The organism is Actinacidiphila cocklensis, assembly GCF_907177275.1.
Taxonomy (GTDB): domain Bacteria; phylum Actinomycetota; class Actinomycetes; order Streptomycetales; family Streptomycetaceae; genus Actinacidiphila; species Actinacidiphila cocklensis.
In genome coordinates this window covers 112,960-169,362 of the sequence record NZ_CAJSLV010000042.1, presented here as the reverse complement: position 1 = coordinate 169,362, position 56,403 = coordinate 112,960, and the positions used below count along the sequence as shown (strand labels likewise).

Here is a 56,403-nt window from a genome sequence, read left to right as displayed (position 1 = left end):
GCGGTGGTGAGCATCGGCAGGGTGCACTGGCCGAGTTCGCTGTCGTCGAAGCCGGTGACGGACACGTCCTGGGGGACGCGCAGGTTCCGCTCGCGGGCCGCGCGCAGGGCGCCGGCCGCGGTCTTGTCGTTGAACGCCACGATCGCGGTGGGCGCCGGCACGCCCTCCAGCAGCGACAGGGCCGCCCGGTAGCCCATTTCCGCGGTGGGCTCCTCGACATGCCGCACCAGCGCGGGGTCGACGAGAATCCCGACCTCCGACAGTGCGGAGGCGTGTCCGGCCAGCCGGTTGCGCGTCACCTGCCACTCCCGGGGACCGCCGACGAATCCGATACGCCGGTGGCCCAGCGACGTCAGGTGCCCGGTGATCCGCCGCGCGCCCGCCGCATGAGCGGCCGACACCGACGCCACGTCCTCCGGCAGTTCGACCCGCGGGTCGATCACCACCAGCGGGTACTGCCGCGCGTGCAGCGCCTCCAGGTCCTCACCGGAGTCGGGCGGAAGGACCAGCACGGCCCCGGCGATCCCGGACCGCCGGGGGAGGTCGAGCAAGGACGGGCTCTGCTCCTGCGCGCTCCTGCCCGCCTGCACCATGGCCCCGCGGCCGTGCAGGGCGAGCGCCTCGACCACGGAGGTGACGATCGGCCCGAAGTAGTCGGTCAGCCGGTAGGGGCAGTACACGAACACCGGCTGAGCCGCCGGCTCCTGCTCCCGCGCGCCGAGCGCCCCGTCGCCCAGACGCCGCGCCGCCTGGCGCACCATCTCCTGCGTCGCGGGGGCCACGGCGTCACGGCCGTTGATCACCCGGGAGACGGTGGCGACCGACACGCCCGCCTCGGCGGCGATGGCCCGTACGGTGACCCGCGAACCCGGCCGCCTACCCAACCCGTACAGAGCTCCGTTCCATGGTGCGGCAGTCTATCGACACCCCTGCCTGCAACGGCCTGTGAACGCACAGGTCAGCGCAGGGCGCGTCATACCGGTGAGCGGTGATGTAACAGAACGGTAGTTAGGTTTCCTGTCTAAAGGCTTGACGCGGTTGTCTGTACACGCGCAAACTCCCGTCCAGCCAGGCCGAGTTCCTCCCCACGCCCTTCGGCCCAATGGAGTCAACATGCGCGTCAAACACGGCATCGCGGCGTTTGCCACCACGGCACTAGCCGCAGCCGGTGCTCTCGTCGGTGTCACCGGTGAGGCCCACGCCGCCGGTCCGGCACTGCCGGCCCACTTCGCCGCCCCCTACCTCCAGATCGACGGCAACACCGCCAACGACATGGCCGCGGACATGAACGCCACCGGCCTGAAGTACTACACGCTGGCCTTCCTCATCCCACGATCCGGCTGCACCCCGTACTGGGAGGGCAGCGGCGACTCGGTCGGCGCGTACACCTCGCAGATCAACGCGCTCAAAGCAGCCGGCGGCACAGTGATCATCTCCTTCGGCGGAGCCGAGGGCGGCGAACTGGCCCAGACCTGCACCTCGGTGTCGTCCCTGACGGCTGCCTACGCCAACATCGTGAACACCTACGGCATCAACCGCCTGGACTTCGACATCGAAGGCGGCACCCTGGGCGACACCGCCGCCAACCAGCGCCGCAACCAGGCCCTGGCCGCCCTCCAGGCGCAGAACCCGTCGGTGCAGGTCGCCTACACCCTGGCCGTGGACCCCGGCGGCCTGCCCTCGCAGGAGTACAACGTCCTCAGCGACGCCAAGAGCAAGGGCGTCAACGTCAGCGCCGTCAACCTGATGACGATGGACTTCGGCGACGGCGAGAACGCCCTCAACGACGCCGAGTCCGCGGCCCGTTCGTCCGCGAGCCAGCTCGCGGGCCTGTACGGCATCTCGACCTCGGCGGCGTACGGGCGGATCGGTCTCACCCCGATCGCAGGCCAGAACGACGACAACGAGTACTTCTCGCAGGCCGACGCGCAGACGCTGGAGAGCTTCGCCGCCGCCAACGGCGTCCAGGAGTTGGCGTTCTGGGAGGTCGACTACTACGACAAGGGCACGGGCTACGCCTACTCCCGCATCTTCAACAAGATCACCGGCGGCAGCACCGGTGGCGGCGGAACGGGTTCGGGCAAGACCGGCCAGATCACCGGCTACGGCGGCAAGTGCGTGGACGTGGCCGGCGCCAGCAGCGCGAACGGCAGCGCGGTGCAGCTCTACGACTGCAACGGCACCGGTGCGCAGCAGTGGACCGTGGGCACCGACGGCACTGTGAAGGCCCTCGGCAAGTGCATGGACGTCACGTCGGCCGGCACCGCCGACGGCACCACCGTGCAGCTGTACGACTGCAACGGCTCCGGCGCCCAGACCTGGCAGCACCAGTCCAACGGCGAACTGGTCAACCCCAGCTCCGGCAAGTGCCTGGACGCCACGGGACCCAGCTCGGCGAACGGCACCCGCCTGCAGATCTGGACGTGCTTCGGCAGCTCCAACCAGCAGTGGAACCTGCCTAGTTGATCCTCGGGTCGCACCGGCCCCCGACCCCCGCCGCCCGGGCGCAGGGGGTCGGGGGCCGGCTGCGTTCCCGGAGGCCGGCGGGCGGCGCCGTCAGCGGGCCGCCGCGGGGCAGAAGGGACCGTCCAGGGCGGCCCATTGGAGGAGCAGGACGGTCTTGCCGTCGGCGATGCGGCCGTCGCGGGTCATCGCGAGGGCCTCGGCGAAGGGGAGTTCGAGGACCTCGATGTCCTCGCCGTCCTCCTCGACCCCGCCTCCGGACCCGGTCCGGTCGGACCCCGGACGGCACCGCGCCCCCGGCGCGGCCCGGCGTCACAGGCCGGCGATCACCTCCGCCGAGGTCAGCGGCAGGGAGAACATCGGGTAGTCGAAGGCGAGCGCGTTGTCGTGCTCCTCCTGCGAGGTGGCGGCGAGGCAGTCGCGCACGGTCACGACCCGGAAGCCGTGTTCGTAACCGGTGCGCATCGTGGACTCCACGCAGCAGTTGGTGAGGAAGCCGCCCAGGACGATCGTGTCGATGCCCTTGCTGCGCAGGATGAAGTCGAGGTTGGTGCTGGCGAACGTGTCCAGGCCGCGCTTGCCCTCGATCACGATGTCGCCGTCGGCCGGGGCCAGTTCGTCCGTGATCGCGGCGCCCCAGGTGCCCTTGACGAACGCGGAGCCGTCCACGACCCCCTTGAGGATGCCGTACGGGTGGCGCGAGAGCTCGCCGTAGCCGGGGGCGAAGGCGATCGGCGCGTGCATGACGGTGACGCCGGCGGCGCGGGCGGCCTCGGCCAGGGCCACGGTGTTCGCCAGCATCCCGGTCTTCGCCATCACGCCTGCCACGGCGTCGTGGAGCACCCCGCCCGGGCTGGTGAAATCGTTCTGGTACTCGATCAGGACCAGTGCGGTCTTCGCCGGGTCGAGGCGGAGGGTCTCGGTCATGGCGGCTCCTCGGGGTGAGCTGGGACACATCAGAGGCTTGCCCCAGCTTGCCCGATACCGGCCCCCGCTGGACAGCGTGCCGGGCGTACGCGCGTGAACTTCCGCGGCGGCGCCGATCCGGCGGCTTCTGCCCGGCCGTGTCGATTCCGCGACGTCCCGTTCGACGTATCAGTGACAGCGCGACCGGCCCTTGCCGGCTCCCCGCCCTGCGGGCGCTGCCCGTCCCCGAACAGGAGAACTGCCATGACGACGCAATTGCACCCGGCCCCGAGCACTCCCGGCGGCACGACGACGACCGTGCACGCCAGGCGGCGGGCGCGGGCTGTCGCCACAGGGGCCGCCACGCTGCTGCCGGCGGCGGTCTGGCTGGTGGCGCACGCGCTGGGCGCCGGTTTCGTCCTCACCGACTCCCAGGGCACCGCGACCATCGGCCTGCCCGTCGTCCTGGCCTTCTCCTTGCTGTTCGCGCTGCTGGGCTGGGGTTCCCTCGCCCTCATGGAGCGCCGCATCGCGCGCGCCGCGACCTGGTGGACGGCCCTGGCCGTCACCGTCGCCCTGCTCTCCCTGGTCCCGGTCTTCGTCGAGCAGGCCACCGGCGGCACCAAGGCCGCGCTGGCACTGATCCACCTCGCTGTCGCAGCGGCCCTCATCCCCCTGCTGCGCCGAACCACCGGCAGTGGCTCCGGCCGTGTCCGCACAGCGCGTGGTCGATGAGTGTCTGGACAGTCCGGTCGACCTTCGTCCGATCGACCCGGGCGGTGGTCGCTTTCATCGATACGGTCACCGCCCGGCGGCCGTCGGGGTGACTGCCCGGGGACCGCGGATTCCGACGGTTGCGGGACAGGTGGCCTTCAGCGGGGCGGCGGTTACCCGGCGAGCAGTTCGACCGGGATGTTGCCGCGCGTGGCGTTGGAGTACGGGCAGACCTGGTGGGTGGCCTCGATGAGCTCGCGACCGACTGCCGGGGGCAGGCCGTCCGGCAGTTTCGTACGGGCGCCGCGGTCGCCCTGAGCGTGGGCGATGTGGTGTGCCTTCCGCACGGCTGCGGGCACGCTCTGGCCGACAGCCCCGCGACGTCCCTGACGGGCGCACCCTCGGCCTCCCTGCGCGAGATTGCGCCGAGCGCCGACGAGGGCGAGGGAGCCACGACGGTCCTGCTGTGCGGCGCGTACACGATCGACCGGACCCGGCCGCACCCCCTGTTCTAGGAACTGCCCGAGGTCATCCACCTTCCGGCACGTCTCGGCCACCGCACGCGGCTACTTGCTGCCGTCAACCTGCTCGGTGACGAGATCGCGCACCCCGACCACGGAACCGAAGCGGTCGTGTCGGCCCTGCTGGACATCATGCTTCTGTACATCCTGCGGGCCTGGTTCGACGAGCAGGCGGACGACGGCCCCGGCCACCGGGTGGGCCGCGGCCTTGCGCGATCCGGCGATCACCGCAGCGCTGCGCCATATCCACCAGGAACCCGCCGGGCAGTGGCCGGTCGAGGCGCTGGGCGCGAAAGCCGGACTGTCGCGCGCGGCCTTCTCCCGCCGGTTCACCTCGCTGGTCGGCAAACCGCCGCTGGGCTACCTGACCTGGTGGCGGATGACCCTGGCGGCGCGACTGCTGCGCGACAGCGACAAGCCGATACAGACCGTCGCGCAACGCACGGGATACACCTCCGAATTCGCCTTCGCCAAGGCGTTCAAGCGGGAGTACGGCGTGGCCCCCGGTCGGTACCGCCGGCAGTCGCGAGGCTAGTCCGGCCGGCGCGCCCTGCCACGCGGTCCTGCCCGTTGTGCTCAGCTGATTCTGAGTAATTTGGGCTCCGTTGGCTGCTGCAGCAAACACGTAGCACGCAGGATGGTAAGTGATAGCGTAGTACCTATGGATGGTGAGATCGTCCCTTCCGAGGTGGCACCAGCGCTGCGGGCGGGAGTGCTGCGACTGGCTCGCCGGCTGCGAGTGGAGCGCGACCGATCCGCGTTGAGCAACGCCAAGGTGGCCGTGCTCAGCCACCTGGCTCGGGTGGGCGAGAGCACGCCGCTGCGCGTCAGCCGCGAGGAACGCCAGCAACCGCAGTCGCTGACCAGGGTCTTCGCCGAGCTGGAGGCCGGCGGTCTGATCGACCGCCGTCCCGACGGCAAGGACGGCAGGCAGAGCGTGCTGACGCTCACCGAGACGGGCCGGGCCTCGCTGGCAGCGGATATGGCGCTGCGGGACCGCTGGCTGAGCGAGGCCCTCACGGGGTTGTCCACCACCGAGTTGGGCGTGCTCGTGCTGGCGGCGGGGATCATCGAGCGGATAGGGGAGACCAGTGAACGATGAGTCCGCGGAGACGCCCGAGGCCGTCATCGCCGAGCCGGCCTGGGTGCACCACGCGGTCTGGTGGCGGTTGTACCCCCTCGGTTTCGTCGGCTCCTACCCCCCGCCGCAGACCGGTGCACCGGGGCCGGGGGAGCGCAGGTTGCGGCGGATCATCGCCTGGCTCGACCACGCCGTCGAACTCGGTGCGTCCGGGATCGCACTCGGCCCGATCTTCACCGCCGCCACGCACGGCTACGACACCCTCGACCACTTCGCCATCGACCCGCGCCTGGGAGACGAGCACGACTTCGACGCGCTCGTCTCGCAAGCCCACCGACGCGGTCTGCGCATACAGCTGGACGGGGTGTTCAACCACGTCAGCCGCGACCACCGGCTCGCGCAGGCCGCGCTTCGCGACGGACCGGCCGGACAGGCGGCCGGCTGGTTCCGCACCGTCGGGTCGTCGGAACGAGTCGAGCTGGCCACCTTCGAGGGCCACCAGCAGCTCGTCGCCCTCAACCACGACAACCCCGAAGTCCAGGCCCACGTCGTGCAGGTCATGCGCCACTGGCTGGACCGCGGCGCGGACTCCTGGCGACTCGACGCGGCCTACGCCGTCCCGACCGCCTTCTGGGCGCAGGCCCTTCCCGCGGTCCGCGCCACGCATCCGGACGTGTGGTTCGAAGCAGAGGTCCTCCACGGCGACTACGCCGCGTTCGTCCGCGACAGCACTGCCGACGCGACCACCCAGTACGAACTGTGGAAAGCGATCTGGTCGTCGATCGACGACCGCAACTTCCACGAGCTGGACTGGGCGCTGCGCCGCCACAACGCCATGCTCGCCGGCTTCGTCCCCGCGACGTTCATCGGCAACCACGACGTCACCCGGATCGCCACGCAGATCGCCGACACCAGGCACCTGCCCCACGCGATCGTCCTGCTGACCATGCTCGGGGGCACGCCCGGCGTCTACGCCGGTGACGAATTCGCCCTCGAAGGCGTCAAAGAGCACCGCCCCGGCGGCGACGACGCCATCCGGCCCGAGTTCCCCGCCCACGGCCCGGGGCTGCCGGCGGGCAACCAGCCGATCCACCGCCTCTACCAGCACCTGATAGGCCTGCGCCGCCGCCATCCATGGCTGCACCACGCCCGCAGCACCACCTTGCACCTGGACAACCAGCAGTACCTCATCCGGATGACGCACGACGCCGACCACCTCGATGTCGCGCTCAACCTCGCCGACCACCCGCTCCAACTCACCCAGAACGCCCGCATACTTGCCGCCGACCCCGAGACCGGGCACGACTCCGGCCAGGTCGGACCACACGGCTGGGCAGTATTCGTCGGGTCCGACGGCGCCGGGCACCGGTGACCGACGACCCGCTGTGCTGGACCCGCCTACGAGGGCGCCGGCCGGCCCGGGATGCAGCCGGCGCCGACCCTCACAGCAGGCCCGGCCGGACCGCGGACGCCGAGGCGCGGATCAGCAGGCCGGCCAGGGCCGTCCTGCTGCTGACGCCGAGCTTGGCGAAGACGCGGGACAGGTGCATCTCGACCGTCTTCTCGGCGAGGAAGAGCCGCTGGGCGATCTGGCGGTTGGTCAGTCCTTCGCTGACCAGGGAGGCCACCTGCTTCTCCCGCCGGGTCAGCGACGGCCGGCCCGCGTCAGCGGCGCCCGCGGAGGCGGGGTCGGGGTCGGGGGCGGTGCGGCAGCCCAGGTCCCTGCGGGCAGCGAGCGCGCGGCGGGCCATCGGCCGGGCGCCGTAGGCCGCGCACGCGGTCTGCACCTCCCGCAGGCAGACCTCGGCCTCGTCCGTCCTCCCGCGGGCCGCGAGCAGGGTGCCGACGAGCATCCGGGCACGGAGGGCGTCCACCACCGAGCCGGCGCCCTCCAGCGCCTCCACGGCGGACCTGGCCGTGTCCAGCGCGCCCGCCGGTGCGCGGGCGGCCAGCGCCTGCGCCTGGCCCAGGAGCGCGAGGCCGCTGCGGCCGGGCAGGCCGAGCCGGTCGGCGGCGTCCGAGCCCAGGTCGGCAGCGCGGCGAGCCTCCGCCCCGCGTCCCGCGGCCAGTTCGGCCCGCACCACCAGTTCGCCCCAGCTCACCCGCGACCACGGGTCGAAGGCCTCGAAGCCGGGGCCGCCGCCCGTGCGTGCGAGGGTCAGGCAGCCTTCGGCGTCGCCCGACTCCAGCCGGTGCTCGGCCTGCATGTACCGCGAGAGCGAGTCGAAGAGCCCCTCGGCCGGCCCGGACCGCGGCTCGACCGGGCGCAGGCCGGCGCCCGGCGGGGCCGTGGGGTCGCCGGTCCACAGGCCCGCCCAGCGGTTCAGCACGCGGGCGGCGGCCCGCTCCTCGCCGCCGCCGGACGCCTGGGCGAGGTCGACGCCCTCCTCGGCGCAGCTCCTGGCCTCGTGCAGGCGGCCCAGGGAGTGCAGCAGCAGGGTGCGGGCGACGAAGACGTTCGGCAGGTGCGCGGCCTGCCCGCCGTACCGGGCGAAGGCCAGCGCGCGGTCGACGTGGCGCAGCGCCTCGGTGGGGCGTTCCAGCAGCAGTTCGCTCCAGCCGACCCAGGCCCCGGCGTCCTGGCGCCGGGTGAACTCCTCGTCCAGCATGCGGTCCAGCAGTTCCGCCGCCCGGTCGGCTTCGCGCGCCGCGGCCCTGCGGTCCGCGGCGAGGCAGGCGGCGGACGCGGCGATGCCCAGGGCCGTGGCCTGGAAGGGCGCCGCCGACGGGTGGCTGCGGACGGTCACCAGCGCCCGGTAGGCCCACTCGCGGCCGGCCGTGGTCTCGCCCGCCACGAACTCGCCCTGCGCCCGCTCCAGTTCGAGCCCGGCACGCTCCAGCCCCGGCGCGCCCCTGAGCGCCGCGATCTCGCGGTCGAGCAGCTCCCCGGCCTCCACCGGCCGGCCGAGCTGGCGGTCCAGGCGCGCGCACAGCGCGGCGGCCTCGGCTCTGGTGGCCGACGGCCGGCCGGGGAAGCCGGCCAGCGCCTCGTGCAGCACCTCCCGGCCGGCCTGGAGGTGGCCCGAGGCACCCAGCGCCGTGCCCAGCAGGACCATCAGCTCCAGCCTGCGCGCCGTGTGCTCGCCGGCGGCCGGGACGAGGCGGATGGCGGTGCGCAGCCACTGGGCAGCGGTGGCCGGCGCCTGGACGCGTACCGCCTGCGCGGCCTCGGCCAGCACCTCGGCGGCGTCGAGGTCGCCGACCGCCGCGGTGCACTGGACGTGGTAGGCGCGGGCGGCGGCCGGCAGGCCCGCGCGGCGCAGGGCCACCGCGGCCCGGGCGTGGGCACCCAGCCGCCAGCCGGGGCTGGTGCTGTCGTAGACCACGCGGCGCACCAGGGAGTGCCGGAAGGAGAAGTCGAGGGGGCCCGCGGTGGGCCTGATGATGTCCGCGGCGGCCAGTTCGTCGATCGCGCCGAGGGCCACGGCCTCGTCGAGGGAGGCGATCTCGGCGGCGAGCGGCACGTCGAAGGACTCCCCGGCCACCGCGGCGGCCCTGGCCAGCAGCGTGCCGTGCGGGCTGAGCGCGTCGAGTTCCGCCAGCAGCGCGGCCTCCACGGCGGGCGGCAGCTCTCCGGCGTCGCCCGGCGTCAGGGAGGGGTCGGCAGGCAGGCTCTGCGGCATGCACGCGTGCAGAGCCTTGAGGTAGAGCGGGTTGCCCCTGCTCTCCTGGTACAGCGCGCGGTGCCAGGGGGTGCTGGTGCGCTCGCCGAGCAGGGCGGCCATGTCGCGGTCGCTGAGCGGTCCGAGCTGGAGGCGCTCGTGGTCCCACGCGGTCCCGGCGAGCGCCGCGCGCAGCCGGACGGGGGTCTGCCGGTGGCGGTGGGCCAGGACCAGCAGGACGGGGGTGTCGATGGGCCGGCGCAGCAGTTGGGCGATGAGTTCCACGGATTCCTCGTCCGCCCGGTGCATGTCGTCCAGCGCCAGGACCAGCGCGGGGACGGCCAGCGCGTGCAGCGACTGGCGCACCGCGCGGTAGAAGCCGTGCAGTCCCAGCGGCAGCGGCGCCGGGTGGGTGCCCGGGGCCGGGGCGGCGGCCGGTACCAGGGGGGCGAGCGAGGGGAAGACCGAGCCGAGCGACCGCAGCGTCTCATGGGTGGGCCGCGCGGCGCCGCCGGTCGCCAGGTCGGCGAGGCGGTCGTCGAGCGCGTCCACGAACGGGCCGAACAGGATGCGGCGTTCGGGTTCGGGGGCGCGGCCGGTGAGAGCTGGAAGGCCGCGCGCGGCGGCGGCCCGCTCCAGCTCGCCGAGTAATCGCGTCTTGCCGATGCCCGGCTCGCCGATGATCTCCAGGACCCGGCCGCGGCTGTCCTTCAGCCCGCCCAGGACGAGTTCCAGCGTCCGTAACTCGCTGCGCCGTCCCACGAAGGGCTCGCCTGCGCCTGCGCGGGCGCCCGGCGTGTTCGTTGCGCCATCCCCTGGATGCCTGGTCAGCGGCTTCACAGTCAAGACCTTTCGAGTGCTTCTCATGGTTGCCCGCGGGACCGCGCCGAACCGAGCGTTTGCCCTGTTATTGGTCTGCACCTATGACGTAGTGGGATCGTGACACGAATCTGGCTCTTTGTCCCAGGAGTGGCGTCGGCCGGCCGGCGTCAGCGTCCGCCCGCCGCCTCCCGCGCGGGTGCCGCGGGCCGCTCGGCGGCGGCCAGAGCGTCCTTGACCCGCTGCTCCCAGGCGGGTTTGGCGTAGACGGTGCCGCCGATGAACACCACGTCCAACTGCGAGGACGAGAAGGTGGCGTACGCCTCGGCACCGTCGCGCGCGGTCGGCTGGCCCTTGACGTTGAGGGAGGTGTTCATCAGCACGGGCACGCCGGTCAGCCGCTCGAAACCGTCGAGGATCCGCCACAGTCCCGGCACCTCGTCGGCGTGCACGCTCTGCACGCGGGCGCTGCCGTCGTCGTGGACCACCGCCGGGATCAGGTCCCTGCACTCGGGGCGTACGGGGACGGTGACCGTCATGTGGCGCAGCTGCGCGGAGGCGGGGACGTCGAACCACGCGTGCAGCGACTCGGACTTGACCGCAGGCGCCAGGGGGCGGAAGCCCTCGCGGAACTTCACCGCCGCGTTGACCCGGTCGCGCGTTCCGCGCTCGCGCGGGTCGGCCAGGATGCTGCGGTTGCCCAGCGCCCGCGGCCCGAACTCCAGCCGCCCCTGAGCCCAGCCGAGGACGCAGCCCTCGGCGAGCAGCGCGGCGGCGGCCTCCTCGGCGACCCCGGGCGCGGCCGGAGCGTGCCAGTACGGCGTCGCGGACGGCGGCGGGGTCTCGTCGACGTCCGGGCCGAGGAAGGTCATCGGCGGGCAGCGGACCGCCGCGGGGTCGGCGGCGAAGGCCAGGGCGGCGCCGACCGCGGTGCCCTCGTCGCCGGCGGCCGGCTGCACGTACACCTCCTCGACCAGCCCCGACGCGCACAGCCGGCCGACGGCCACGCAGTTGAGCGCGACGCCGCCGGCCAGCGCCACGCGCGCCACCCCGGTCCGCCGCACCCAGTGGCCGACCACGTGCAGGAAGGCCTCCTCGACCCGCTCCTGGACCGCCGCGGCGAAGTCCGTCTGCAGCGGCGTCGGCGGCCGGCCGGGCTCCTGCGCCGGGCAGCCGTACTCCACCAGCCGTTGCCGCGACCCGGAGAAGGTCTCGCGGGCACGGGGGTCGTGGTTCAGGCCGAGCAGCGGGACCGAGAAGCGCCCGTCGGCCTCCAGGACGACGGCCTCGCGCAGCGCGGAGCGGAAGCGGGCGGGGTCGCCGGACGCGGCCAGGGCCATCACCTTGTACTCGTCGCTGTTGGGCCAGAAACCCAGGTGCAAGGTGGTCAGCCCGTAGAGCAGGCCGAGACTGCTGCGGAAGTCCAGCGCGGCCAGCCGCCGCAGTTCGCCGTCCTTCCAGTGGTGGACGGTGACGGCGTGCAGTTCGCCCATCCCGTCCAGGACGACCACGAGCGCCTCGCCGAAGCCGGACGGGACGGCGGCGCTGAGCGCGTGCGCCCGGTGGTGGTTGACCGGCCGGACCTCCAGCCGCCCGGCGGCGGCCGGGTGGTTCGCGTGCAGCAGCCGGGTCTGGTTGGCGGGGTCGTACACCGAGGAGTAGCGCAGCCGGGAGTACGCGTCCGCCTGCGAGAAGGCCGCCATGCGCCCGTAGTCGAAGTTGTGGGCGACGACCTGCACGTCGGCCATGCCCAGTCCCGCGGAGCGCAGGCAGTAGTCGATGGCGTCGCGCGGGAAGCGGTGGTCGAACTTGGAGCCGGAGAACCGCTCCTGCTGTACGGCGGCGACCAGCTCGCCGTCGACCAGCAGCGCGGCGGCGGAGTCCAGGCCCTGGAAGAGCCGGCTCTCCGGCGTGCTCAGGCCGGGGAATTCGCGCGTCTTGCATTCCTGCGACCCGTCGAGGCCGCTGTAGCCCAGGACGACTCGGGGCGTGCCGGTGGCGGTCATGAGGACTCCTGCGAGGTGGCGGTGACGGCGGGTGGGGCGGGCATGGCTGCTGAGGGGGAGGACGGTGACGGCGGCCGGCACGGCTCATGCGCGCCGAAGGGCACGGCGGAGCCGGGCGGGCCTTCCGCAAGCGCGGCGCCGATCGCGGCGGCCAGCAGCGGGGCGACACCGGCCGTTTGGCGCGGATCGCCCGCCGGCCTCGCCCGCCAGCCGGCGGCCACCGCCGCGACGATGCCGTCCTTGTGGCTGAGGGAGACGGCGAAGGCGTCGAGGCCCAGGTCCGCCGCCGCGCGCGCCGCGCTCCCGCCGAGCGTCACGGCGGGCGCCCCCTCCGGGCGGCGCAGCACCGTGATGTCCCGGGGGGCGACACCCTGGAACAGGCCGCGCCCGAGCACCTTGAGCAGCGCCTCCTTCGCGGCGAACCGGCCGGAGAGGTACTCGCGCCGCCGAGCGGGTCCGAGCCAGGAGGCCTCTGCCAGCTCGCCGGGCGCGTAGACGTAGGCGGTGAACCAGCCCCGGCCCATGACGCGGTCCAGCTCGCCGGCCCGCAGCAGGTCGACGCCGAGCCGCAGCCCCGGGGCGTGGGGCGGTACGCCGGACAGGGCCGGGCTCATCCCGCGCTCCTGCCGCCGGCCCGCGCGGAGACGCCGGCCGGGGTCACGTACGGCTCCGGGACCGGGCCGCTTCCCAGCAGGTCGCCTTTGACCAGGCCGTGGAAGACCGAGAGGCGGTGCACCGCGCCGGTGCCCTCCATGTACTCGAAGGCGCGCACGTCCCGGTACGCCTTCTCCAGCCACGGGTGCTCGATCAGCGAGGCCGGCCCCAGCAGTTCGGCGGCCAGCAGCGTCGTCTCCTCCGCGAGGGCGGCCGCCCTGGACTTCACGGCGCCGATCCTGGGGACGTCCACCACGCCGTGGTCGATCTCGCCCGCGACGGTGTGCACCAGCCGGCGCAGCGCCGCCGCGCGGTCGAGTACCCCGTCCAGGCGCCCGCGGGCCGAGGCGGGCATGGCGGGCCGGTGCGCCGCGGTGTAGTCGCACACCGCCTGGGTCACGCCGAGCGCCATTCCGGCGATGCCCGGCCGCCCGCGGTACAGGACGTGCAGCGCGCCGTACAGACCGCGCCGGCTCGGCGGCCGGTGCCGGCCGAGCACCTGCTCGGGCCGCACCCGCAGGTCCGTCAGGCGGATGTGGCTGATCCGCGCGCCGCGCAGGCCGACCATGGGCAGCAGTTCGGCCTCGAAGCCCTGCTGCGCGGTGTCGAGGAGGACCGCCTCGATGCCCCAGGGGCCCGGTGCGCGGCGGCAGAACACCACGCCTGTCTGCGCTCTCGCGGCGGTGCCGACGTACCGCTTCTCACCGTTCAGCACCAGCGTGCCGTCGTCGTCCGGGGCCAGCGACGTCTCCAGCTCCATGGCAGCCGAGCCCTTGCGCGGCTCGGTGAGTCCGAAGAACGTCCAGGTCGGGGCCGACGTGACGCGCTCGTAGTACGCGGTGCGCTGGGCGTCGTCCGCGAGGGCCTCCACCGCGAGGCCGGACAGCGAAGGGCCGGGGCAGGCCAGCAGCACGCCGGCGTCCCCGTAGGCCAGGCGCTCCGCGGTGACGGCCCAGCCGAGCGAGGAGGCGCTGGCCTGTACCGGGCCGGCCGGGTGGGCGCCGGTGTCGCGGTACTCGGGCGGCAGCGAGCCCTGCGCCTGGAAGCCGACGGCGGGCAGGTGGAGCAGCCCGGCGATGGCGTCCGGATCGCGGTCGACCGCGGCCCCCGCCTCCCGCATCCCCTCGGACAGCTCGCGGCAGTGGCGGTCCAGGGCGCGCAGCGGCGGGTCGAGGTCGGTTCCGGCCAGCGGCGCAGCCGGGGGCGCGTAGACCGTCGGGTAGGTCACCGCGGGCGGTGCGGCGAGGCCGCCGGTGTCAGACATGTCATCCCTCCGTACCGGGGTGGGCGTAGACGTTCGCGGCGATCTCGGCCGCGTGCAGCTCACCGCCGGGACCGTCGGCGAGGAAGCCGCTGGCCCCCAGCAGCCGCAGCAGGGTGCGTCCCGCCGCGACCAGCCGCAGGTGCGCGCGTGCGAGGGCGTCCTGTCCGGCCGGCGGGCCGCCCGCCCGCTCCTCCAGCAGCGCCAGGGCCGCGTCGGCCAGGCCGGCCTGGACCAGCTGGCGCGACAGCAGGTCCGCCCCGCCCGACGTCCTGGCGGCCAGGTGGTCAAGGGCGTGCCGCAGGGTGTGCTCGACCAGGTCGCAGTGCAGCGCGAGAAGACCGGCTCCGAAGGCCGCACGGGCCGGCGCGGGCACCGCCAGCTCCTCGGGCGTCGCAGGCCGGCAGGCGAGCCCGAAGCGGCCGGGCGACGACCCGTCGGGGTCCGCCGCGGCCAGCAGCACCAGCCCCTCCGGCGAGGGCACGCGGCGGGCCGGCGGACCGCCGGCGTCCTCCCGCAGGACCTGCGCGTGCAGCGCGTCGAGCCGCCGCGGGAAGCCGAAGGGCGCAGGGGGCACGCCCGGCGCGGGGTCAGCCTGCTGACCGGGTCGCGTGGGTACAGCGGTCGGGCTCATCGGTGTGCGCTCCTTGCCGGCAGTCGGGCGGAGGTCGGGGCGGCGCCCCTGTAGTGCAGGGCCAGGACGCTGCTGCGGCCGGTCCTGGGGTCGGTGTCGCACAGCACCAGGGCGCGGTAGCGCGCAGCCCAGTCCCGGTGGTGCCGGGCCAGGTCGAGCCAGACGCCGGTGCAGTACGAGCCCGGGCCGGCCCGGTGGCAGGGCAGGCCGGCGGCCGCCAGCTCCGCCGCGTCCGCCCCCGGGCCGGCCACCACCAGCACGTCCCGCTCCGGCACGCCGTCCGCCGCCGCGGCAAGGGCGCCGGCGAGTCGGCCCTCCGGCACGGCCGCCGGCGGCGAGGCCGGCCCGTAGCCGCCGTCCTGGCCGAAGAACAGCAGCGCCCCTGAGTCCGCCAGCCGCCTCTGCTCCAGCAGCGGTTCGGCGTAGGGCAGCGTCGTCTGCTCCAGCACCAGCAGCGCGAGGCGCGCGCAGCGGCCGGACCGGGCGTAGGCCCGTGCCAGCCGCAGCGCGGTGTACGGCGCGCGCAGCCCCTGCTCGGAGACCGCGAAGCTGCGCGCCCCGCCGCCCAGCAGCCGGTTGACGCCCGCGCTGACGGTGGTGAGCGGGTGGTAGTCCGGCAGGGCGTAGGCCAGTACCAGCAGGTCGGGTCCCTGCGGCCACGGCAGACCCGAGCGGTGTGCCGCGCCGACCAGGCGGTGTGCGAGGTCGGTGAAGGACACGCCGGTCCCGGAGCGGACCAGGTCCCCGCGCAGCGGCAGCCCGTGGGGGGCGATCAGGTCCCGGTGGTAGTCCAGCAGCTCCTGGTCGTAGCCGTACGGGTTGCGGTGGTCGGCCACCAGCCAGACGGCCGACTCCAGCGCGAGCGCGGCGGGAAGCGCGGGCACGGTCAGTTTGCCCCGTCAAGGCTGCGCTCGACGAAGTCCGCGAGCGTGCCGACGGTGCGGAAGTCGTCCATGTCGAGGTTCTCCGGGTCGATCTCCAGGCCTACGGCGTCCTCCAGCACCATCAGCAGTTCCAGGACTGAGGTGGAGTCCAGGTGCAGGTCGTCGAAGAGCCTGAGGTCCTCGCGCAGCCCGGTCACCTCGTGCTTGAGCACCTCGGTGAGGCACTTCTCGATGACGGCGATGGTCTCGGAACGGTCCACGGGTGCACTCCTTGTGCGGCGTGACGGAGGTTGCGGTGGTCGGTGTGGTCGGTGTGGTCGGTGCGGTTGTGGCGGTCGGTGTGGTCGGTCCTGCGGGGGAGTCGCGGAGGTCGTAGGGCGTGCGGGAGGGCGGGTGCGCCGCCGGTGTCACACCTCGACGAGGATCTGCCGGCCGAGCAGGTCCTCGACGGTGTCGCGACGGCGCACCAGGTGCGCGTTTCCGTCGAGGACGAGCACCTCGGCCGGGTGGCCGTGGCTGAGGAACAGCACGGGGGACGCGCTCGGCCCGTAGGCGCCGGAGCGCTCCACGCCCAGCAGGTCGCCGGGCTCGACGTCCGGCAGCTCCACCTGCTTGCCGATGACGTCGTTGGGTGTGCACAGCGGCCCCGTGACGGTGTACGGGCGGCGGCCGGGCTCCTCGGGGCGGGTCAGCGAGCGGATCGGGAAGTTGCGCTTGACGAAGCTGCCGATGCCCACGGCGGCCATGTGGTGGTTGGTGCCGCCGTCGGCGACGACGAACCACTCGCCGCGCGACTGCTTCACGTAGCGGGCGCGTACGACGTACAGGCCGCACCAGCCCGCGAGGTAGCGGCCCAGCTCGGTGATCACGCGGCAGCCGGGGTGCTCGCCGAGGAACGCGGCGACCTCGGCGTTGACCCCGTGGGCGGCCGCCGCGACGTCGAGGTCCTTCTCGTTGTCGAAGTACGCCACCCCCAGACCGCCCCCGATGTCCACGGTGCGCAGGGGGAAGCCCAGTTCGGCGGAGAGCCGCCCGGCAAGTGCGAGGATGCCGCGTGTGTTGGCGGCGACGGCGTCGGCGTCCAGGATGCGGGTGCCCATATAGGCGTGGACGCCCTCGACCCGGACCCGCGACAGCGAGCGCAGCAGCGGTCCCGCGCCGTCCAGGATCTCCTCGTCGATGCCGAACTGCCGGGGCTTGCCGCCCATCGACAGCCGCGACCCCTTGTTGCTGAACACCGGGTTGACGCGCAGCAGGACCCGCACCCCCTCGGGCGGGGCCATCGCGTCCAGGGCGGTGAGCTCCTCCAGCGACTCGCACACCACCGCGTGCACACCGGCGTCCAGGCAGGCCCGCAGTTCCTCGGCGGACTTGCCTGGGCCGAGGAAGATGACGTCCTCCGGCCGCGCGCCGGCCCGCAGCGCGGTCACGAGTTCCGCGAGCGAGGAGACCTCGATGCCGGCGCCCTCGGCGCGCAGCACCGCGCAGACGCTCACGTTGGGGTTGGCCTTGGCCGAGTAGAAGATGTCGATCCGCGGGTCGAGCAGGTCCCGCAGCTCCCGGTACGTGCTGCGCAGCCGGTCGCCGTCGTAGAGGTAGAGCGGGGTGCCGAACTGCTCGGCCAGCGCGCTGACCGGTATGCCCTGGACGGTGTGCTCGGACGGGTGCTGCTCGGTCACGACGGTTCTCCTCGGGAGGCGATACGGGAAAGGGCCTTCTCGGCTGCGGCGTCCGCGGCTGCCAGCAGCTCCCGGTCCGGGGCGAAGAGCACCGCGTACAGCCGCCCGGTGAACGGCGCCCCTGTGCTCTCGCCGGCGAGAGCGTTGAGCGTCCCGAAGCAGGTGATGACCAGCCGCGCGCCGCCGAACGCCGGGTCGCCCTCGGGGTCGGCCAGCGGGCCGAGCGCGCCGAGCACCCGGTCCAGAGGACAGGGGGCGTCCAGGGTGAGGGCGTAGTGCCGGGCGAGCGCGACATGGCCCGGTCGCAGCGCCCGTTCCGTGACGCCGCCCTGATAGGTCGACATGTTGAGCCGGGCGTTGATCTCCAGCATCGGGTAGAGGACGCCGTCGCCGCCGAGCACGGCGTCCACCCCCGCGATGCCGGTGAAGCCGTCGGCGTACAGCGCCTTGCCGATGGCCGCCGCCGCCTCGCGCAGCTCCGCCACCTGGCCCTCGCCCAGCCGCGAGGGCATCAGATGGCCGCGGTGCACCCCGTTCTCGGTGAGCGCCTCCTTGACGAAGTCGAACTCCACCCGGCCGTCGCGGTCGATGGTCAGCTGGTAGTTGAGATCGCAGTGCTTGGGCAGCCACTCCTCGACGACCACCTCCAGGCGGTGGTTGCCGGTGCGCTCCGCCCGACGGCCGACCATGCGCAGCAGCCGCTCGGCCTTCTCCGGACTCTCCAGGACGACCAGACCCTTGCCGGAGACGCCGTAGGCGTCCTTCACCACCACCGGCCGGCCCTCGGCCATGGCCGGGTAGCGGCTGCGCAGGGCGTCGGCGAGCTGGCCGACCTGCACGCAGCACTCGCCCGGCACCTCCCGCAGCCCGGCCTCGGCGGCGAGCCTGCGGCCGTAGATCTTGCTGTTCACCCGCTCGAAGGTGGCCGAGTCGGGGACCGCCAGCCGCAGTCCCGTCACCTCGGCGACCCGCTGCTCCAGCGGCGAGGTCCCCATCGGCATCAGCCAGGCGCCCTCGGCGGCCAGCCGGGTGAGCTCGGCCAGCGCGCGCGGGGAGTCCAGCACGGCCTGCGCCGTCGATGCGCTGCCGGCGGCCCGCTCCGGCACCAGGACCTCCGGCAGCGCCGCGCCCGCGGCCCGGGCGTGCGCCCTGAAGTCCTCGTCCAGTGGTGCGGACAGCAGCAGGACGTCACGCGGTCCCGCGAGGGTCGCGCCCAGCTCCTCCATCCGCCGCACCAGCGCCGCCGACACCGGGAACCTGGGTGCGGGCAGGCCCGTGTGGCCGACCGCCCACTGCTCCTCGGCCTCGAAGTTGCACAGGAACACCAGCCGCGCGTCGGCGGCCCCCGTGCTCGCGGCTTTGAGCCGCCGCAGATAGCGGCCGTCTTCGCGGGCCGCGCTCGATGAGCCTTCCACGTGGTCTCCTAACCTCCGAGGTGCTCGATCACCATGGCCGCGTATGTCGCGCCCAGGCCGACGGCGGCGAACAGGTAGTGACCGCCCTCGACCAGGCCCTGCTGCTCGCGCAGCGCCACGAGATTGAGGAACGGGTCGCTGCAGAAGCAGTGGCCGTAGCGGGCCACGCCGTCCAGGTGGATCCGCTCGGGGCCGATGCCCAGCTCCTTGGCCACGCGCAGCCAGGAGGAGCGGTTGACGTTGTGCGGCACGATCGTGACGAGGTCGGACAGCCCCAGGTCCGCCTGGCCGAGGGCCTCGTGGACCACCGCGGCGAGACCGGCGGCGTAGCTGTCGCCGAAGTCCTGGGCGGCCTGCGTCGTCATCCGGACGCCCTCGCAGAACCGGCCGTCGGTGCGTACCGCGTAGCCGCGTACCGCGAAGCCCCGCGGGGCGAGGCCCACCAGGGCGGCGGCCGACGCCTCGCCCATGACCGTGGTGTTGGCGATGAGCCGGGCGAGCTTGGAGAATGGTTTCTCCCCGGTGACGACCAGCGCCTTGGCCTGCGGATCGCCGTCGGCCCGCAGCAGTTCGCCCGCCGCGTCCACCGCGGCCAGGCCGCTCGCGCAGTTCTGCTGGGTGAGCGCGAAGCACTCGGCGTCCGGCAGGCCCAGCAGGCGGCCGAGGTCGGCCGCCGCGTCGACGTGCGCGGGGGTGACCTCCTGGATGGTGTGCGCGTAGAGCAGGTACCGCACCACCGAAGGGTCGGGCAGCGCGGCCAGCACCCGCCGGGCCGGCTCCAGCACCAGGTCGTACAGGCCGAGGCCGGGATCGTCGTGCAGGACGTCGAGCCCGTGGACGCGGTGCATCAGCCGCGCCTGATGGCGGCTGAGCCCCATGTCCGCCGCGACCTGCTGGACGTCGACGGACCTGGCGGGCAGGTACGCCTCGACGCGCTCCAGCACGGTGGGTCGCATGGCCATGGGCTCCTGCCTCGGCGGGCTGCGGTCCGGCGCTGCGGGCGCCGGACATGACGGGGGGGACGCGGTACGGGGCGGAGCGGCGGGGCGAGATGAGGCTAGGCAGCTGCCGCGGACCGGGTCATGCGGGAAATCCCTGGGTTTCCCGGAACCGTCCCGCGGCCCGTGAAACCAGGGATTTCCCCGCTGGGCGGCCTCCGGGCCGCTCGATACGGTCGGTGTCGCCCCGAGCCCGTCCGCCGGGGCCGGCAACCCGCCGCCCTGCCGGACCGCAAGGAGCCGACGTGGACCCCACCGCCGTGGAACGCACCGCCGGGGAAAGGGACGCAGACGATCGCGGTGTCGTCCCGCCGGCCGCCGCTGGAGGCACCGCAGCCGATCGTGACGCAGGGGAGCACGCTGCCGACCCACCGGCCACCGCCGCGGATACGCGGACGGTGGCCTTCGGCGGCGGGCGCTCGCGCAGCGGGCCGCTCACCTTCGGCCAGAGCAACGTCCTGCGCTGGATACGCAAGCCCGCCGACCGGGGCTCGGCCACCGTGCCGGCCTTCTTCGACATCCCCGCGGGCACCTCACTGACAGCTGTCACCGAGGCGCTGGCGACCCTGATCGCCCGCCACGAATCGCTGCGCACCACCTACGTCGACCCTCCCGGTGGGGAGCCGGCGCAGACCGTCGCGGCCGCCGGCACGCTACGGGTCTCCAGCCACGAGTTCGGCTCCTCGGGTCGCGACCCGCGCTCGGTGCTGGAGCGCCTGCTGGCCGGCGGCGAGGGCGACCTGGTGCGCGAGCTGCCGGTGCGGGCCGCGGTGGCCACCCGCGCGGGTGAGCCGTTCCTGCTGGTCCTGGTGATCTCGCACATGGCCGTGGACGTCGGCTCGGTACGGCTGCTCGGCGAGCAGTTCGCCGCGCTGCTCGCCGACCCGGCGTCCGTACCCCCAGGCCCCGAGCCGCTGCAGCCGCTGGACCTGGCCGCCGCGGAGAGCACACCGGCCGGGCGCCGCCGGGCACAGGCGGCGCTGCGGTACTGGGAGGCCACGCTGGCAGCGGCCCCCCAGGCGATGTTCGCCGTCCCGCCCGACCCGTCGCCGCCCGGCCGCCGGCGCCGCACCACCTTCCGCTCCCGCGCGGCGGCGCTGGCGATCAGCCATGTCGTGGCGCGGACCGGTATCGGCCCCTCCACCGTGGTGCTGGCGGCCTTCGCGGTGTGCACCGCGCTGCGCACCGGCAACGACAGGTGCGTGGTGACCTCGGTCGCGGGCAACCGCATCCGCGGCGCGACCCGCGGCTACGTCGGGAACCTGGCGCAGGACGCGCTGCTGTCGGTCGACGTCCGGGCCGAGCACTTCGACGCGGTGGTCAAGCGGGCCGGCACGGCGGCGTTCAACGCCTACCGGTACAGCCAGTTCGACGCGGACGAGCTGTGGCGGGTGATCGACGGCGTGGGCAGGGCACGCGGCACGGCCTTCCACCGCGACGTGGTCTACAACGACTTCTCGGCGCTCGACACCGCGGCCGCCGCCGTCTCCGCCCCGCCGCCGGTCTCCCTTGCGGAGGTGCACGAGGCTCTCGCCGAGACCCGCCTGACCTCCCTTCCCGACGAGTCCTACCCGGTGGCGGCCTACCTGAGCGTCCGCCAGGTCGTAGGGGAACTGGTCCTCGCGCTGTGGGCGGACTCCGCCGTCCTGCCGCGCCGCGATGTGGAGGGCCTGCTGAGGGGGGTGGAGCGGCTGCTCGTCGCGGCGGCCGCCGAGGACCTGAAGCTGGCGGACGCGCCCGCGGCCACCGGCTTGAGCGCTCCGCAACGCGGCCGTCAGTGGATGCGGATCGACGGCTGCTGGGTGGAGCGCGCCGCGACGGCCGAGGTCCTGGCTGCCGCCGCGGCGGCGGCCGGTGCCGGCCCGGTGGCGGTCGTCGGGTCGCCGGCAGCGGAACCGGGCGACACGGAGCAGGGCGGCCCTGCGCAGGGCGGAACGGACCCGCTGCTGACCGGATACGCCGCCTGGACCGGCGACCCGCAGGCCGCCCCCGCGCCCGAGGACCTGCACGAGGCGTTCCTCGCGGAACTCACCGGACGGTACGCGGCCATGGCCCCGGCTTCGTACGTGGTCTGCGCGGGCGAGCCGGACGACCCGGGCGACGAGGCGTCCTGGCGGAAACTGCCGGTGCTGGCGCGCGGCACCGGCAGGGGAGCGGAGCCCGCGGCGCCGGCCGACTGACCGCGACGCCCCGCCGGCCGTACGGACCCGGCCGGCGTGCGGACCCCGCGTGCGGGGACCCTTCGAACCCCCCCAGACCGAGGAGTTGACGTGGCGATCATCAAGGCGGAGGGTCTCGCGCGGACCTTCCGCACCCGGGGCCGCACGGTCGAGGCGGTCCGCGGGGTGGACCTGGAGGTCGGCGCGGGTGAGATCGTCGGCTTCCTGGGCACCAACGGCGCGGGCAAGACGACCACCCTGCGGATGCTGGCGACGCTGTTGCGGCCCACGTCGGGCCGGGCGACCGTGGCCGGAGCCGACCTGCGCCGGGACCCCGCGGGGGTGCGCAGGCGGATCGGGTACGTCGGGCAGGGCGGCGGTGCCCATCCCGACGCGCTGGTCGGCGAGGAGCTGCTGCTCCAGGGCGAGCTGTACCGGATGACCCGGGCAGCCGCACGGGAGCGGGCCGCGAGCGTGGCCGGGCGGCTGGGCCTGGCCGACCTGCTGGACCGGCAGGTGCAGACGCTCTCCGGCGGCCAGCGCCGCCGGCTGGACATCGGGCTGGGGCTGGTGCACTCCCCGCCACTGGTCTTCCTCGACGAGCCGTCGACCGGCCTCGATCCGCACAGCCGACGTGAACTGTGGCACCACACACGGCGGTTGCGCGACGAGTGGGGCACCACGGTCTTCCTGACGACCCACTACCTGGAGGAGGCGGACGCCTTGTGCGACCGCGTGCTGGTGATGGACCGGGGCCGCATCGTGATCGAGGGCACCCCGGAGGAACTCAAACGCAAGGTGGCAGGTGACGTGATCAGCGTCGAGGTCGCGGACGACCCGGCCCCCGCCGAGGCGGTGCTGCGTGCCCGGCCCGAAGTGCTGGCGCTGGCCGTCGACGACAGGACCCTGCGGCTGACGGTGGCGCGTGGCGAGCAGGCGCTGTCGGGGCTGGTCCAGGCGCTCGGCGGGGCGGGGGTACGGCTGGAGTCCATCCAGGTGAGGCGGCCGAGCCTGGACGAGGTCTTCCTGGCCGCCACCGGCCACCCCCTGCACGCCGACCCGCCGGTCCCTCCCGCGCCCGCCGCGGCCGTCCCAGCAGGCCTTGCCGATCCCGCCGATCCCGCCGATCCCGCCGACGAAGGAGCCCTGGGTGTCCGTCGCGCGTGACACCTCGCTCATCTTCCGCCGGCAGGTGCGGCAGGACACCCGCAACCCGGTCTGGCTGCTGATCGGGCTGTCGCAGCCGATCCTCTACCTGGCGTTCTTCGGCCCGATGCTGTCCCGGGTCCTGCGGGCGGACGAGGGCAGGACCGGCAGCGCCTGGCAGGTGTACGTGCCCGGGCTGCTGGTCCAACTCGCCCTGTTCGGCGCGGCCTTCGTCGGCTTCACGGTGATCGCGGACTGGCGCACCGGATCGATGGAGCGGATGCGGGTCACGCCGGTCAGCCGGTTCGCGCTGCTGATGGGCCGCGTCCTGCACGACGTGGCGGTGCTGCTGGCGCAGAGCGTGGTGCTGATCCTGGCCGCGGTCGTCTTCGGCCTGCGCGCGCCCCTGGCGGGCATCGCGCTGAGCCTGCTCTTCGTCGCCCTGCTCACCTGCAGCCTCTCCTCGCTCTCCTACGGGCTGGGGCTGGCGGTCAAGCGCGAGACGGCCTTCTCCCCGATGCTCAACATCGCCACCGTGCTGCTGCTCCTGCTGTCGGGCATCCTGCTGCCCATGTCCCTGGCGCCGAGCTGGCTGAACGACGTCTCCCGCCTCACTCCGCTGCGCTACCTCGTGGACGCCATCCGGGACGCGTTCGTGGGCCGCTTCGCCACGGCCACCGTCGCCGAAGGCCTCGCGGTCGGCCTCGGCCTCGCCGCCCTCTCGCTGGCAGCAGGCACGTACGTCTTCTGCCGGGAGAACGTCTGATCAGCCATCCTCACCCCGCTACCGCGAGGCTGCGAGCAGCTCTCCGCAGGGGGTGCGGCGGCGGTTCAGTCGGCGAGGCTGCTCTGTGCGATGACCTTCCCGATGCGGACGCGGACGAGCAGTTCGCCGGGGACTCCGTTGCGCGCGGCGTACTCCTCGGCCCGGTCTTCGCCCATATAACGGGCGGCGATCCGGCCCGCCCAGTCGCGGACGTCGTCCAGATCGTCGGAGAGGGCGGCCGTGCCCTCGACGAGGACGAAGGAGAACGGCGGCCGCTCGTCGTCGACGCAGACCATGACCCGCGGGTCGCGGGCCAGCGTCCTGCCCTTCACGGTGTCGCGGCCGGTGTTGAAGACGAGGTCGTCACCGTCCAGCAGGAACCAGACGGGCGCCAGGTGCGGGCGGCCGTCAGCGCGGGTGGAGGCGAGCTTGGCGGTGCGAGTGCCGTGGGCGAGGAAGGCCCGCCACTCGGGTTCGGTCATCTGGGGCATGGCCCCATCATGGCGGTGCCAGCGGCGGGCACCGCAGCACGCCGCGCCGCACCGCTGGGGGCCGGGGGGACGCGGGCTCACATCCAGGGCGGAGCGCCGCAGGGCCGAGGAGTCGACGGCCGGCGGGACGTGGGCGCTGGGCATGACGGTCGCCGCCGTGTGCGACAGGGGGCTGACGGGGCGGCAGCGCCGTGCTGCTCTGGGCTATGGGACGTTCTCCGGGACGGAGAAGTGGGAGAGACGCTGTCGTGCGGCGTCGTGGACTTCCGGGGCGAGGGGGTCGTCGCCCAGGGCGTGGAGGCGGGTGCGGACGCGCACCGTGCCCGGGGCGGCGGCGCATGCTTGTTGTTGGACGGCAGGTTCGCAGTCGTCGAGTGCTTCGACGGCGTAGCCGTTGGCAGCTGTGGGTGCGCAGCCGAGCAGGCCTTGCAGAACGGCTGCCCGCGCAGAGGAATGGACCGTCGCCTCCCACGCGTGGGCCAGTGCGTCGGCGGCTTGTGCGACGCGGAGTCGTCCGAGGCCCCTCGCCGGAGTCTCCATCGCGCACCAGGCGCCGGCCGTGGCGTCCGCGGTGAGTGCGTCCAGGAGGTACGGGCCGTCGTCCGGGTCCCCGAACTCGGCCAGGACTGTGAGGGCGAGTTCGTTCAGGGTGCGGTCGCTGCCCGCGGCCCAGATGCGTGCGCGCGGGACGGCTGCGTTCCCGAGGTGGTGCAGTGCCTGGGGCATTCCGGGGGTCCATCCTGCCGGGTTGCGCAGGCTTGGGTCTTCGGCGAGGTCGAGGATGACGGGTTCGCCGCGTCTGCCGAGTTCCTGCAGGGCCAAACGGCGTTCCGGGCCGGCGCCCGCCGCCACACGTTGGGCCAGGACCGAGGAGCCGGTATCGGCGCAGCCGCCGGGGGGAGGGGTGGGAGGCGGCGGGGTGGTGTGCCGCGTGGTGTGCCCGTCGAGGATGCGCCGGATGCGTGGTTGGGTCCGTGCCCATGAACTCCATGGCTCCCGGGCGCCGTAGACGTGGGCGGCCAGCTCCGTGTCGTCGTGGGCGGCGACGACGTCCGCGTCGAGTCCGGCCCAGACCTCCGGGATCTTCCGTACCCCGGTCTCCTCGACCGCTTCGACTGCCGAGGACCAGTGGCGGCCTTCCGTTGCGTAGCGGCGCAGGACGGGCACGGCGTCGAAGCGGCCGGTGAAGGGGAGCAGCGCGAGCACGTGCAGGGCGAGCTCGATCTCCTGTGCATCGTCATCGCCGCCGCTACCGAAAAGGTGGCCTTCGATCGGTGTCAGCGACAGGTCCAGCCGGTGGATCAGCCGCGCCAGGTAGGAGTCGCGCTGCTCTGTCTGCCGGTCCCAGCGGTGATCGGTGACGACGCACGCGTACACGAAGTCGGCCGCGCCGGGGTGGGTCAGAGCCTGGCGGGCACCGAGGCCCCTGCCACGCTGGAGTTGGCCGGGCAACGTATGCGGGTCGGCGTACGCGCCGTCGTCCATCACGAGGGCAGCGTGTCGCGCTCGTCGGCCGGAGCACAACTCGATTACGGCTGCTCGGGCGGCAGTCCGTGAGCGGACTGGAGCGGTGCCTCGTCGAGAACCCCACCCGCACACATCAGCGGCCGAGCGAGCAGTCCTGGCGAGCGCCTCCACGAGGACGGGGTCGAACGCCTCAGGCGTGCCGGCGCCTGGGGACTCGCGGCCACCGGGTGGGTGAAGGCCCTTTCTCAGACGGCCAGTTCGCTGATCGGCGGCAGTGCCGCGCGGTGGACCCATGCGTCGAAGACCGCGTCCAGGGGGCGGGAGGTGTACTGCGCGGCGTGCGCGGCGAGGCCGGCCGTGGTCACCACGCCGTGGCGGTGCACTGCCGTCCAGCCCTTGAGCATGCGGAAGAAAGCGCCGTCGCCCAGGGCGCCGCGCAGCGCGTGCACCGCCATGCCGCCGCGCTGGTAGAGCCGGTCGTCGAACATCAGCCGGCGGCCCGGGTCGCCGAGCGTCAGGTCCTGCGGCAGGCGGGCCAGCCGGTCGTACGCGGTGGCGGCGTGCGCGGCGGCCGTCGGGCCGCCGGTGTGCTCGGACCACAGCCACTCGGCGTATTTGGCGAAGCCCTCGTTGAGCCAGATGTGCCGCCAGTCGCCGATCGACAGGCTGTTGCCGAACCACTGGTGGGCCAGCTCGTGGGCGACCAGCCGCTCGAACTGGCGCCGTCCGCCCAGGTGGTTGGTGCCGAAGGTGGCCAAGCCCTGGGCCTCGACCGGCACATCCAGCTCCTCGTCGGCGACGACCACCGCGTACTCGTCGAAGGGATACGCGCCGAAGACGTCCTCGAAGAAGTCCATCATCCTGGTCTGCCGCCCGAAGTCGACAGCGAACTCGCCGCGCCGCCCGGCCGGTACGTACCCGGTCTGCGGCACCGGGCGGCGCGGGGTGAACACCGAGCCGCCGCCCGCCAGTTGCACGGCGTCGTAGCGGCCGATCGAGACGGTCACCAGGTAGCTGGAGGTGGGCGCCGCCTGCTCGTAGACCCAGGTGGTGCTGCTCGCCCTGGTGGTCCTGGACAGCAGCCTGCCGCCGACGACCACGGTGTACACCGACGGGGTGGTCACCGAGATCTGGTAGGCCGCCTTGTCCGCGGGCCGGTCGTTGCACGGATACCACGACGGCGCCCCGACCGGCTGGCTGGCCACCAGTGCGCCGTCGGTCAGCTCCTCCCAGCCCAGGCCGCCCCACTGGCTGGCGATGGGCTGCGGATTGCCGGTGTAGTGCACCTCGGCGGTGAAGGTGGCGCCCGCCTCCACCGCCTTCGCGGGGCGGACCCGCAGCCGCCCCGCGCGGTGGACGTAGTGCGCGGGCCGGCCGTCGACGACGACCCGCTGGAGCCGGAAGTCGGCCAGGTCGAGGGCGAATTCGCGCAGCGCCGCACCGCCTGCCACTGCCGTGAGCCGCGCGGTGCCGCGCAGCCGGTTGGACGCGGGGCGGTAGTCCAGGGTCAGTTCGTAGCGGTGCACGCGGTAGCGGGTGTCGCCGTGAGCGGGGAAATACGGGTCCGCCTCCGGCGCCGCCGCTCGCTTCTGGGCCAATGGTCCTCGCTCCTTCGCCGTCGCAGGACGGACCGGCCCCGCGCAGCTCCCGGTCTCGTCCCTCGTCAAGCCGTACCCGTGCCGGACACGCCGTCATGCCGCAGGGGCCGCGGCCATGTGCCCACCGGACCCTCCGTCATGCGCCGCCCCGGCCCGGCTTGCCGTCGTGCCACGCCTCGGCCGGATTGCCCAGCCAGCGGGTGTCCGCCGGGATGGACTCGGCCCGCATCACCAGCGACGCGGGCCCCAGCGTGCTGCGGGCACCGACCTCGCTGCCCGGCAGCACGATGCCGCCCGGACCGAGTGTGGCGCCCGCGCGGAGCACCACCGTATCCATTCGCATGATCCGGTCGTGGAAGAGGTGGGTCTGCAGCACGCAGCCGCGGTTGACGCTCACCCCGGTCTCCAGCGTGACCAGGTCGGCCTCGGGCAGCCAGTAGCTCTCGCACCACACGCCCCGGCCGATCCTCGCACCCAGCCCGCGCAGCCACAGGCTCATCACGGCGGTGCCTGGCACCGCGCCGACCAGCCACGGCACGGCGAGCACCTCGACGAAGGTGTCGGCCAGTTCGTTACGCCATACGAAGGCGCTCCACAGCGGACGCTCGACGGCCCGGAATCGGCCGACCAGCAGCCACTTCGCGGCGATCGACACCACGGCGGCCGCGCCGCCGGCCGCCAGCAGCACCGGCCCCGACAACAGCGCCACCGCCAGGGTCCCGTGCCGGGCCAGGCGGGCCAGCGCCGCCAGGAGCACCGTGGCCAGCGCCGCGGAGGCCAGCACCGGCACCAGCCGGCAGACCTCGACCAGGCCGCGTGCCCACACCAGGCGGGCCGGCGGACGGTACGTCAGGCTCTGGTCGCCGTCGTCCGCGGTCCGCGGCAGCCGCACCGGCGGCATGCCGAGGTAGGAGCGGCCCTCCTTGGCCTTCTTCGGGGTGGCCGACAGCACGCCCACCAGCCCGCGATCGGGTACCGCGCGCCCCGGCGCGGTCATGCCCGAATTGCCGAGGAACGCGCGCTCGCCGATCTCGGCCTCGCCGATCCGCAGCCAGCCGCCGCCGAGCTGGTACGGGGCGACCAGCACGTCGTCGGCGAGGAAGGCGCCGTCGCCGACGGTGGTGAGGCTGGGGATGGCCAGCACCGTGGAGACCTCCGCTCCGCTGCCGACCTTCATGCCCAGCGCGCGCAGCCATACCGGGGTGATCAGGCTCGCGTACAGCGGGAAGAGCATGTCGCGGGCGGCGTCCATGAGCTGGGTCACCGTCCAGGACTGCCAGCCCACCCGGCTGTGCAGCGGGTGCCAGCCGGGCCGCAGGCCCCGGCTCAGCAGCCGGACCGCGGCCAGCAGCAGCGCTGCGTATGCCAGGCCGAAGGCGAGCGTGGCGGGCACCAGGGCGATGAGCGCACCCCTCATCGCGGCCGCGAGGCCGCTGTCGGTGGGCACCAGAGCGCCCGCGACGGCCAGGGCGGCGAGCGCGGCCACCGCCGGGAGCAGTGTCAGGCCCGCGCCGCTGACGCCGTACGCCGCCGCCCAGCGTGCCCGCCGAGGGGGACGCTGCTTGGGCCAGCGCCGCTCGGCCTTGCCCACCTTGACCGCGGGCGCCCCGGCCCAGCGCTGGCCGGTGGGCACCTGGCCCGTCACGGTCGACCCGGCCGCGATCTGTGCCCGCTTGCCGATCCGCGCCCCCGGCAGCAGCATGCTCCGGGTGCCGACCACGGCTCCCGAGCCGACCTTCACCGGGCCGACCTCCAGCCGGTCGCCGTCGAGCCAGTAGCCGCACAGGTCCACCTCGGCCTCGACCGCGCAGCCTCGGCCGAGCTTGAGCATGCCGGTGACGGGCGGCAGCGAGTGCAGGTCCACGTCGGGGGCGATGCGGGCGCCCAGCGCCCGGCCGTAGCGGATCAGCCACACCCCGGACAGGGAGGTCGCGCCGGTGGCCTCCGCCAGCCGCTCGGCGGCCCACAGCCGCAGGTGGACGCTGCCGCCGCGCGGGTGGCTGCCCGGTTTCAGCCCGAGGAGCAGCAGGCGCGCACCGGCCGCGGCCAGCGCGAGCCGTCCCGGCGGCGTGAAGAGCAGGACGGCCGCGGACGCGACCAGCCACCAGGAGGCCGTCGGCGCCCACGGGTAGTGGCCGGTACGGGCCAGGAGGTTGCCCAGCACGAGCAGGCCGGTCGTCCAGCGCAGCCCGGCCAGCGCGTGCAGCGGCAGCAGGGCGAGCAGTTGCACGGCCCTGGCCGAGGCCGGGACGGGCGCGATCTGCCTGGCAGGCCGGTCGTCCCGTACCGAGCGGTCCAGCATCCGCGCCAGCTTGCGCACGGTCGGCGCCTGGTAGATGTCGACGACGGCCACCGACGGGAAACGCGTACGCAGCAGCGTCGTGAGCTGGGCGGCGGCCAGGCTGCTGCCGCCGATGGCGAAGAAGTCGTCGCGCGCCTGGACCACCGGCACCCCGAGGACCTCGGTCCACTGCTCGGCCACCCACGCCTCGGTGCCCTGCAGCGCCTCGGCGGCCTCCTCGCCTGGGGCCGGTCCCGCGGACTCCGGCAGCGGCCAGGGCAGCGCGGCCCGGTCCACCTTGCCCGAGGTCCTGGTCGGCAGCGTCTCCACGGTCGCCAGCAGCGGCACCAGGGCGGCGGGCAGCCGCGCGGACAGCTCGGCGACGGCCGCGGCCCGGTCCCATCCCTCACCGGCCAGCACGTATCCGACCAGCAGCTGATTGCCGCGCCGGGTCGTCCGCACGGCCGCGGCGGCGCCCGCGACGCCGGGCAGCGCCTGGAGGGCGGCGTCCACCTCGCCCAGCTCGATCCTGCGGCCGCCGAGCTTGACCTGCTCGTCGGTCCTGCCCAGGAAGAGCAGCCCCTCGGGCTCGGCCTTGACCAGGTCCCCGCTGCGGTAGGCGCGCTGCCAGCCGAGCGACGCCAGCGGCGCGTACTTCTCCGCGTCCTTCTCGGCGTCCAGATACCGCGCCAGGCCGACGCCGCCGATGATGAGCTGGCCGCTCCCGCCCATGGCCACCGGCTCGCCCGCCTCGTCCACCACGGCCAGCTCCCAGCCGTCCAGCGGCAGGCCGATGCGTACCGGCCCCTCGCCGGTCAGCAGCGCCGCGCAGGCGACGACGGTGGCCTCGGTCGGGCCGTAGGTGTTCCAGACCTCGCGGCCCTCGGTGACCAGGCGGTCGACCAGCTCGGGCGGGCAGGCCTCGCCGCCGAAGATCAGCAGCCGCACCTCGTTGAGCGCCTCGGCCGGCCACAGCGCGGCGAGCGTGGGCACCGTGGAGACCACGGTGATCTCCTGCTCGATCAGCCACGGACCCAGGTCGCCGCCGCCGCGCACCTGCGAGCGCGGCACCGGAACCAGGCAGGCGCCGTTGCGCCAGGCCAGCCACATCTCCTCGCAGGACGCGTCGAAGGCGACCGACAGGGACGCCATCACGCGGTCGCCGGGACCGATCGGCTCCTCCTGCAGGAAGAGCGCGGCCTCGGCGTCCACGAAGGCCGCAGCATTGCGGTGGGTGACCGCGACCCCCTTCGGGCGGCCGGTGGAGCCGGAGGTGAAGATGATCCAGGCGTCGTCGTCGGCGCCCGGGCGGCTGCGGGCGGTGGGCGCGCGGCCGGACCCCGTCGCAGTCAGAGTGCGGCCGGCGCCCAGAACGGCGGCCACGCCCGCCTCGCCGAACACCAGTTCCGCCCGCTCGTCGGGATCCTCGGCGTCCACCGGCACATAGGCGGCGCCCGCCGCGAGCACGGCCAGGATGCATACGTACAGGTCGTTGCTGCCTGACGGCACCCGGACGCCGACCCGGTCGCCCGCGCCGATCCCGGCCGCCGCCAGCCTGCCCCGCAGCCCTTCGACCTCGGATGCCAGCGCGCGGTACGTCAGCGCCGTCCGGCCGTCGTCGAGCGCCGGCTCCAGCGGGTGGGCGAGGACGGTCGCAGTGAACACATCGACCAGGGTCCGCGGACCGGCCGCCTGGCGCCCCGCGAAATGGGCGTACTCGGTGACGGGTTGCCCGATCTCGCCGATCTCGCCGATCTCGCCGATGAGGACGTCCACGTCCTCCAGCGGGTCGCTCTGCACCTTCAGATTCATGCGCTCCTCGTCCCTCGTCCCCCGCCCGGGGCCTGCACCCGGCTCTTGGCGTGCGACGACGTGCCCTTCGGGTGTCGTCGCACTCGGTACCAAAGCAAGACAAGCCGGCTCATACTAAGTGGCCCGCACGCGCGGCGCCTGCCGGGCGTTGCGGGGCCGCGCCGGCACCGGACCGCCCCGGGGCGTCCGCTTGCCGCCGCTGACCTGCACCGGAGCAGGGGCGGGGCCGCTTTCGCTGACGCTCTGCCAGGTACGGGAAGGTGCTGCAACACACACCGCGGTCGGCGGTCGGCGGGGGCGTTCGGAGCTGAACCGGCGTCAGGTGTGCAGCTGTTGCGAGACCGGCCTGTGTCGCCGGAGCGGGGGAGCACCCGTTTCGTCGAACCATTGCATTCTCGTGCAAAAGCCTGGCCGCCCGGTGTCGCGGAGCCGATCCTGTACGTGCGGCTTCGGCCGCGAGCAGCCGCCGGGCCAAAAGGGGGACCCGGCGGGGCTGTGACGGGGGGATACCAGCATGCCCGATATGACCGGCGGTGCCGTCAAGCTCATCACTGGCCTCGTCATCGCGGCCGGCGCCACGGCGACCGGCGCGGTCCCCTCGCACCATTCCGCCGGGACCGCCCACCCGAGGCGCGCGCAGAGGCTGACGACCAGCCCGCGCGACGTCACCGCCGACGGACCCGTGACCATCTCCCGGGGAGCCGCAGAACGCTCATCGGCAGGCCCCTCAACCGCCGCCTCGCATCCCGCGTCCCGGACGCCGGCCACTCGGTGACGTCCGAGTAGGACCACCGCTCCCAGCGCAGGACCGGACCTGCCCCGACCGGGGTTGCCCCGGATCTGGCGGCGGCCGCACCTGGTCGATGTGCCACCGCCTACCGGGGCGGCACGTACGCGCCCCCGACCGCCATCGCCGCACCCGGCCCCGCGACCCGTGCTGGACCTGGTCGCCCGCACTCTCCGCCGGACGGGTCTGCTACTGCGGCAGCTGCCTGGTGGTACCTGCCGGCTCCGCGGCTTCTGCCTGATAGGCGGTCAGAGCGAGTCGTCCGTCGTCTTCTGCTGCGACGACGTTGACATCCAGCAGGCTTTCCCCGTCGAAGCACAGGGTGAAGAGCGGATCGAGCGCCATCAGGAAGTCGAGGCTTTCCCGGTCCTCCCCGTTCAGGGGTGGTTCGAGGACGGCGTCGCACGTCCAGTCGTCGCCGCTGACGCGAACCGCGACCGCACGCCGAGCCTGGCCAGGCACGTAGACGCGTTCGCCCACCACTCAAAGCGTTGCGGTCCCCTCGTAGCCGTCCATCGCCCAAGTATCGCGCGCGTAGGCGGGTGCCCCACGCGTCAGTGGTACGGCGCCAGGGGCCGCCGTCGGGTTGCGACCGCCGCCGCCTCACCGCCCGCCGCCGAAGCCCGGACCCCGTCGCAGGACGCGCGCCGCCGGAAGCCGTGGCGGGCGTGGCGCCGGGGGGATCAGCCAGGCGTGCGCCTGTGACGAAATCGGGACCAACTTCGGGAGCCGGCTTCGCATCTGCCTCTGTGACCGCACCACACACAGGGGAGTCACAGGTGACAGAGCAGGGGGAAGACCACCGCTCCGGAAAGCAGGACGGAGCGAGGGCACGCACGCTCAGGCGGACGCTGTGGGGCGCCGGCATAGCCGTCGCCGCCACCGCGGCATTGATCGCTGTCACGGTACCGAGGGGAGCCTCGGCGCAGGGCGACAACGCCACCGCCGGCGCCACGTCGACGGCGGCGCCGGGAAGCAGCGGCGCCGGCACCGGCCCGGTGACCGAGAACGCCGCACCGCAGGGACCGCAGACCGGGATCGGGCCACTGACCGAGGCCGAGGTCGACCGGGCCAAGTCCATCGCACTCCAGGAGGGCACACCGCGCAGTTTCCGTACCGCCGCGGGCAAGCAGGGCGCGGAGTACCTGGACGCCGATCTGGTGGACGACCCGGCCGCCACGGCCGGCACGCCGCGCCGCGTCGAGGTGCTGTTCTACGACTACGGGCACGACCAGTTGGTGAAGAAGACCGTCAACCTCGGCACCGGGGCGGTGGAGCGCACGGACACCGCGACCGGCGTGCAGCCGCCGCCGTCCGGCGACGAGACCCGGCAGGCGGCCGCGCTGCTCATCAAGGACCCGCTGGGCCAAGGGTTGCGGACCGACTTCACGGCCGCCACGAAGGGGCAGACCCTCACCTCGCCCGACCAACTGCGGCTGCGCGGCCTGTCCTTCAACACCGGCGAGCAGTCCGCACCCGCCGGCCTCGACAAGTGCGGGGCCAACCGCTGCGTCCGGCTGTTCACGCAGGTGAAGAACGGTCCCTGGATCGACACGACGGACTACGTCATCGACCTGAGCGACCACACCGTCGGCCGGATCAACTGAGAGCGGAGAAACAGGCAATGACGCACATCCTCAACGCCCGCCGCGCGCTGGGCGCGGCCTCGGCGCTCCTGCTGCTGCCCGCCCTGTTCACCGGGGCCATGACCAGCAGTGCGGCAGCCGCCCCCGACGCGGCCCCCGACGCGGCTCCCGACGCGGCCCGCTGCGGCACCGCACGGCCGATCACCAAGACGCTGCCCAGCGGCACCAGGTGGACCATGTGCTGGCGGATCAGCGGCACGAAGGGCCTGGTCCTGGAGAAGATCGCCTACCAGCCGAAGAAGGAGCCCAAGCCCGTCACCGTGCTGGCCTCGGCGGCACTCGCCCAGGTCAACGTGCCCTACGACTCGGGGGAGGTGGAGTACAACGACCTGTCGGACATCGGCTTCGGCAACACCGCCGTCGACATCAGCCCGTCCGAGTGCCCCGGCGGCGCCATCAGCTCGGTGTACATCCCGCAGCAGGAGCTGAACGTCAAGGCGCTGTGCGTCACCACCGCGCCGCACGGCTACGCCTACCGCAGCGACGACTACGACGCCCACGGCAACCCGAAGAAGTACACCGCGCAGGGCAGCGACCTGGTCGTCTTCTCCGTCTCCCAGCTCGGCTGGTACGAGTACGTCACCCAGTGGAACTTCTCCGACGACGGAACGATCACCGCGAAGGTCGGCGCCACCGGCGACCTCTCCCCGAACGACTACAGCGGCGAAGGCACCGGCTGGCCGATCGGCAAGGGCGACCACGACCGGGCCACCAGCCACTACCACTCGGTCTTCTGGCGCCTGGACTTCGCCTTGGACGGCTCGTCCAAGGCCAAGGTCGAGCAGTACGACACCGCCAAGGCGGGGCTCGGCACCGGTTCGGCCATCCTGAAGACCACCAGGACGGCCGTCACCAAGGAGCTGGCCGCCACCTCGGCGCTGCGCCGCTGGTGGCGCGTGGTGTCCACGGCGGGCAAGAACACTGATCAGCACCCGCGGTCCTGGGAGCTCGTACAGCAGCACTCGGACCACTACGACGCCCACGCCTACACCTCGAAGGACGTGTACTTCACGCAGTACCGCGCCTGCGAGCAACTGGCCAGCGGCAACAGCGACCCCGCGTGCGCCGGCCGCGGCACGTCGGTCGACAGGTGGACGAACGGCGAGACCCTCACCCACCCGGTCATGTGGGTCAACGTGGGCTTCCACCACATCCCCCGCGACGAGGACCAGACCCCGATGCCCATGCACTGGCAGGGCTTCCAGCTGGCCCCCCGCGACGTCACCGCGATGAGCCCCCTCACCCCCGACGCCCTCGCCGGCAACAACGGCCAGGCCCACTGACCCGCTCCCGTCCCCGCCCCGCCCGGCAGACCCGGGCGGGGCGCGCTACTGACTGCGCCCACGTACGGCCGCCGCGAACACTGCCGGACACGTTCGGCCGGCCGCGGACGCGATCGTGCCGACCACCTGCCCGGTCAGGCGTTGCTGAGGATCACCAGCAACGCGGCAGCCTCGGCGAAGATCTGGACGCCGAGTGCCACCTGGCGCACCCGCGTGGTGGCCGCTGCCAGGACGGCAAGCAGTGCCACCGCCCCGACCCCGGCTGCCCCCTTGAACACCCACCAGGGCAGTCCGTGGGCGCACTGCTCCCCGTACTCCACACAGCGGGACGCCAGCTCGGAGGACAACACGTGTACGCCTGCGGCGAGCGCCGCCGGCAGGAAGAAGACGGCGCACACGACGCCCCAAAGCCGCGATCGGTCCTTCCCCGCGGCCGCCTGGCCGGGACGTGCCGCAACGGGTGCTGTTGGATTCATGCCCCGATCCCACACCACAGCGCCAGGACCGGGCAGTGCCTTCGTACTCAGACAGCCCGCGTGCCGTACTCAACTCTCCGGGTGGCCGGCCCGCAACAGGGCAACTGACGAACGGGCTTCTCGCTGCAGGAACTTCAGAACTCGAGTGGCAGCACGGGCGCGGGTCCGCCGAGCTGCTCGGGTGCGCAGCCGGGCGGTCCGACACAGCGGCGCGTTCCCGCCGGTGCCGTGCCGCCTCCTTGACGGACCCTCAGCTCCCGGCCACCAGCATGGATCCCGGGGCCGCCATGGTCTGTCTCGTTCACCACGTCGACCCCGATCATCTGCCTGACCCTCGATCACAGTGACGGCAGACGACGGGTCGACCTACTGTTCCGAGATGAGCGCCCATGACGCCGTCTTCGGTGAATCCACTGAACTGATCGTCCGCTGCCAGGACGACCGGGCGGTCCGTGCGAGGCTCTGCGACCTCTTCGCTGAGGACGCAGACTGCGTGCACTACGCCATCGAGGCCAGCGCGCCCGGCCTGAACGCCCGCCTCGACGGCGTGGCGGTCTGGAACTGGGACGCGGACCTGACCTCCTTCCTGGAGGGCCTCGCCAGGGACTTTCGAGGCTGGGACGGAGAACGGGTCTGGCAGACCGACGAAGGCGACCTCACCATCAAGGCGGTCTTCCGCTCGGGCGGTCATGTCGGGCTGACCTGGGTACTTCGCCCGAGGCGGACGTCCCTCGGCAGTTGGGACGCCTCCGTCACCACCTGGCTGGAAGCCGGCGAGCAGATGTCCGCCCTCGCGGGCGATGTCCGGCACTTCCTCGGCCGCCGGTGACGCGGGGTATTCCTCACATTCCGCGTGAGCCGTCGAGGGTCTCGCGGATGATGTCGGCGTGGCCGGCATGGCGTGCGGTCTCCTCGATCATATGGAACAGGACGTACCGCACGTTGCACTTGATGAGGTCTGTACGCGCGCAGGGGCTGTCGAGATCCATCGAAGCCGCGACAGTTCGGGACTCCTCGATCTGCTCCCGGTACTTCTGGACCCAGTGGACCACCGTGTCGTTCTCACCGACCATGAAGGTGGTGTCGTGCCGTTCTGTGACGGTGGGCCACTCCTCATGGGATTCGCGTCCGCACACGATGACCTGGAACCAGCGGCGCTCCCAGGCCGTGGCGTGCTTCACCAACCCCAGCAGCGACAACGAGCTCGCCGTCGGCGCCTTTCGCGCCGTCTCGTCGTCGAGCCCTTCGATCTTCCGGATCAGTCCTTCGCGCTGGGCATCAAGGAAACGTTCCAGCGCCTCGCGCTCGGACGTGAGGGCAGTTCTCTTTTCCCTGTCGTCTGACATGCGCCGATGCTAACGGCGGCCGTCGGATCGTGGTCCTGGTATGAGGCGCTCCGCCTGGCGGCTTCGCGCCGCACGGGCGGCAGCGCGCCAGTACAGAATGCTGCCGTGACCGACAAGGCAGAAGACACGGACAGGCAGCGCGCGTTTCTGGCGTGCGCCGCGGAGGTGGCGCGGCTCCTCGGGGTCGACGTCGACGCGCCGGGCACGCCGGCCATGAGGAGGGCTCGGAACCTGGCCCATGCCGTGAGACGCCCGCTTCTCGAAAGCCCGCGCCTGGCAGACGAGCTGTTCGCGCCCCTCATGGCCGCCGCCGTGCACGACCCGGACCCGAGCTTCTGCCGCTGGTTCGTCGAACCCGCCCTCTACGGCTTCGGCCGCCGCCGCGTGCTGGAAGCACTTGTCGAGTATCTGCGGTCAGGCACCGATGCCGAGCGCGCGGGCGCAACGCGGGCCTGGTACTGGGCGGGCATGCCGCTTCGCGCGGACCGGTCCGCAGCTTACGCGCCGGACGGGACCCGAGCGGCCTCGCTGGACGCCTCGCAGGAGGCGGCCGAAGCGTGGATGGAGGTGTCGATGCGGGTCTACGCCGAGACCACGGACGCGGAGCTCCGCTACCACGTGATGCGCATGCGGCCCGTGTCGCGTGAGGCGTACCCACCACGACTGCAGAACCTGTTCGAAACCACCCTCAATGCCGCTCGGGCCGACCCTGACGGGGACAACCGCCGCTGGGCCGGAGATGTGGACCGCGCTGGATCTGCGTAGCCGGCCTCTTCTACTGGACCGGGGGACAAGCCTTAGTGTCGAAGGATGATTACTTGCGTGGTCGAATACGTCATCGACCCGGCGGAGATCGATGCGTTCGAGCGCTTCGCGGGTCGCTGGATGGACCTGGTCGGCCGTCACGGGGGTGTGCATCACGGGTACTTCCTGCCGTCCGAGGGTGCCAGCGACAAGGCACTGGCCCTGTTCAGCTTCCCCAGCCTTGCCGCGTACGAGGAGTACCGGACCCTGTTCGGCAAGGATCCCGAGTTCGTCGAGGCGGACCGGATCAGGGACGAGAGCGGCTGCGTACTGCGCTACGAGCGCACGTTCATGCGCCCGCTCCTGCCCGACGCCTCCTAGCCAGTCCGCCCGCTCGGGCGTGATGAGCGGGCGGACCCTACTGCCGAGGTCCAGCAGCAGCCCCCCGGATTTGCGCGGCGTGGCATGCTGCTCCCATGACCAAGCGCAAGTGGGCCAGGACCAGCGGGGCCCGCCGGTCCGTACTGAGCCGGCGCCATCGTGTCCCGCGCTCCCGGTGCCGGGCGGCCAGCAGACCGGACAGATAGCGCAGGGCTGCGCCGGACAGATCGATCCCCGACGGGCAGACAAGCGCGTGAAGCTCCGTGCAAACAGGTTGATCTTGGTCGACACCCCGTCTGCCAGCAGCCGGTCACTCAATGATGCTGGGCATCGTGTGCCTCGCGAGCGACGTCGATCTGTTCGATATTCTGCTCGGCCCAACGTGTCACGGCCAGTAGGACGGGCACGAGGCTCTGCCCCAGCGGCGTAAGCGCGTAGTCCACGCGTACCGGCACAGCCGGCGTGACGGTACGCGAGAGCAGGCCATCGCGTTCGAGGCGACGCAGCGTCTGGGTGAGCATCTTCTGGCTCGCCCCTGCGATCGCATCAGCCAGCTCGCCGTAGCGGCGCGGGCCGCCCTCGGCCAGCTCCTTGAAGATGAGAGCGACCCACTTCTCGCCGATGCGGTCCAGAAGCCGGTTGGTCGGGCAGTCGCTGAAGCGGGCCTGGTGTGAGATGCGAGCCTCGGCATGTCGTTGAGCGGCGGTGCGCGTGGTCATGGCATCCCTTCGCGTGCGCTGGCCACCTTGAAGTGCGTACTCCCTTTCAACGGTAGCCCCGCCAAACTTCGCTCGTGAGCAATCCCCACCCGATCAAGGAGCGAACAGCGCATGACGACGATCACCGTCCTCGGCTCCGGCAACGTGGCCCGGGCACTCGCCGGCAAACTGCACGACGCGGGGCACCAGGTCATCGTGGGCTCCCGCGCCCCGCAGAACACGGCAGCCGATTGGGCCGGTTCCGGAATACGCGTCACTGGCCGGCAGGACGCGGCCGATTCGGCCGAGGTGGTCATCAACACCACGCCCGGCTCGGCGTCGCTGGCTGTGCTCACCGGCCTTGCGCCACAGCTGGCGGGCAAAGTCCTGGTCGACATCGCGAACGCCGCCGAATTCGACTCCGCCGGCTTCGCATCGGTGCCCCTCTACCCGGGCAGCAGCCTCGCCGAGGAGATTCAGCAGGCGCTACCGGACGTACGCGTGGTGAAGACCCTCAACACCGTGCACGACTCGGTCATGGCCGACCCGGGCAAACTGACCATCGCCCCCTCCGTATTCGTCTCCGGCAACGACGCCGACGCCAAACAGGTCGTCGGCAGTCTGCTCGGCGACCTGGGCTGGCCGCCGGAGTGGATCATCGACCTCGGAGACGTGACGACTGCCCGGGTGCCCGAGGCCTTCGTGCTCATGGTCGGCAGCCTCGTCCGTGCGCTGGGACCAGTGCCCTTCGCCATGGCCATCGCTCGGTGAGACCCGGAAGTGCCCACCCTGCCCGCTCGGCCTCCCACCTCGCTCTCGCGCGACTCGGTGCTCACCCTTCGGTGAGAGCACTCAGGCTTGCGACGCGACGGGTCGGTCGCGTCCGTTGCCCCTGTCACCGGGAACCCGGCCTCGGGGAACAGCGGTACAGCGGTTATCGGTGAGAACGATCATGGTCCGGTCGGCGTGAGGGTGCTGACGCGGTTCTCGTACTCGCGGCGGGCCTTGCGCTGGGCCGGGACCGCCGGGACGCCCTGGCCGCCGTCGAGCGGCTGGCAGCGGGCAAGGAGTTGTCGGTGCACGGCGGGGACGGCGGTGACGCGCAGGGTGTAGCCCTGGCCGCGCCGTACGGTCGCCCCCTGGTCGAGCGCGGCGCGCTCGGCGGGCTCCAGGTCGGCCGCGCGGAGGTAGCCGACGACCTTGCCCGGCATGTCGAGGGTGACCGGCAGCTCCAGGGCGGGGGCGTCCTCCTCGATGGCGGTGTGGTCGGGCAGGAGGTCGGCGACGGCGGTTCGGATGGCAGCGCGGCTGACGTGGTGGTCGCGGGCGAGGGCGGCGATGGAGCGGCCTTCCAGGTACGCGGTGCGTACGGTGTCGGTCTTCGCGGCCGCCACGGCGGGGCGGCGTCCGCCCTTGCTGCCCTTGGCCTCGGCGGCGCGCAGTCCGTCGTAGGTCAGCTCGCGCTGGACGTCGCGCTGGAGTTCGCCGGCGGCGGCGAGGGTCTGCACCATGAACTTCACGGTGGACAGAGCTCTCCGGTGCGCGGGTGGCGGGCGGTGAGGTCCATCGCGGACAACGCTCCGTCGTGGATGCGCAGCGCCACCTGCTCGCGGTGGAGGACGTCGAGCACGTCGAGGATGTGGCCAGTGCCGCGTACGAGGCGGAAGATCTCGGAGATGTGCACGGTGTCGCCCCGGCGCGCGTAGATGAGCAGTTCGCGGAACTTCAGGGGCTGGCGGGGGTGGAGGCAGCTGGAGGTGCCCGGGTCCTCCTCGAAGACGATCGCGTCCTCGATCCCGGCTTCGTCCAGGACGAGGTTCTGCCGGGCGGTCGACTGCTGGTCGGTCGAGACCCGTTTGTAGACCAGGTTCGCCACCGAGGGCCGCTTCCGTGCGGAGGGTCGGACCCTATATCTGTCGTCAAACCCTGTCAGCAATCACCATCGGATCCGATTGGATTCGCGCCGCCGCGGACCCCCGGATTGCAGAGGTTCATTGGACGCGTCGGCTGCCTGTCGTCAAACGATCGTTTAACGACAGGGGCGTCATGGTGAGCACGGTCACGGTTGGCAGGGGATCGTCAGTCGCCTGGGTGTGGTGCGAGGGCCTGGGGCGTGGCGGCCCAGGAGGAGAGCAGGCGTAGGCCCTCTTCGGAGGGTGAGCCGGGTTCGGCGGTGTAGATGGTGAGGGTGAGGCCGGGTTCGGCGGCCATTTCCAGGCCCTCGTAGGCGAGGGTGAGGTCGCCGACGGTGTGGTGGTGGAAGCGTTTGGTGCCGGTGCCGTGGTGGCGGACGTTGTGGGCGCCCCAGCGGGTGCGGAAGTCGTCGCTGCGGGTGGACAGCTCGCCGACTAGGTCGTGCAGGTCCTTGTCGTGGGGGTTGCGGCCGGCTTCGGTGCGCAGGATGGCCACGGCGATGTCGGCGGCCAGGTCCCAGTCGGGGTAGAAGCGGCGCGAGGCGGGGTCGAGGAACTGGAAGCGGGCCAGGTTTGCCTGGTTGCCGGGCGTGGCGTAGACGTCGTCGTAGAAGGCGCGGGCGAGCTGGTTGGTGGCGAGGATGTCCATGCGGCCGTTGCGGACGAAGGCCGGGCCGGCGGTGACGGCGTCCAGCACCCATTGCACGCTCCGGTGCGCGGTCCAGGCCCGGGTGGCGCGGCGGCGGGGCCGGGTGAGGGCCTCGGAGCCGTCGGCGGCATGTGCCAGGTTCATGAGGTGAGCGCGTTCGGCGTCGTCGAGCTGGAGGGCGCGGGCGACGGCTTCGAGGACGGCCGGGGAGGCTCCGGCGAGGTTTCCGCGCTCCAGCTTGGCGTAGTACTCCACGCTCACATCGGCGAGCGCGGCGACCTCGCTGCGGCGCAGGCCGGGCACTCGCCGGCGGCTGCCTGCGGGCAGTCCTGCCTGCTCGGGGTTGATCTTCGCGCGCCGCGAGGTCAGGAACTCGCGGACCTCTGCCTGGTTGTCCACGCCTTCGACGGTACGTCCTGCCCGCGTCCATAGGGGTGTACTGGCAGTACACCCCTTGATGGTGTCTCGCTACGCCCGCGAGGACCGGGTTACCTGGATGACGTGGTGCTTTCCGCCCGTCCCATCACGACGGGCGTGCACCCCGCCCTGTACACGGCGACGGTCCCGGTCATCTGGCGGCCGTACGCCTCGGCACGCAAAGGAAGTCCTACTCATGCGCGGCGCAGTGATCCATGCTCCCGGCGATGTCCGGTTCGAGGCCGTGGACGACCCCAAGATCGTTCACCCCACCGATGCGGTCATCCGGACGGCCGTGACCTGTGTGTGCGGCTCGGACCTGTGGCCCTACCGTGGCGCGGAGCCGATCGGCGACCCGCACCCGATGGGCCACGAGTACGTCGGCTTCGTGGAGGAGGTCGGCCCCGAGGTCACCTCGGTGAAGCCGGGCCAGTTCGTCGTCGGCTCCTTCGCGACCTCGGACAACACCTGCGTGAACTGCCGCAACGGCTTCCAGTCGAACTGCCTGCACCGCGAGTTCATGTCGACCTGCCAGGCCGAGTACGTGCGCATCCCCAACGCCCAGGGCACTCTGGTCGCCACCGGCGAGGTGCCGGATGAGGGGTTCTGGCCGGGTCTGCTGGCCGTGTCCGACGTGATGGGTACCGGCTGGTGGGCCGCCGACGCCGCCGAGGTCAAGCCCGGCTCGACCGCCGTGGTCGTCGGCGACGGCGCGGTCGGCCTGTGCGGGGTGATCGCCGCGAAGGAGATGGGCGCGCAGCGGATCATCGCCATGTCCCGGCACGAGAGCCGCCAGAAGCTCGCCCGGGAGTTCGGCGCCACCGACATCGTCACCGAGCGCGGCGAGGAGGGCGTCGAACGGATCAAGGAACTGACCGGCGGGATCGGCGCGGACAGCGTGCTGGAGTGCGTCGGCACCGCCGAGGCCATGCGGCAGGCCCTGCACGCGGCCCGGCCCGGCGGCAACGTCGGCTTCGTCGGCGTCCCCCACGAGGTTGCGATCGACGGGCAGGAGCTGTTCTTCTCCCACGTCGGCCTGCGGGGCGGCCCCGCCCCCGTGCGCCGCTACCTCCCCGACCTCATCGACCGCGTTCTCACCCGCCGGATCGCCCCGGGCAAGGTCTTCGACCAGACCCTGCCCCTGGACCAGGTCGCCGAGGGCTACAGGGCGATGGACGAGCGCCGCGCCATCAAGACCCTCCTCAAGCCCTGACCCTCCCACCGCCCGAAGGAGCAACCGTGCAGATCACCCGCAGCTCGATCGACACCGCCAAGGGGCCGGCCGACTGGTTCACCGGCGACGTCTACATCGACGCCGTCGCCGCCGCTCCGGCCCCGTCCCGCGTCACCGCGAACCTGGTCCACTTCATGCCCGGCGCCCGTACCCACTGGCACCGCCATCCGCTGGGGCAGACCGTCTTCGTCACCGAAGGGGTCGGCCTGTGCCAGCGCCGGGGCGGGCCGGTGGAGGTCATCCGGCCCGGTGACCGCGTGCTGTTCGAGGCCGACGAGGAGCACTGGCACGGTGCCGCACCGAACCGGCTGATGGTCCACCTGGCCATCAACGAGGGCGACGACGACCACGACGTCGTGCACTGGCTGGACCCCGTCACCGACGAGGAGTACCACGCCACCCCTGCCACCGCCTGAACGAGGAGGAACACCGTGACCACCTTCGCCCTCATCGGCGCCGGCCCCGGCCTTGGCCTGGCCGCCGCCCGCCGCTTCGGGACCGCCGGCCACCGCGTCGCCCTCATCTCACGCACCGCCCAGCACCAGGACGCCGTGTCCGCCGAGCTGGCCCGGGACGACGTCCACGCCCGCGGGTTCACCGCAGACGTCCTCGACCCCGCCTCCCTCACCGCGGCTCTGCACGAAGCCGCCGACACGCTGGGTCCCGTCGAGGTCCTCCAGTTCAGCCCCGTGCCCCGCGGCGACTTCATGAAGCCGGTCCTCGACACGACTGCCGCCGACCTGGACGACCCGGTGGCCTTCTCCGTGAAGGGCCCGGTGACCTGCGTGAACGCCGTCCTGCCCGGAATGCGGGAGCTGGGCCGGGGCACGCTGCTGTTCGTCAACGGCGGCAGCGCCGTCCGCCCGAACCCGAAGGTGGCCGGTACCTCGATCGCGTTCGCCGCCGAGAGCGCCTATGCGGCGATGCTCCACGACGCGCTCGCGCCCGAGAACATCCACGTCGCACAGCTGATCGTTCCCGGTGCGATCCGCCCGGACGCTCAGCACTCCAGCCCCGACGCACTGGCCGAACGGCTGTACGGCATCCACACCGAAGGCGGCACCTTCCGGCATTACGCCGAACCCATGCCCGCCTGATCACTCCGGGACGCACTGCCATGGGCATCCGGGTCACCCTCGACGGCCACCCGGTCGAGGCCACCATGAACAACAGCCCCGCCGCCCGCGACTTCACCGAACTGCTCCCGCTCACCCTGGACCTGAAGGACTTCCACAGCACGGAGCGGGTCGCCGACCTGCCGCGCAAGCTGGACACCTCCGGCGCCCCCGAACCGGCCGCGGCCAAGGTCGGCGACATCGCCTACTACGCGCCCTGGGGCAACCTGGCCCTCTTCTACCAGGATGGGCCCGCCCCCTCCGCCGACCTGATTATCCTCGGCCACCTCGACGTCAGCGCCGACCAGCTCGGCCGGGCGACGCGCATCACCATCGAAGCCGCTTCCTGACCCCTGACCCTGGGCGAACGCCCAAGTCCCCTCCCCACACCCGCAACCCGAACCGGATCGTGGCCCAGTGCACTACCCCGACCGCGTACCCGACGGCACCACCGCACCAGTGCCCTCACGGCACTGACCCACCCCCCGGGGCTCCTTCCTCGACGGCCCACCTTCCGATGGGACAACACGCGTGAGCACCACCTACGACTTCCACGACAGGACCGCGTTCGTCACCGGCGCTGCCTCCGGTATCGGCCGCGCCACCGCCCTCGCCTTCGCCCGCGCGGGCGCACGGGTCGCCCTCGCCGACCTGTCCGCCGACGGCCTGCGCGAGACCGCCCGCCTCATCGAGGCAGACGGCGGCGAAGCCCTCGTCCTCACCTGCGACGTCACCAGCGAGGAAGACGTCCAGGCCGCGGTCGAGCGGACCGTCGAACGCTTCGGGAGCCTGGACGCGGCCTTCAACAACGCCGGTGTCGAGCAGCCCGTCCAGTCGGCCGCCGACACCGCCAAGGAGGACTGGGACCGCATCCTCGGCGTCAGCCTCACCGGAGCGTTCCTGTGCACCCGCGCCCAGATCCGGCAGATGCTCCTCCAGGACGGCGGCGGCGCGATCGTCAACGTCTCCTCCGGCGCCGGCGTCAAGGGCTTCAAGGGCCAGGCCGCCTACGCCGCCGCCAAGCACGGGATCATCGGCTTCACCCGCTCCGCCGCGCTCGACCACGCCGCACAGGGCATCCGCGTCAACGCCGTCTGCCCCGGCATCATCGACACCGAGATGATCCGCCGCTTCGGCGACACCCGGCCCGGCGGACGCGAAGGACTCATCGCCGACGAACCCGTCGGCCGTCTCGGCAAACCCGAGGAGATCGCCTCCGCCGTGCTCTGGCTGTGCTCTACCGACGCCGCCTTCACCACCGGCGCCGCCCTCGTCGTCGACGGCGGCCAGACCGTCTGACCCCACCGGCACCCCCGTATGACAAGCCCCCGTCGAAACCCCGCACTCCGGCGAAACCCCATGTGAGGAGCCGTCCCCATGAACCCCACCTACGACTTCACCGGCCAGGTCGCCTTCGTCACCGGCGCCTCCTCCGGCATGGGTCTGGCCACGGCCCGTGCCTTCGCCGAATCGGGCGCCGCCGTCAGCCTCGCCGACATCGACGAGAGCGCCGTCAACGCCTCTGCGAAGGAGCTCACCGACGCCGGCCACCGTGCCCTCGCCCTGGTCTGCGACGTCACCGACGAGGAACAGGTCGCCGCCGCCGTCGACCGCACGGTCGAAGCGTTCGGCCGCCTCGACATGGCCTATAACAACGCCGGCATCATGCCCCCGCCCACCGACGCCGCCGACGAGAGCGCCGCCCAGTTCGACCGCGTCAACGCCATCAACCTGCGCGGCATCTGGGCGAGCATGAAGCACGAACTGCGCCACATGCGCGCCCAGGGCAATGGGACGATCGTCAACTGCTCCTCCCTCGGCGGCCTCGTCGGGAACCCCGGCCGCGCCGCCTACCACGCCACCAAGCACGGCGTGATCGGCCTGACCAAGAGCGCCGCCCTCGAATACGGCCCCCGCGGCGTGCGAGTCAACGCCGTCTGCCCCGGCACCATCGCCACCCCCATGGTCGACGCCATGGTCGAAGGCGGAGAACTCGACCGCGCCCAAGCCGAAGCGGGCCAGGCCATCGACCGCCTCGGTACCGCCGAGGAGATCGCCCAGGCAGTCCTGTGGCTGTGCAGCCCCGGCGCCAGCTACGTCACCGGAATCGCTCTCCCCGTCGACGGCGGCTATACCGCGCGATGAGAGCCTCCCGCGTCGCTTTCACCGCGGTCTGAGCCCATCACACCGTCAGGTCGGCAAGTTGTCCTCGTCCTCGTCCAGTTCCGGCGCGTCCGGGTCGCGCAGCGGGCGCAGGGCGCCGGCGGCAGGGACACTGGCGGTAAAGCTGTAGCGGCCGAGCAGGTTCAGGTTCAGGTTGCGGTGCTTGAGCGGAGAGAGCCGGGCGATGTCCTCCTCCCGGACCTCGTGGCCCTCGGCCCGGAGCTGGACTACGGCGGCGTCAAGGTACCGCGCGGTCCACAGCACGATGGCGTTGAGAACCAGGCCGAGCGCGCCAAGGTGGTCCTCCATGCCGTCGCGGTAGGCCTGGTGGATGGTGCCTCGCTTGCCGTGGCACACGTCGCGGGCCAGCTTGTGGCGGGATTCCTGCACGGTGAGTTGGCGGTTCATCTGGCGGCGGTAGGTGTCGTCGACGGGGTCGACCACACGCAGCAGGTGCTCGGTCTTTGCGATCCGCCCGTACTCGGCGAACGCCGATCCCAGCGGGGTCGGGCGCCCGTCGCGGCCGAACATGCGCAGCAGGTCGTAGGCGCGGACCTGGTTGGTGACCAGGGAACCGGCGACCTTCAGCATGTCCGGCCACCGCGCGATCACCTTGTTCAGGTTGACCCGGTTGCGGGCCAGGTCCTCCACCGCGCCGTAGCTGCCGGTCTCGACGCACGGAGTAAGAGGCGTTGTCGGTGGCCACCATCTCCGGCTTCACGCCGCCGTCCAGGTTCAGCAGCGCTTCCAGGATGTGCAGGGAGTCGCGCGGGGTGCCGGGGACGATCATCTGCCCGATGCCCGCGACCTGGTCGTTGACGGCGTTGAGGTGATGCCCCGCTTGAAGCCGAAGTACTTCGGCGACGGCGCCGCGCTGATCGTGCGGACGGGGACGACGAACCGCAGCCCGTCCACCGAGGCGAGCAGGCCCTCGCCCCAGAACTTCACGATGGGCACGGCGGCCTGGGCAGCGATCAGCGTGGCGTTCGCCGCGGCGATGGTATCGGCGCGTAGTAGTACTGGCCGACGTGCACGAGCCGGGCCCGGGCCACCGCCTCGTAGCCGGGGTTCACCACCGGGGCCACGCCGATGTTGCACGCCTCCGAGACGAGCAGCGCGACCACCGAGGTGGACAGGTCCTTCATCCGGGTGGTGCCGTCCCCGAGGTGCACGAAGGAGTCGAGGAACCTGGTCCAGGCGTTCACCTCGAACAGCAGGTCCGGCAGGTCGATCTTCGGGAGCATCTTCTCGACCCGCTTGCGCAGCCAGGTCAGGGACTTCGGCTCGCCGAGCGCGCCGAGCTTGTCGAGGTTCAGCTTCACCCGCCCGTCGTCCTGTACCTCGATGGAGACCTTCGTAGCCGGCCCCGCCTCCTCCAGGCGCTCGGCGAGCTGCTTCCACCCGGCGTCCAGGCCCCGCACCAGCTCCGCAAGGTGCTCCTCGACGGGCATGACCAGGCCGGCCCGGCGGGGCGGGCGCCCCGCCGGGCCGGACCGGGATCAGGCGTTGGCGTAGAACCGGTAGATGAAGGAGTCCGACCGGTTGCCGCCCGCGTCAAGGGTGTACACCGTGAGCGTCCACGACCCCGACGACGGCGGGGTCAGGGTCACGTCCACCGAGGCGCCCGCGGTAGTCGTGACCGTCCGCACGGTGGGGTCCCACCCTGTGGAGTAGGCGTAGGCCACGACATCGCTGACACCACCGCTCGAAAGGGTGAAGGTGCCCGGCGTCCTGGCCTGCCCGGTGTTCGCCGGCCAGCCGTTGGAGCCGTCGGGGAACTGCGGTGACACCGCGCTGGGCGGAGTCGGCCGGACGCCGTCGAAGACGAAGTGGCACTCCGCGCTCCAGTCGCTCGCCAGCGATCCGTGCTCAATCCTGGCAGTCCAACTGAACGTACCGTTGCCGGTGATGCCGTCGGTTGCGAGCAGCTGCGTGATGACCGACCTGGGGACCACGAGTGTGCCGACGCTGCCCGAGACGACCGAGATCGTGGTGTCGGCGACGTCGGCACCCGTGCCGTAGCCGGTCGGCCAGATCTTGAAGTGCGCGCTCAGCACGCCGCCGGCCGGGTCGGAGAAGGTGCCCCTGAGGGATATGTCGGTGTTGTCGATGGTCGTGTACGGGGCGCTCGTACCGCAGTCGGCACCGGAGCTGGGACTGGTGAAGAGCCCCGACGGCACGTCAGGTCCGGTGGCCGACGCGGATGCCATCGGCGCCAGCGCCCCGACGAGCGCCCCCACGGCGGCCGCTGCGAGCGAAAGCCTCGTCCGCACCGTCGCCGTCCCCCTCCTTGAGATGCCCACTCTTTTTCCTTTCCTCATGGGAATACGGAATTCGGCCATCCATTTTCGGAAGGCCCGTTTTTTCGGCTGAACTCAAGGGCTATTATGCCCGGAAGGGCGATGGACGGTAAGGCGTTTTCTGCCAGCGGGTGAGCAGTGCATGCATTTGTTCGCTACGGAGGATGCGGACTTGTGTGCGGGTCGGTACGGGTCGCTCCCGGACGAGTCCGTGCGGCACGTCAGGATCTGCAGCGACGGGGTTCGGCCTCCCCTGCTTCACCGCTGGCCCGGAGGGTCCGAACTCGCGAGCGATCCGTGGTCATTTTCCAGGCCCATAGGATTTAAACGTAGGCGTGACGGGATTCTTGAGTTCTTTCGGCGCGGATGGGCCTGCCCGCTCGGCAGTCGTACCACTGCCAGTCATGGCGGACTGTCGGCGACGCGTGAATCGAGATCCACGTCCGGTGCTCGGGTTTGAAGGCGAATTCGCGTAACCGTCGCAATGCTGCAGGCTCATGGTGTCGGAGCGGTGGCGAATGACTGGGCCGGGATCTCCCCACTCAGGGGTTTGCGAGGCCGGGTGTTGAGCAGCTGAGGGACGCGGCGGTGGGGCCGTGGCTGCATGCCGCCTCGCGGGGTACGGCCCCGGTCAGGTCGGATGGCTCTGCCGGCGCGGGCGGTGGGTGGGTCAGGAGGGGCGTTCGTCGGTGGCCGGCCAGGCGCCCAGTTCGGCCAGGTGGAGCACGAGGGCGGCGATGTTCCAGGCGTCGTCCTCGCCTCGGTGGTGGCGTCCTTCGGGCGGCAGATCGGCGATCTCCAGGGCCTGTGCCATGCCGGGGCGTTTGCGCAGTCCGTAGGCCTGGGTGAAGACCGCCTTGGCGTTGGTGTGGTGGCGGCCGAAGGGGTAGGGCGTCGGCGTGGCCTGGCACTGCCGGGTGAACTGGTGGCGGTCGTAGTCGCCCCAACTGACCCACGGCCGGGCGCCTGCGAGGTGCTCGGCCGCGAGCATTCGGCACGCCTCGGCGAAGCTGAGCCCCTGCTCGACTTCGTGCGGGGTCAGGCCGGTCAGCTCCGTGCAGAACTCGCTGATGGTGGACCGGTCGGGCCTGACCAGCATCCCGTGCCGTGCGAGGCGCTCACCCGCGTCCAGATCGATGACGGTCAGTCCGATCTCGACGATCTCGCTGACCGCGCCGGGCGGTGGGGAGCCTGCCCAGCAGGTCGCTTCGACGTCCACGACGTTGACGAGGCGCTCGGTCCTGGTGCTGTCCATGGCGGGAGCGTAGGGAGGGGCGGCGGCCAGGGCACCTGGTTTTCAGGGCCGGCGGCCCGCTCTGTCGCCGTCCGCGTCGGACCGTACCGGAACACCGCGCCGACGGCCCACCGCGGTCGGGCGGTGACGGGTCGTCGCCCCCAGGCGTCCCGTTTGAGGTTGGATCAGTTGAGGTCAAGGCCGACGCTGTCGGGTCGCGGCCCAGGTGACGATTCGCTCACGGACCGGGCCAGGTTCCAGGTAACCGACCAGGTTGTGCAGATGGGCCGTCAGGTTCCCGCACCACCGCAGCTCACGGATTTGCTCGATGGGAAGTTCGCGCCGGCCTTCTTCTGGGACCGCCTGTCGATCACCGGGATCCCCGCGTGTTACCACGAGGACTCTGCGCGTGTCCACGGCCTCATCGAGAAGTTGCTCGGCTGCCGTTCACCGACGTCGAGGGCATCACCGGCGGGGCCGTCGCCCGCAGTTCCCTGACCAAGGCGCGTACGACGGCGGTTCCGGCGAGCTCGGAAGTGGTGACGTAACCGACCTGGCGTATGGGGCGCTGGTTGCCGAGGTCGGTGATCGCGACGGGGTGTGCTGTTCCGGCCAGGGAGAGCGCCGGCATGATCGCCATTCCGTGACCTCCGCTCACCAGGGACAGCACCGCCCCGTCGTCCTCGGCCTCGACGGTCGCCTTCGGGATCCAGTCCTGTGCCGCCCACCAGCCGCGGGTGTGGGAGCCGCAGTTTTCGGCCCAATCGATCAGCGGCAGTGTCCGCGGGGCGGTGTGGCCGATCGGGTGGACCAGGGCATACGGCTCTTCAAGGAGTCCGTGCGCGACCAGACCCGGTGGGAGCGGCATGGAGCCGCCCAGCGTGGCGATGGCCAGGTCGGCCTTCCCGTCGGCTACTTCGCCGACGGTGCCGCGCCCCATGTCGCGTACGATCCGCACCCTCGGCTCGATGCCGGGGTGCCGGGCCCGTAGCTGCTGAAGGACCGGCGGCAGCAGGTGGAGCGCCGCGCTGCGGAAGGCCACGATCCGCAGTGGCCCCTCCGCCACGTCGCACCGGGCCGCACCGCGTGCCTCGGCGGTCAGGACGTCGAGGAGGCGCAGGACGCGGCGGGCGTGCGCCACGGCCTTGTCTCCGGCGGGGGTGGGGCGGGCGCCGACGCGACCGCGGTCGAGGAGCACGGCACCGATCTTGCGCTCGCTGCCGCGCACCGAGTGGGAGACCGCGGACTGCGTCAGACCGAGAGCCCGGGCCGCGGCAGAGAAGGAGCCGGCGTCCGCGACCGCCACCAGGACGCGCAGTTCCTGCGGGGCGAGGTCGGAGTCGGTCGTGCGGGTCACGGGGCGTTCACCTCACGGTATGAGAGCTGCTCATGGAAGGGTGTTTCGCATGCACCCAACCGGCTGCCCGGGTGGCGCATTCCCGCCGTACGGTCCGGGCATGAACGAGACCGCGATCACCGTGCACCAGACGGCCCGCCCGCACGGCTTTCCCACGACCGAGCATTTCGCCTTTGTCGAGTCACCGCTTCCCGTGACCCCGGCCGGCAGCGCCCTTGTGGAGAACCTCTACTGGTCCGTCGACCCGTATCACCGCGAGCTGATGGACGACGTACGCGGCGGCTTCGCGCTCGACGCACCGCTGGAGGGCCGCGCCATCGGGCGGGTCATCGCCTCGCGCACGCCTCGGCTGGCCGAGGGCGAGATCGTGTTCCACCGGCAGGGCTGGCGTACGCATGCGGCGGTCACGCCCGAGGAGGTCCGGCAACTGCCCCGCTTCGACGGAGTGCCCCTGACCGCGTACCTGAGCACCCTGGGCGGCACCGGCCTGACCGCCTACGTGGCCCTCACCCGGATCGCCCGGCTCCACGAAGGCGAGGATCTGTTCGTGTCGGCCGCGGCGGGCGGGGTCGGCACGGCGACCGGGCGGTTCGCCCGACTGCTCGGCGTCGGACGGCTCGTGGGCAGCGCGGGATCGGCGACGAAGGCCGCCCATCTTGTGCGACAGGTGGGCTACGACGCCGTCTTCGACTACCACGACGGGCCGGCCGCCGACCTGCTCGGCCACGTCGCACCGGGCGGCATCGACGTGTTCGTCGACAACGTCGGGGGCGAGCAGTTGGCCGCGGCGGTGGGGGCGCTACGCGAGTTCGGGCGCATCGTCCGCGTGGGCACGATCAGCCAGTACAACACCCCCGACGCGCCGCTGCCGCGCTTCAACTACGCGGAAATCGTGGAGAAGAGCCTCCGCATGGAGGGCTTCCTGGTCAGCAACTACCGCGACCTGCAGGAGGAGTTGTACGAGTTCGCGGTGCCGCATCTGCAGACCGGTCGGCTCGCCCTGGACGAGACGGTGGTCGACGGCTTCGAGGGCATCGTGCACGCGTTCCTGGGAATGCTGCGCGGCGAGAACACCGGCAAGACCGTCGTGCGAGACCGCACGCAGACACCATCCGTGGACTGACACCGCACCCGGCATCGCGGAGTGCCGGCCTCTCAGGGCCGGACTTCGGCCCCTCGGCCCCCTTCGGGCAGGGCAGCAGCCACGGCCAGGACGGCGAAGGGGTGTAGCCGCTATTCGATCCGGTGCCCGGCAGCCGGCAGCCCGCGACGCGCCTGGCGGGTGCTTTGACGCTGCTCGCTTTCTGGTCGATCTGCCAGGTGGCCGAGGCCCGGTGTCACCCGCGGGAGTCGTGTTCGCTGAATCCGCGGTTCCCTCCGGCGTCGCGTCATCCCGGTACGGCAAGATCCTTCCCTCGGCACACCCCCACACAGAGGAATCCCGTGACACACCACACGCGAACCGACGCCAAACGCCCGGCACGGCAGCGTAGCCGGATCGCCCTGGCATCAGCGACCGCCGTCCTCGGCAGCCTGCTCGCCGGCGGGCTGGCATCCGCCGCGACGGGTCCCGACATCGCCGTCTCCCTGGCCCTGGACTCGCCGCGGCCCGGGGAGCCGAACAGCGTCCTCGGCGGGTCCGGCCGGGGCTGGATCACGAACACGGGGGATACCACCATCCCCGCGGGTGTCAGGGTGTACTTCACCGTCCGCAACCTCGCCGTACCCCCCTTGATCTGCAAACATGGCGATACCAGCCGGATGTGCAGCGAAATCCACGCCGTCGGCGTGGCCGGCGGGGACGGCACCACCGCCCTGCCTGCCCCGGTCATCGACAACGCTGTGCCCCCGTGGGTAATCATCACCACCAGGGACCTCGCCCCCGGTGAGGCGGTCACGTACCGCTGGACCGTCGGCCACTACGCGCCCTGGCACCGCGTGGCGGGGGTCGCAACGGTCGTCTCCCTGCCTCCGGGCGTCACCGACGTCGACCAGGGCAACGACACCGCCACCGTCGCAAGGCAGGACGGCACCGGCTTCTGACCCCCGCAGAACTCCCGTGCCCCGGCCCCCCACCGGGGCACTCCGCGGGTGCCGCGTTGAGCACAAAGTTCCGGCGCTTCAGATCCCGGGCGGCCCGCGGCTCCGCCGCCGGGGTCTCCGGCGGCGCGGCGACGGCCGGCCACCTCCGCCGAGTCAGGAAGGCCGGCGGGTCCCGTTGCCCAGCGACGTGCGGGCGTACCAGGTCCGCGTCTCGTCCGGGGTCAGTACGCGGGCCGGCTCGGCCGTGCCCGGGAGATGGGGGAAGAACCGGTCGGCGTTCCAACTGCGCTGGTACGTCGGCTCGTCGAGCACGAGCAGGCGGCGTCCCTCCACCACGGGTATGTCGTCGGGCAACCCTTCGTTCCAGATCGGCGCACCGTCCGGGGCGAGAAGCTCGAACGTCCCGGTCGCGACGACCGCGGTGCGTCCTCGGGCGGGTTCGGGGTCCGTGGCCAGGTGGACGCTCTGCGCGGAAGGCGGAGTGCCGGGCACGTGGCCGCCGCCGACAAGGACATGGGCCAGCAGCGTGTGCAACTGGAAGTTGTCTCCGATGCCGCCGATGCGCACCTCGAACCCGGTCCCAGTGGGCTTGTGCAGCACCACCAGGGGCTCGTCGTCCAGGACGGCCAGCGCGTAGGCCAGGCACTTGAGGTCGTGCTGCTGCAGGGCCGCCAGATCGCGACAGGCGGGGAGGAGCGTCGATGCGTGACGACGGCGCACCTCGGCACTGCGGCACAGCACGGCCAACGCGGGCGGCTGCCAGTCCTGGATCGAGCACCAGGCCAGGGCCAGCCGCGTGGCCTCGTAAGCGTCGTGGCCGAGGCGGGCCGGCAGTGCGTCGTCGATGATCTTCTCGTCCGGCTCCGGCAGTTCGTCCCCGACCTCGCCGGCGGCCGTCCAGCGGCGGGCGAACTCCAGGGCATCGAGCAGGTCCCGGTGGACGGCGTCGAGGATCGGCTCGGCGCAGGCCACAGGATCGGCCCCGCGCTCGACGCAGAAGCCGGCCGCCATCGCCAGCATCGGCCGCGGCCCGGTAGGCGGGAAGGCGGGGAGCAGCGCGGCCAATCGGGGCCCCGCCGATATGCGTTCAGCGTCCGACGCCGACTGCACACCCTTCATCACGGCGGTGAACGCACGCCCGGTACGGTCGCCGTCGCGTGCGGCAACCGCCTCCTCCAGCTGGGACACGACAGCGGCAAGGCCCGAAGCCGCCTGCTTCCTCTTGAAGATCACCGGCACACCTTAGCCTCCTGCCCTCCCGTACCAACCGGCCCGGGGCACGTTGCACTCCTGGGGCGAAGTCGAGGCAGAACAGCGCCTGAGCCCGCGGCAGACCCGCCTGCACAACCTCGCGTTGGCCGGATGAGCATCCCGAGCAAGGACTGCTCTCCTGTTCAGCTCAGCGAGCGCATGCGAGGTGGTGCCTCGACCCCTCCGAGCGCGGCGCGGCGTCCCCGAAGCGTTCCAAGTAGGCTGGGAACGCCCGAAGTTCGGGGCTGAGCAGCGGGAAGCGGAGGGTGGCGGGATGGAGGCCGAACTGACCGCGCTGGCCGTGTCCGGGGCGACGACCCTGGTGCAGCTGATGGCGGGCGACGCGTGGGCCACAGCCAGGGATCGAGTGCGAGCGCTGTTCGGGCGTGACAGGCCCGGTCTGACGCAGACGGCGGACGTGGAGCTGGAAGAGGTCCGCGCTGCGGTCATTGTGGCCGCGAACGGCGATGACCGGGCGGCCCTCGCCGAGATCGAGTCCCGATGGCAGGCGCGGCTGCTGCTTCTGCTCCGCGAGGATCCCGAGGCAGAGGCCGGGCTGCGTGCCCTGCTGGCGGCGGCAGGACACCCCCCGGAGCAGGTCGCCACGGTGCACAACACCGTCAGCGGAGGCGACATCCGCGGTACCGTGATCCAGGCCGGCACCATCGAGGGCGACCTCCGCTTCGGCTGACGCGCCCGGCCGCTGCCCTCGCCGACGAAGGCGAGCCCCGGCCCTCAGGACGGCCCCCGCCGGCGGGACAGGGCAGAAGGCGGGTAGCCCCGACGCACTTCCGTGCGAACAACCGAGGTGTACGGGTGCCTGGTCCCGGCCGTCAGGACAGTTTGCGCACTTGCGGAACCGCCACCGCGGTCATCGCCGCTCGCGGCACGCTGCTACCGGGCAGTCCCACGGCCACGAAGTAGGCGACGACATTCTCACTGCGGACCAGCCACACGTCGTTCGACTCGGGCGAGCCGTCCATGGTGTCGGTCAGGACCACGCCGGTTGCCTGCTGCCCACCGCCGGCCTGGTTGTCGGGCGCGACGGTGAACCGGGTCCGGGCGCCGTTGAGGGTTGCCGTGAAGCCTGCAGCGCAGGCCTGGACGGCGGTCTGGAGACCGTCCATGGCCAGTACAGCGCCACGGTCTCGGTAGGCGACGAGGGCGGTCCGAACTCCGGCCGCCCCGGCCCCGGCACCTGTCGCTGTCACCAGTTGGTTCACCGCGGCTGCGGGCGGGCCGGCTGATGCGGAGGTGAACAGCATGGAGTCCACCAGCGGCTGGCACGCGGGGTCGTCCGCCGTCACCTTCCCGCGCGGACTGATGTCCTGATGGGACACCAGCGATCCCGCCGGCAGGTCCGATTCCGTAATGAGCATCTTGGCCAACTGCGCGCGGGTGGGCACCTTCGCCGTTACGGAGGCCGGTCCGTGAGTGGACCCCGGCCCTGGCGCATGCGGCACGCCTTGGGGGGCCGCCTGTCCGGAAGATGAGCAGGCTGCGGCACTCACCAGCGCGAACGCCGCAGCAAGCACCATCGTCCACCGAGTCTTCAACACCGCACCCCTGCCTGACCCGTAGCCCGTCGGCGAGCGCGTGAGCCGCGCTCGTCGACGCGCATCCTTGCAGGTTGAGCTCGGTCGTAGCGGGGGGTCTCATCCGGCGGTGGCGATCCGGGTGACGGCGAGGATGGCCATATCGTCCTGCTGCCCGCCCTCGGTCCACCGGTGAACATCCGCGATCAGGGCGCTGACCAGGGACTCGGGGTTCCCGAAGCGGCGTCCCACCAGTCGGGACAGGCAGGGGTCGTAGAAGACGCCGTCGCGGTTCCGCGCCTCGGTGACGCCGTCGGTGACCATGAGCAGCAAGGCCCCGACGGGCAGGGGCAGGACGTCGGGAAGGGGAACGTCCGCGCCGGACCGGGGTGAGATCTCGGACAGCCCCATGCCCAAAGGGAGTTGCGCGACGCTCGGGTCGAGCCGTTTCAGTCGTCCTTCGTGGACCAGGTA

General features: G+C 72.5%; 53 protein-coding genes and 5 pseudogenes (2 of these 58 cut by a window edge). 24 read left to right on the top strand and 34 right to left on the bottom strand.

The window, feature by feature from the left end; genetic code table 11:
• On the bottom strand, positions 1-884 hold the 5' portion of the coding sequence (locus tag NFU81_RS06735) for a LacI family DNA-binding transcriptional regulator (protein WP_251486013.1). The gene continues 139 nt to the left of window position 1, outside the view; 884 of the gene's 1,023 nt are visible here — the first part of the coding sequence; its start codon is at positions 882-884; its stop codon lies off the left edge, out of view.
• A 229-nt stretch (positions 885-1,113) separates the two neighbouring features.
• Between NFU81_RS06735 and NFU81_RS06730 the strand changes: the two genes are divergently transcribed.
• The gene (locus tag NFU81_RS06730; protein ID WP_251486011.1) at positions 1,114-2,466 is read left to right on the top strand and encodes a ricin-type beta-trefoil lectin domain protein; all 1,353 of its coding nucleotides are present in this window, start codon (positions 1,114-1,116) and stop codon (positions 2,464-2,466) included.
• 90 nt (positions 2,467-2,556) lie between these two features.
• Here the strand turns inward: NFU81_RS06730 and NFU81_RS06725 are convergent.
• A pseudogene (locus NFU81_RS06725) lies at positions 2,557-2,739 on the bottom strand (NUDIX domain-containing protein); the annotation flags it as partial.
• A gap of 36 nt (positions 2,740-2,775) precedes the next feature.
• Positions 2,776-3,390, bottom strand: coding sequence for a cysteine hydrolase family protein (locus NFU81_RS06720; RefSeq protein ID WP_251486009.1), 615 nt, complete (start codon positions 3,388-3,390; stop codon positions 2,776-2,778).
• A gap of 243 nt (positions 3,391-3,633) precedes the next feature.
• Here NFU81_RS06720 and NFU81_RS06715 point away from each other — a divergent pair, with 243 nt between their 5' ends.
• Positions 3,634-4,104, top strand: coding sequence for a DUF6069 family protein (locus tag NFU81_RS06715; RefSeq protein WP_251486007.1), 471 nt, complete (start codon positions 3,634-3,636; stop codon positions 4,102-4,104).
• Positions 4,105-4,256: 152 nt separating this feature from the next.
• Here the strand turns inward: NFU81_RS06715 and NFU81_RS06710 are convergent.
• A pseudogene (locus NFU81_RS06710) lies at positions 4,257-4,382 on the bottom strand (Ohr subfamily peroxiredoxin); the annotation flags it as partial.
• Between the two features lie 21 nt (positions 4,383-4,403).
• Between NFU81_RS06710 and NFU81_RS06705 the strand changes: the two are divergent.
• Positions 4,404-4,709 (top strand): annotated as a pseudogene (locus NFU81_RS06705) (cupin domain-containing protein); the annotation flags it as partial.
• Here the strand turns inward: NFU81_RS06705 and NFU81_RS06700 are convergent.
• Complete coding sequence (locus tag NFU81_RS06700) at positions 4,650-4,832, bottom strand: hypothetical protein (RefSeq protein ID WP_251486006.1); 183 nt, start codon at positions 4,830-4,832, stop codon at positions 4,650-4,652. The pseudogene NFU81_RS06705 and the gene NFU81_RS06700 overlap by 60 nt on opposite strands.
• Here NFU81_RS06700 and NFU81_RS06695 point away from each other — a divergent pair.
• The 3 genes from NFU81_RS06695 (at position 4,813) to NFU81_RS06685 (ending at position 7,057) form a co-directional block, all read left to right on the top strand.
• Positions 4,813-5,139: a helix-turn-helix transcriptional regulator gene (locus NFU81_RS06695; protein ID WP_251486004.1), complete on the top strand. Its 327-nt coding sequence runs from the start codon at positions 4,813-4,815 to the stop codon at positions 5,137-5,139. The genes NFU81_RS06700 and NFU81_RS06695 overlap by 20 nt on opposite strands.
• A gap of 126 nt (positions 5,140-5,265) precedes the next feature.
• Positions 5,266-5,706, top strand: a complete 441-nt coding sequence (locus tag NFU81_RS06690; protein WP_251486002.1) for a MarR family winged helix-turn-helix transcriptional regulator — start codon at positions 5,266-5,268, stop codon at positions 5,704-5,706.
• Positions 5,696-7,057, top strand: a complete 1,362-nt coding sequence (locus NFU81_RS06685) for an alpha-amylase family glycosyl hydrolase (RefSeq protein WP_251486000.1) — start codon at positions 5,696-5,698, stop codon at positions 7,055-7,057. Before NFU81_RS06690 ends, NFU81_RS06685 begins: the two co-directional genes overlap by 11 nt.
• Positions 7,058-7,127: 70 nt before the next feature.
• Here NFU81_RS06685 and NFU81_RS40770 read toward each other — a convergent pair whose 3' ends face one another.
• From NFU81_RS40770 to NFU81_RS06630, 10 genes are all read right to left on the bottom strand, one after another.
• The gene (locus NFU81_RS40770; RefSeq protein WP_274038113.1) at positions 7,128-10,049 is read right to left on the bottom strand and encodes a helix-turn-helix transcriptional regulator; all 2,922 of its coding nucleotides are present in this window, start codon (positions 10,047-10,049) and stop codon (positions 7,128-7,130) included.
• 227 nt (positions 10,050-10,276) lie between these two features.
• A complete protein-coding gene (locus NFU81_RS06670) occupies positions 10,277-12,112 on the bottom strand; it encodes a carbamoyltransferase family protein (protein ID WP_251485998.1) in 1,836 nt (611 codons plus the stop codon).
• Positions 12,109-12,726, bottom strand: coding sequence for a holo-ACP synthase (locus tag NFU81_RS06665; RefSeq protein ID WP_251485996.1), 618 nt, complete (start codon positions 12,724-12,726; stop codon positions 12,109-12,111). Before NFU81_RS06665 ends, NFU81_RS06670 begins: the two co-directional genes overlap by 4 nt.
• Positions 12,723-14,030, bottom strand: a complete 1,308-nt coding sequence (locus tag NFU81_RS06660; protein ID WP_251485993.1) for an acyl-CoA dehydrogenase family protein — start codon at positions 14,028-14,030, stop codon at positions 12,723-12,725. Before NFU81_RS06660 ends, NFU81_RS06665 begins: the two co-directional genes overlap by 4 nt.
• Position 14,031: 1 nt before the next feature.
• Complete coding sequence (locus NFU81_RS06655) at positions 14,032-14,661, bottom strand: hypothetical protein (protein ID WP_251485990.1); 630 nt, start codon at positions 14,659-14,661, stop codon at positions 14,032-14,034.
• Positions 14,658-15,545, bottom strand: a complete 888-nt coding sequence (locus NFU81_RS06650; protein WP_251485988.1) for a hypothetical protein — start codon at positions 15,543-15,545, stop codon at positions 14,658-14,660. The genes NFU81_RS06655 and NFU81_RS06650 overlap by 4 nt, the downstream gene beginning before the upstream one ends.
• Before the next feature lie 2 nt (positions 15,546-15,547).
• Positions 15,548-15,805, bottom strand: coding sequence for an acyl carrier protein (locus NFU81_RS06645; RefSeq protein WP_251485985.1), 258 nt, complete (start codon positions 15,803-15,805; stop codon positions 15,548-15,550).
• A 147-nt stretch (positions 15,806-15,952) separates the two neighbouring features.
• Entirely contained in the window at positions 15,953-17,224 is a 1,272-nt protein-coding gene (locus tag NFU81_RS06640) for a type III PLP-dependent enzyme (RefSeq protein ID WP_251485983.1), read from the bottom strand.
• Positions 17,221-18,639, bottom strand: a complete 1,419-nt coding sequence (locus NFU81_RS06635; RefSeq protein WP_251485980.1) for a preATP grasp domain-containing protein — start codon at positions 18,637-18,639, stop codon at positions 17,221-17,223. Before NFU81_RS06635 ends, NFU81_RS06640 begins: the two co-directional genes overlap by 4 nt.
• Positions 18,640-18,647: 8 nt before the next feature.
• Positions 18,648-19,601, bottom strand: a complete 954-nt coding sequence (locus tag NFU81_RS06630; protein WP_251485978.1) for a 3-oxoacyl-[acyl-carrier-protein] synthase III C-terminal domain-containing protein — start codon at positions 19,599-19,601, stop codon at positions 18,648-18,650.
• A 281-nt stretch (positions 19,602-19,882) separates the two neighbouring features.
• Between NFU81_RS06630 and NFU81_RS06625 the strand changes: the two genes are divergently transcribed.
• From NFU81_RS06625 to NFU81_RS06610, 3 genes are all read left to right on the top strand, one after another.
• A complete protein-coding gene (locus NFU81_RS06625) occupies positions 19,883-21,817 on the top strand; it encodes a condensation domain-containing protein (RefSeq protein WP_251485975.1) in 1,935 nt (644 codons plus the stop codon).
• A 90-nt stretch (positions 21,818-21,907) separates the two neighbouring features.
• Positions 21,908-22,963, top strand: coding sequence for an ABC transporter ATP-binding protein (locus NFU81_RS06620; RefSeq protein ID WP_274038115.1), 1,056 nt, complete (start codon positions 21,908-21,910; stop codon positions 22,961-22,963).
• Positions 22,947-23,708, top strand: coding sequence for an ABC transporter permease (locus NFU81_RS06610; protein WP_251485973.1), 762 nt, complete (start codon positions 22,947-22,949; stop codon positions 23,706-23,708). Before NFU81_RS06620 ends, NFU81_RS06610 begins: the two co-directional genes overlap by 17 nt.
• 65 nt (positions 23,709-23,773) lie before the next feature.
• Here NFU81_RS06610 and NFU81_RS06605 read toward each other — a convergent pair whose 3' ends face one another.
• From NFU81_RS06605 to NFU81_RS06585, 5 genes are all read right to left on the bottom strand, one after another.
• The gene (locus NFU81_RS06605; RefSeq protein ID WP_422665157.1) at positions 23,774-24,190 is read right to left on the bottom strand and encodes a PPOX class F420-dependent oxidoreductase; all 417 of its coding nucleotides are present in this window, start codon (positions 24,188-24,190) and stop codon (positions 23,774-23,776) included.
• A 213-nt stretch (positions 24,191-24,403) separates the two neighbouring features.
• Positions 24,404-25,687 (bottom strand): hypothetical protein, encoded by a 1,284-nt coding sequence (locus NFU81_RS06600; RefSeq protein ID WP_251485969.1) that lies wholly within the window; start codon positions 25,685-25,687, stop codon positions 24,404-24,406.
• 224 nt (positions 25,688-25,911) lie between these two features.
• Positions 25,912-27,264 carry a M1 family metallopeptidase gene (locus NFU81_RS06595; RefSeq protein WP_251485967.1) on the bottom strand — a complete coding sequence of 451 codons (1,353 nt, stop codon included), beginning with the start codon at positions 27,262-27,264 and terminating at the stop codon, positions 25,912-25,914.
• Between the two features lie 136 nt (positions 27,265-27,400).
• On the bottom strand, positions 27,401-31,357 hold the full coding sequence (locus NFU81_RS06590) for a Pls/PosA family non-ribosomal peptide synthetase (protein ID WP_251485965.1): 3,957 nt from the start codon (positions 31,355-31,357) through the stop codon (positions 27,401-27,403).
• Positions 31,358-32,333: 976 nt separating this feature from the next.
• On the bottom strand, positions 32,334-32,624 hold the full coding sequence (locus NFU81_RS06585) for a hypothetical protein (protein WP_251485964.1): 291 nt from the start codon (positions 32,622-32,624) through the stop codon (positions 32,334-32,336).
• Between the two features lie 299 nt (positions 32,625-32,923).
• Between NFU81_RS06585 and NFU81_RS06580 the strand changes: the two genes are divergently transcribed.
• Both NFU81_RS06580 and NFU81_RS06575 read left to right on the top strand, forming a co-directional pair.
• Positions 32,924-33,751 (top strand): Tat pathway signal sequence domain protein, encoded by an 828-nt coding sequence (locus NFU81_RS06580; RefSeq protein ID WP_251485962.1) that lies wholly within the window; start codon positions 32,924-32,926, stop codon positions 33,749-33,751.
• A 17-nt stretch (positions 33,752-33,768) separates the two neighbouring features.
• Positions 33,769-35,073, top strand: coding sequence for a copper amine oxidase (locus NFU81_RS06575; protein ID WP_251485960.1), 1,305 nt, complete (start codon positions 33,769-33,771; stop codon positions 35,071-35,073).
• A gap of 134 nt (positions 35,074-35,207) precedes the next feature.
• On the opposite strand, the gene NFU81_RS06570 is transcribed toward NFU81_RS06575, so the two are convergent.
• Positions 35,208-35,549, bottom strand: a complete 342-nt coding sequence (locus NFU81_RS06570; RefSeq protein WP_251485957.1) for a hypothetical protein — start codon at positions 35,547-35,549, stop codon at positions 35,208-35,210.
• Between the two features lie 379 nt (positions 35,550-35,928).
• On the opposite strand from NFU81_RS06570, the gene NFU81_RS06565 reads away from it, so the two are divergent.
• Positions 35,929-36,378 (top strand): DUF6228 family protein, encoded by a 450-nt coding sequence (locus NFU81_RS06565; protein ID WP_251485955.1) that lies wholly within the window; start codon positions 35,929-35,931, stop codon positions 36,376-36,378.
• Positions 36,379-36,391: 13 nt separating this feature from the next.
• On the opposite strand, the gene NFU81_RS06560 is transcribed toward NFU81_RS06565, so the two are convergent.
• Complete coding sequence (locus NFU81_RS06560) at positions 36,392-36,895, bottom strand: DinB family protein (protein WP_251485952.1); 504 nt, start codon at positions 36,893-36,895, stop codon at positions 36,392-36,394.
• 105 nt (positions 36,896-37,000) lie between these two features.
• Here NFU81_RS06560 and NFU81_RS06555 point away from each other — a divergent pair, with 105 nt between their 5' ends.
• On the top strand, positions 37,001-37,660 hold the full coding sequence (locus NFU81_RS06555) for a hypothetical protein (protein ID WP_251485950.1): 660 nt from the start codon (positions 37,001-37,003) through the stop codon (positions 37,658-37,660).
• A 45-nt stretch (positions 37,661-37,705) separates the two neighbouring features.
• The gene (locus tag NFU81_RS06550; RefSeq protein ID WP_251485949.1) at positions 37,706-38,020 is read left to right on the top strand and encodes an NIPSNAP family protein; all 315 of its coding nucleotides are present in this window, start codon (positions 37,706-37,708) and stop codon (positions 38,018-38,020) included.
• Between the two features lie 103 nt (positions 38,021-38,123).
• On the opposite strand, the pseudogene NFU81_RS06545 reads toward NFU81_RS06550, so the two are convergent.
• Together NFU81_RS06545 and NFU81_RS06540 are read right to left on the bottom strand one after the other, a co-directional pair.
• Positions 38,124-38,252: pseudogene (locus tag NFU81_RS06545) on the bottom strand (IS5/IS1182 family transposase); the annotation flags it as partial.
• 82 nt (positions 38,253-38,334) lie between these two features.
• On the bottom strand, positions 38,335-38,739 hold the full coding sequence (locus NFU81_RS06540) for a winged helix-turn-helix transcriptional regulator (RefSeq protein ID WP_251485947.1): 405 nt from the start codon (positions 38,737-38,739) through the stop codon (positions 38,335-38,337).
• A gap of 111 nt (positions 38,740-38,850) precedes the next feature.
• Between NFU81_RS06540 and NFU81_RS06535 the strand changes: the two genes are divergently transcribed.
• On the top strand, positions 38,851-39,489 hold the full coding sequence (locus NFU81_RS06535; protein WP_251485946.1) for an NADPH-dependent F420 reductase: 639 nt from the start codon (positions 38,851-38,853) through the stop codon (positions 39,487-39,489).
• A gap of 179 nt (positions 39,490-39,668) precedes the next feature.
• On the opposite strand, the gene NFU81_RS06530 is transcribed toward NFU81_RS06535, so the two are convergent.
• The 3 genes from NFU81_RS06530 to NFU81_RS06520 all read right to left on the bottom strand — a co-directional run bounded on the left by NFU81_RS06530 (position 39,669) and on the right by NFU81_RS06520 (position 41,679).
• Complete coding sequence (locus tag NFU81_RS06530; protein WP_251485944.1) at positions 39,669-40,229, bottom strand: hypothetical protein; 561 nt, start codon at positions 40,227-40,229, stop codon at positions 39,669-39,671.
• 5 nt (positions 40,230-40,234) lie between these two features.
• Positions 40,235-40,594 carry a recombinase family protein gene (locus NFU81_RS06525; protein WP_251485941.1) on the bottom strand — a complete coding sequence of 120 codons (360 nt, stop codon included), beginning with the start codon at positions 40,592-40,594 and terminating at the stop codon, positions 40,235-40,237.
• 203 nt (positions 40,595-40,797) lie between these two features.
• Positions 40,798-41,679: a helix-turn-helix transcriptional regulator gene (locus NFU81_RS06520; protein WP_251485938.1), complete on the bottom strand. Its 882-nt coding sequence runs from the start codon at positions 41,677-41,679 to the stop codon at positions 40,798-40,800.
• 214 nt (positions 41,680-41,893) lie between these two features.
• On the opposite strand from NFU81_RS06520, the gene NFU81_RS06515 reads away from it, so the two are divergent.
• The 6 genes from NFU81_RS06515 (at position 41,894) to NFU81_RS06490 (ending at position 46,191) form a co-directional block, all read left to right on the top strand.
• Complete coding sequence (locus NFU81_RS06515) at positions 41,894-42,910, top strand: zinc-dependent alcohol dehydrogenase family protein (protein WP_251485936.1); 1,017 nt, start codon at positions 41,894-41,896, stop codon at positions 42,908-42,910.
• Positions 42,911-42,936: 26 nt separating this feature from the next.
• Complete coding sequence (locus NFU81_RS06510) at positions 42,937-43,347, top strand: (R)-mandelonitrile lyase (RefSeq protein ID WP_251485932.1); 411 nt, start codon at positions 42,937-42,939, stop codon at positions 43,345-43,347.
• Positions 43,348-43,362: 15 nt separating this feature from the next.
• Positions 43,363-44,028 carry an SDR family NAD(P)-dependent oxidoreductase gene (locus NFU81_RS06505; protein WP_251485930.1) on the top strand — a complete coding sequence of 222 codons (666 nt, stop codon included), beginning with the start codon at positions 43,363-43,365 and terminating at the stop codon, positions 44,026-44,028.
• 20 nt (positions 44,029-44,048) lie between these two features.
• Positions 44,049-44,396, top strand: a complete 348-nt coding sequence (locus NFU81_RS06500) for a cyclophilin-like fold protein (protein WP_251485926.1) — start codon at positions 44,049-44,051, stop codon at positions 44,394-44,396.
• Between the two features lie 181 nt (positions 44,397-44,577).
• Positions 44,578-45,345: an SDR family oxidoreductase gene (locus NFU81_RS06495; protein WP_251485923.1), complete on the top strand. Its 768-nt coding sequence runs from the start codon at positions 44,578-44,580 to the stop codon at positions 45,343-45,345.
• A 78-nt stretch (positions 45,346-45,423) separates the two neighbouring features.
• Entirely contained in the window at positions 45,424-46,191 is a 768-nt protein-coding gene (locus NFU81_RS06490; protein WP_251485921.1) for an SDR family NAD(P)-dependent oxidoreductase, read from the top strand.
• A 45-nt stretch (positions 46,192-46,236) separates the two neighbouring features.
• On the opposite strand, the pseudogene NFU81_RS06485 reads toward NFU81_RS06490, so the two are convergent.
• From NFU81_RS06485 to NFU81_RS06470, 4 genes and pseudogenes are all read right to left on the bottom strand, one after another.
• A pseudogene (locus NFU81_RS06485) lies at positions 46,237-47,666 on the bottom strand (transposase); the annotation flags it as partial.
• 42 nt (positions 47,667-47,708) lie between these two features.
• Positions 47,709-48,482: a hypothetical protein gene (locus tag NFU81_RS06480; RefSeq protein WP_251485920.1), complete on the bottom strand. Its 774-nt coding sequence runs from the start codon at positions 48,480-48,482 to the stop codon at positions 47,709-47,711.
• A gap of 697 nt (positions 48,483-49,179) precedes the next feature.
• Positions 49,180-49,764, bottom strand: coding sequence for a 3'-5' exonuclease (locus tag NFU81_RS06475; RefSeq protein ID WP_251485918.1), 585 nt, complete (start codon positions 49,762-49,764; stop codon positions 49,180-49,182).
• A gap of 400 nt (positions 49,765-50,164) precedes the next feature.
• The gene (locus tag NFU81_RS06470; protein WP_251485916.1) at positions 50,165-51,100 is read right to left on the bottom strand and encodes a LysR family transcriptional regulator; all 936 of its coding nucleotides are present in this window, start codon (positions 51,098-51,100) and stop codon (positions 50,165-50,167) included.
• A 100-nt stretch (positions 51,101-51,200) separates the two neighbouring features.
• On the opposite strand from NFU81_RS06470, the gene NFU81_RS06465 reads away from it, so the two are divergent.
• Together NFU81_RS06465 and NFU81_RS06460 are read left to right on the top strand one after the other, a co-directional pair.
• Complete coding sequence (locus NFU81_RS06465) at positions 51,201-52,223, top strand: NADP-dependent oxidoreductase (RefSeq protein ID WP_251485914.1); 1,023 nt, start codon at positions 51,201-51,203, stop codon at positions 52,221-52,223.
• A gap of 320 nt (positions 52,224-52,543) precedes the next feature.
• Positions 52,544-53,143, top strand: a complete 600-nt coding sequence (locus NFU81_RS06460; RefSeq protein WP_251485911.1) for a hypothetical protein — start codon at positions 52,544-52,546, stop codon at positions 53,141-53,143.
• A gap of 153 nt (positions 53,144-53,296) precedes the next feature.
• Here NFU81_RS06460 and NFU81_RS06455 read toward each other — a convergent pair whose 3' ends face one another.
• Positions 53,297-54,376 (bottom strand): hypothetical protein, encoded by a 1,080-nt coding sequence (locus tag NFU81_RS06455; RefSeq protein ID WP_251485907.1) that lies wholly within the window; start codon positions 54,374-54,376, stop codon positions 53,297-53,299.
• A gap of 292 nt (positions 54,377-54,668) precedes the next feature.
• On the opposite strand from NFU81_RS06455, the gene NFU81_RS06450 reads away from it, so the two are divergent.
• Positions 54,669-55,085 (top strand): hypothetical protein, encoded by a 417-nt coding sequence (locus NFU81_RS06450; RefSeq protein ID WP_251485904.1) that lies wholly within the window; start codon positions 54,669-54,671, stop codon positions 55,083-55,085.
• 142 nt (positions 55,086-55,227) lie between these two features.
• Here the strand turns inward: NFU81_RS06450 and NFU81_RS06445 are convergent, their stop codons facing one another.
• Entirely contained in the window at positions 55,228-55,782 is a 555-nt protein-coding gene (locus NFU81_RS06445; RefSeq protein WP_251485901.1) for a hypothetical protein, read from the bottom strand.
• A 267-nt stretch (positions 55,783-56,049) separates the two neighbouring features.
• Positions 56,050-56,403, bottom strand: the 3' portion of a protein-coding gene (locus NFU81_RS06440) for a PP2C family protein-serine/threonine phosphatase (protein ID WP_251485898.1). The gene runs 636 nt beyond the window's last position; the window shows 354 of its 990 coding nt (coding positions 637-990); its start codon lies beyond the right edge, outside the window; it ends in the stop codon at positions 56,050-56,052.

What these genes read in the sequence shown, in the direction of transcription:
- NFU81_RS06730 (WP_251486011.1), top strand. Translation starts at nt 1,114, where the DNA reads ATGCGCGTCAAACACGGCATCGCGGCGTTTGCCACCACGGCACTAGCC.
- NFU81_RS06720 (WP_251486009.1), bottom strand. Translation starts at nt 3,390, where the DNA reads ATGACCGAGACCCTCCGCCTCGACCCGGCGAAGACCGCACTGGTCCTG.
- NFU81_RS06715 (WP_251486007.1), top strand. Translation starts at nt 3,634, where the DNA reads ATGACGACGCAATTGCACCCGGCCCCGAGCACTCCCGGCGGCACGACG.
- NFU81_RS06690 (WP_251486002.1), top strand. Translation starts at nt 5,266, where the DNA reads ATGGATGGTGAGATCGTCCCTTCCGAGGTGGCACCAGCGCTGCGGGCG.
- NFU81_RS06670 (WP_251485998.1), bottom strand. Translation starts at nt 12,112, where the DNA reads ATGACCGCCACCGGCACGCCCCGAGTCGTCCTGGGCTACAGCGGCCTC.
- NFU81_RS06665 (WP_251485996.1), bottom strand. Translation starts at nt 12,726, where the DNA reads ATGAGCCCGGCCCTGTCCGGCGTACCGCCCCACGCCCCGGGGCTGCGG.
- NFU81_RS06660 (WP_251485993.1), bottom strand. Translation starts at nt 14,030, where the DNA reads ATGTCTGACACCGGCGGCCTCGCCGCACCGCCCGCGGTGACCTACCCG.
- NFU81_RS06655 (WP_251485990.1), bottom strand. Translation starts at nt 14,661, where the DNA reads ATGAGCCCGACCGCTGTACCCACGCGACCCGGTCAGCAGGCTGACCCC.
- NFU81_RS06630 (WP_251485978.1), bottom strand. Translation starts at nt 19,601, where the DNA reads ATGGCCATGCGACCCACCGTGCTGGAGCGCGTCGAGGCGTACCTGCCC.
- NFU81_RS06605 (WP_422665157.1), bottom strand. Translation starts at nt 24,190, where the DNA reads ATGACCGAACCCGAGTGGCGGGCCTTCCTCGCCCACGGCACTCGCACC.
- NFU81_RS06590 (WP_251485965.1), bottom strand. Translation starts at nt 31,357, where the DNA reads ATGAATCTGAAGGTGCAGAGCGACCCGCTGGAGGACGTGGACGTCCTC.
- NFU81_RS06575 (WP_251485960.1), top strand. Translation starts at nt 33,769, where the DNA reads ATGACGCACATCCTCAACGCCCGCCGCGCGCTGGGCGCGGCCTCGGCG.
- NFU81_RS06570 (WP_251485957.1), bottom strand. Translation starts at nt 35,549, where the DNA reads ATGAATCCAACAGCACCCGTTGCGGCACGTCCCGGCCAGGCGGCCGCG.
- NFU81_RS06565 (WP_251485955.1), top strand. Translation starts at nt 35,929, where the DNA reads ATGAGCGCCCATGACGCCGTCTTCGGTGAATCCACTGAACTGATCGTC.
- NFU81_RS06560 (WP_251485952.1), bottom strand. Translation starts at nt 36,895, where the DNA reads ATGTCAGACGACAGGGAAAAGAGAACTGCCCTCACGTCCGAGCGCGAG.
- NFU81_RS06550 (WP_251485949.1), top strand. Translation starts at nt 37,706, where the DNA reads ATGATTACTTGCGTGGTCGAATACGTCATCGACCCGGCGGAGATCGAT.
- NFU81_RS06540 (WP_251485947.1), bottom strand. Translation starts at nt 38,739, where the DNA reads ATGACCACGCGCACCGCCGCTCAACGACATGCCGAGGCTCGCATCTCA.
- NFU81_RS06535 (WP_251485946.1), top strand. Translation starts at nt 38,851, where the DNA reads ATGACGACGATCACCGTCCTCGGCTCCGGCAACGTGGCCCGGGCACTC.
- NFU81_RS06530 (WP_251485944.1), bottom strand. Translation starts at nt 40,229, where the DNA reads ATGGTGCAGACCCTCGCCGCCGCCGGCGAACTCCAGCGCGACGTCCAG.
- NFU81_RS06515 (WP_251485936.1), top strand. Translation starts at nt 41,894, where the DNA reads ATGCGCGGCGCAGTGATCCATGCTCCCGGCGATGTCCGGTTCGAGGCC.
- NFU81_RS06500 (WP_251485926.1), top strand. Translation starts at nt 44,049, where the DNA reads ATGGGCATCCGGGTCACCCTCGACGGCCACCCGGTCGAGGCCACCATG.
- NFU81_RS06490 (WP_251485921.1), top strand. Translation starts at nt 45,424, where the DNA reads ATGAACCCCACCTACGACTTCACCGGCCAGGTCGCCTTCGTCACCGGC.
- NFU81_RS06475 (WP_251485918.1), bottom strand. Translation starts at nt 49,764, where the DNA reads ATGGACAGCACCAGGACCGAGCGCCTCGTCAACGTCGTGGACGTCGAA.
- NFU81_RS06465 (WP_251485914.1), top strand. Translation starts at nt 51,201, where the DNA reads ATGAACGAGACCGCGATCACCGTGCACCAGACGGCCCGCCCGCACGGC.
- NFU81_RS06450 (WP_251485904.1), top strand. Translation starts at nt 54,669, where the DNA reads ATGGAGGCCGAACTGACCGCGCTGGCCGTGTCCGGGGCGACGACCCTG.